This is a genomic window from Embleya sp. NPDC020630 (genome assembly GCF_044334985.1).
Taxonomy (GTDB): Bacteria; Actinomycetota; Actinomycetes; order Streptomycetales; family Streptomycetaceae; genus Embleya.
This window is the reverse complement of sequence record NZ_JBIRUB010000009.1, coordinates 294,457-349,185: the sequence shown is the minus strand read 5'-3', so window position 1 is coordinate 349,185 and position 54,729 is coordinate 294,457. Positions and strand designations below refer to the sequence as shown.

Genomic DNA, 54,729 nt, shown 5'->3' with positions numbered 1-54,729 from the left:
TCACGTCGGGGCCGAGCGGTACCGGACGGTGCCTCGCCGCCTGGAACGGCGACGGGTGATCGTGTCCGAGCTCGATCAGGAACTGCCACGCGGTGAGCCCGGCCATCGGTACCGCGGCGGCGTGCACGTGGTCGATGCCGGCCGGCTTGGGTGCGAGGTCCGCCGCGGGCGCGACCGCGTACTCGGCGTAGGTGTGCCCGTCGAAGCCGGGGAAGCGCAGGAGGCCGAAGACCTCGTCGCCGACGCAGACGCCGTCCACGTCGGCGGCGACGGCCTCGACGACGCCGGACAGGTCCGTCCCCGGAATCACGGGCAGGTCGAACTTCGGCCTCGTCTCCGGGGGCAGGTTGGACATACCGTCGCGCAGGTACCAGTCGGGCGGATTGATGCCGGCCGCCCGCACGCGGACGAGCACCTCGCCCGGCCCCGGCTCGGGAATCGGCACCTCCTCGTACCGCAGCACCTCGGGGCCGCCGTGCGCGTGGAGCCGGATCGCCCTCATCGTGCGTGTCGGCATCGTTTTCTCCTGTCCAGACCGCGGGATACGCTTATTCGGATCAGCGATCCGCATATGTGGATCACTGATCCGAATATATGGACCACTGAACCGGATAGTCAAGAGGGACGTGCACGCATGCGGGCCGACGCCAGGAAGAACCGCGACCACCTGCTCGCAGTAGCGGGCACCGCCATCACCGAACAGGGCATCGACGTGTCGATGCGCGACATCGCGCGCAGGGCCGACGTCGGACTCGCCACGCTGCTGCGGCACTTCCCGACACGCGAGGCGCTTCTGGAAGCCCTGCTCCGCACGAGCTTCGACGAACTCACCGCACAGGCGGCCGCACTCGCCGAGACGTCGAACCCGCCCGGCGAAGCCCTCGTCTCGTGGGTACGCGATTGCGTCGCGTGGACGACCGAGTATCGGGGCGTGACCGTACTGATGGCAGCCGCCATCGCGGACACCGAATCCGCACTCCACGCTTCGTGCGTCACCCTGCGCGCGGCCGGCGCGCGGCTCCTCACCCGCGCCCAGGCGGCGGGCACGGCGCGCGGCGACCTCGACGGCGACGACCTGTTCGCGCTGATGGCCATGCTCGCCTGGCTGGGCGACCAACCCGCACTCACCCCACGCGCCGCTCACCTCTTCAACGTCATCGCCGGCGCAATCCTGACCGACACGGGCAACTCGTGACGTGCGGGGGGTTAAACCAGGCGCGCGTAAAACCAATGAGCACTACATTCCCGGTAGACGCGATCCGATGGGCCGTCGACATCGGCCAGGACGTGACGTGACGTGGAGAATCGATGCCACCGCCACCTCTCGACATCCGCTACCACCCGGGTGCGCTCGCCGATCCCGATACCGACCTCGCCCGGGTCTTGGCCGAGGTCACCTGGGACGAAGACATGCGGGCACGCCGAACCGCCTGCTTCGGCATGCCGTACGACTACTCCGGGCGGCGGCACGACGTCGCACCCATGCCCCCGCGAATCGCCGCGATCGGCGCCCGCGCCGGCTCACACGCCGGTCATCCCTTCGACAACTGCCTGGCGAATCTGTACGAGACCGGCGACAACACCATGGGCTTCCACCAGGACTCCTACGACGGTCTCACCCCCCGGCAGCACGATCGCGATCGTCTCCCTCGGCGCGACGCGACGCCTCGTCTTCCGCAGCCTCGACCGCGACCACCGCCACGAACTCGCCCTCGCGCACGGCTCGTTGCTGCTCATGACCGCCGTGACCCAACGCGGCTGGACCCATGCCGTCCCCCGGCACCCCTCGGCCGGCCGCCGCGTCAGTCTCACCTTCCGCCACTTCGAGCCGCACCTTCCCACGAACACATGGCGAGCCGCGGCATCCGACCGACGTCACGCCGGTCCATACGCGGTCGGTGGGCGGCCGAGAAGGTTCCTGAACGCCGCCGTGAAAGCGGCGGGATTCTCGTAGCCGAGTGTGGTCGCGACCCGGGAGACCGGAACCCCCGCCGCCAGGGGGCGCAGGGAGTGCAGGACGCAGGCGCGCTGTCGCCATTGGGTGAAGCTCAAGCCCGTGCCGCCACGAAACAGACGACTGAGCGTGCGTTCACTCACGTTGAGCGCGGTCGCCCAGCGAGCCGGCGGGTCGTGGATGTCGGGCTCGCGGAGAAACGCGTCGCACAACCGGCGCAGCCCCGGGTCCGAGGGAAGCGGCACATCGAGCGGAAGCGGTGTGAGGTTTCTGATCTCGTGCAGGAGCAGTTCGATGACGACGGCGTCGCGACCGTGGTCGGGATAACGGGGTTCCATGTCGACGGCGACGAGGATGAGCTCCCGCAGCAGCGCGGAGACGTCGACGACGCGGCAGCGCGCGGGAAACCACGGGACGGCGCTCGGCTCGATGTACAGGCTGCGCGTGGAGACCCCCGTCATGGTGACCTGATGAGCGGTCAGGGGCGGGATGAGCACCGCACGGTCGGCGGGAACGGTCCAGGTGCCGTCGATCGTCTCCACCTGCATGACGCCGGTGACGGCGTACAGGAACTGGGTGCGCCGATGCTCGTGGAACGGGAGCAGGTGGTCGTGGGGATAGTCCGTGCCGACGGCCAGCACGGCACGGTCGAGGTCGTCCACCTCCGCGACGGGGATGTTGCGCATACGGCGAAGCTACCCCCTCCTGTCCGCTGCGCGTAAGAACATGGCGAACGATCGATTGCCCGCCGGCTACGGACGCCCGTAGCGTTCCGGCAGTGCCGACCCTTTTCCTTGTCCTCTTCCTGTTCGGCTGCCTGACCGGCGTCACGACAGTGCTCTTCGGTTTCGGCGGCGGGTTCATCACCGTCCCGGTCGTCTACGGCTTCCGGACCGTCACGGCCGATTCCGGCGCAGATGCGATGCATGTCGCGGTGGCGACGTCGACGGCGGTCATGCTCGTGAACGCGCTGACCGCCACCCTGGTACAACTGCGCGCCGGGCGGCTCCGCCGGGAGTACATGTGGCCGCTGACCGCCTTCGTCGCGATCGGCGCCGGCCTCGGATCCCTCGCGGCCACCCGGGTCGAAGGCCCGCAGCTGCACCTCCTCTTCGCCGCCTATCTGGCCGTGACGATCATCGACAGCCTGGTGCGAAAGGGATTCCTCGTACCCGCACACGCGGCGCAACCGGCGGCCCTCGGACGGCTCACCACCACATTCGGCGGAGCCGGAATAGGCGCGGTCGCCGCGTGCCTGGGAGTGGGCGGAAGCGTCATGACGGTCCCGCTCCTGCGGCGCAGAGGCCTCCCCATGGCCGACGCGGCAGCGATGGCAAACCCACTGAGCCTTCCCGTCGCCGCGGTCGGAAGCGTCGTCTACGCGCTCGCCGCCACCTCCTCGACACATACGGGCCGCATCGGCTACGTCGACCTGCTCTCCTCCGCGGCCCTGCTCAGCGGCTCGCTACCCACGATCGCCCTGGTCAAGCGCCTCGGCCGGCACGTCCCGGACCGCGTCCACTCCATCGCCTACATCGCCCTACTCGTCATCGTTCTCCTCGCGATGATCACCACGGGAAGCTGAACCGAACCCGCATCCCGCGCCGGCGTCATCCCGTGCTCGGGATTCGGTGGGTCGCGACGTAGTTTGCCGGGAAGGCGGTGGGGTCTCGGTGCCATTGGGCAAGGGTGCGGTGGGCGAAAGTCTCGCCTGTCGCGGCGACCGCTTCGAGTGGCTCCAGGTACGACAGCGTTTCGGCACGTTCGAGGCCGGCGTCGACGCGCGCCCGCAGCCCCGCCCTGCTCAGGCGGAGCAGTTCGGCCGCCGTTTCGCGCACGGGGCGGCCGGCGAGCGTTGCCTGCATGCCGCGCCGGGCGATGTCGTCGAGGGCCACGAGGTGCTGCTCGGCGGTGATGTCGCGCAGCAGTTCCCATACGGCCGCGCGCGTGGGCGCGTGGTAGGTCAATCCGCTCCAGAACGCGGGTACCGCGGCGAGGTCCGCGTAGGGGAGCCCGTCCACCGCGCGCAGTTCCAGGGTGTCGCGCAGCCGTACGTCCGGGAAGATCTGCGACAGATGGTCGCGCCAGTCCTGCATTCCCGGCCGGGTACCGTCCTCGAAGCCCTCGGCCAGCAGGGTGCGGAACGGCACGGGGGGCACGCGCTCGCGGCTTCCGTCCGGCATGCCCCGGTGCATCATCGGTAGGCCCAGGGCCCAGTCGATGAAGAGGTCGATGCCGAAGTCCTCCCGCAGCGTCACGGGAACGACGCGGGTGCGGACCGGGTCGGCACGACTCCAGAAGCGCATCCGGCGCGACAGCAGTCCGCTCGGTTTTCCGGCGTCCATCGGCGCGTTGACGAACAGCGCGGCCGCCGGCGTGGAGGCCGCGGCCTGGACCCGGAGTTTGTCCGCGAGATCGTCGGGCGAGGTGAAGTCGAACGACACCTGCGTCGACACGATCATGGACATGATCCGCGGACCCCACTCCCCTTCCCGCCCCAGGCTCGCGAAGTGATCCCGCATCAGCGACGTACGCGAGTGCGGCATCCACCGCACGTCCTCGAAGGCCGTACACGGGTACTGCGCGCCCGGCACGAGAGCGAAACCGAATCGGTCCGCGACGGCGGCGAGCCGTTCCAGGGTCGTGCGCACGACTCCCATCAGGTCCGCGACACACGGCGCGGGAGCCGACGAATACTCCACCGCCCCGCCGTGCTCCAGGGAGACATGGCCGCCGTCGGGCAGCCGGACCCCGACAAGCGTGCCGTAGTCGTGGACGGCCTCGTTGCCGGGCTCGGCCGCGAGGTGGGCGAGGTAGGCCCCGATTCCGGTCTCACCCTCGTACGGAATCGCCTCCGCCGTACGCGGGTTCAGCGCGGCCGACTCGATCTCGATGCCGACCAGCTCTTCCTGTTTGTCCTGCTCGAACACGCTGCGCAGTTCGGCCGGTGAAAGCACATGTGCCGCGGATGCGATGGACATGGAACACACCTTGGATTCAATGGAGCACGACGAAGCGTCGCGCGTTGGGCCAAAAGCCGACCACCGCGAAAAGCGGCCGACCACCGCGACGCCGCTGACAGCCTTCCACAACGCGGGGCACGGGCGGCCGGGCATACGCGGACATACACCCGACCGCAGTACCCGGCCACCCGGGTCGTCGTACGGCGACCACCGACCACCGGCCGCGTCATCCGGTGCGGTCGAAACGCTCCCGTATCTCGGGTACCAATCCCGTCCGGTCCCAGGGGAAGTCCTGGTCGGGACGGCCGTAGTGGCCGTAGGTGGCAGTCGGCCGGAATCGTGGCGTGCGCAGTTCCAGGCGTTCGATCACCGCCTCCACCCGCAGGTCCACGAGGGCCGGCAGCGCCTCGGCCACCTCCGCCGCGTCCACGACGCCGGTGCCGGCGAAATCCACGTTCACCCATACGGGTGTGGGATGACCGATGGCGTACCCGAGCCCGACCCGGCAACGCCGGGCCAGTCCCGCCGCGACCAGGTTGGTCGCCAGGTATCTGGCCACGTAGGCCCCCGAACGGTCGACCTTGGTGGCGTCCTTGCCCGAGCAGCAACCGCCGCCGTGTCGCACCAGGCCGCCGTAGGAGTCCACCATGAGCTTGCGTCCCGTGAGCCCGGCATCGGCGGACGGACCGCCCACCACGAACGTGCCCGCCGGGTTCACATAGACCCGATCGGGACGCACACCGCGATCGCGCAACGCGGGCACGACGAGCTTTTCGGTCACCGTCTCCGTCAGGTCGTCCAACGAGAGCGCCTGCGGGTGTTGCGCCGAGACCACGACCACGGCTTGCAGCGTTGCCTCCCCGCCGGTCGCCGGATCGCCGGTCAACTGGACCTGGACCTTGCCGTCCGGCCCCAGGAGCCGGGCGCCGTCGTCGTCGCGCGTGCCGGCGACCCGGCGTGCGATGTCGTGCGCGAGAACGCAGGCCAGTGGCATGTGTTCGGGCGTCTCGTCGGTCGCGTAGCCGTAGACGATGCCCGAATCGCCCGCCCCGCCCAGGTCGACGCGGTGGGCGATCTCGGGTGACTGACGGTCCAGCAACAGCTGTATCCCACTGGTGTTCGCACTCAGGCCGTGCCGCGCCGGCTCGTGGTAGCCGACGTCCGCCAGCACGCCGCGGACCACGGCCTCGACCTCCACGTCGGCGGTGGAGGTGATCTGTCCGGTGACCACCACGACGCCCCGGGTGACCAGTACTTCGCAGTTGACACGGGCGCCCGGGTCCGCGGCGACGTACGCGTCCAGCACGCTGTCCGACACCTGGTCGGCGACCTTGTCCGGGTGGCCGGGGCAGACCGATTCGGCGATCTGCGCCGCCGCCGGTTCGGAGGATGACAGGGGCACGGGTTCTCCTTCGCAGTGGGCTGTTCGGGGAGGGCTGTGCCGAAAGCGCCGTTCGCAGGGGGCTGTTCCGAAGGGGCTGTGCCGAAAACGCTGTTCGCAGGGAACGATTCCAAGAGGGCCGGGCGCAAAAAGCGGTTCGGGAGAGGCGGTTCGCCGGCCCCTAGGGAGCAGCCGCCGCAATCCGCCCCTCCAAGCACCGCGCGATCGCATCCAGCACCCGCGCCCGCTGACCGGCAGGCCCGATGGTGATCCGCAGGCAGCCCGCCAGGTCCGGAACCTTCAGGTGCCGCACGAAGATCCCCCGCGCCGCGAGCGCTCCGGCGAGGTGTTCGCCCGTCGCCGGATCGGCCGGCCGCACGGTGACGAAGTTGGTCGTTCCGGGCAGTACGCTCAGGCCCAGTCGGCCCAGGGCGGCCGTGTAATGCGCTCGCCCCTCCGCGGTCTGCTCGATCACGCGCGCCAGGTGCGCCTCGGCGTCGAGCGAGGCCAGCGCCGCCGCCTCGGCCACCCGGCCCACCACATAGTGCTCGGCGCCGCGGGCCAGAGCGTCGAGCAGCGACCGGTCCCCGACCGCGTACCCGATGCGCAGTCCGGCCAGGGCGTGCGCCTTGGAGAACGTCCGCAGCCACAACATCCTGGTGCCCGTGACCTGTCGGGCGCTCAACCGCTCGGCCGGACTCTGGTACTCGGCGTAGGCGCCGTCGACTACGAGCAGCGTCGCCGCCGGCAGAGCCCGGGCCAGGGCCAGCACCGCCGCCGCGCCATGCGAACCGCCGCCCGGGTTGTCGGGATCCGCGAGGTAGACGACATCGGCACGGCACTCGTGCGCGCGCCGTGCCAGTGCCCGCAGGTCGGGCGCGTCCGCCCGGTAGGGCACCGCGTGCACGTCGGATCCGGCGGCCCGGGCGAAGTAGCCGAACGTCGGATAGGTGGACTCGCTGGTCACCGCCGTCCGGCCGGCGCCGAGGAATCCCCGCGTCGTCATGGCAAGCAGCCCGTCCACACCCGGGCCCACCATGACGGTGTCCCGGCCGGTCCGCAGCCCCGCGGCCAGCCGTTCGCGCAGCGCGAAGTGCTCGCAGTCGGGATACCGATGCGCCTCTGCCGCCGCGGTATGGATCGCCCGGATCACCTCGCCCGACGGGCCGAACTCGTTCTCGTTGGTGCTCAATCGTTCGCGGGCGCGCAGACCCGTGGCCCGTTCCGTCATCTCCAGCGACGGAAACGGGTTCTCCGCCGCCGGGCTCACGGGTTCGGCTCGGCGGCCGGCCCCACCCCGAGCAGTGTGGCGAGGTACTCGTTGTATCGGCGCATGGCGAGCATCCGAAGCGCTCCGCCCGTGATCAGCTCGATGCCGGCCTCGGGTTCGGCCTCGACGATCGGCAGTACGACACCGTCCAACCACTCGGGCCCGTGCTCCGCGTCGCCCTCCACGTGGTTGTGGAAGAACTCGAAGTCCTCGGCCGCGCCGTAGCCGTGCCGTTCCAGGCCGCGGATCACCGAGGCGTCGCGGTCCACGTCGAACAGTTCCGGCATGGCCAGGCTGCCCAGCGCCTTGAAGTGGTTCCGGCGGTTGCAGGCCAGCACGAAGTACAGGTTGTGCCCGGCGTAGGGACGCCAGTCCTCCCACGGCGGCACGGTCGGCAGGGTCAGTCCGAGGGTCTGCAGGCTGCGGGTGAACTGGAGGGTGTGCGCCCGGTGTCGTTCGCCCGCGCCGCACTCGTCCCACAGATGACGGCTGATCTCGTGCTTGACCGTCTCCATGAAGTGCGTCTGGGCCAGGACCAGCGCGTCGAAGAAGCGGTAGTTGAGATACCCGTCGGCCCGGATGAACAGGGCCAACTGGTCGATCGTGGCCCGCTCTTCCAGGCAGGTCTCCACGAGGCGGTCGAGTTCGTTGCGTTCCTTGGCCTCGGTGACGAACCAGTCCCGCACGAAGTCGGGACTGCCGGCGTCCTGCGGGGACGGCAGCCGATCCCGGATCTCGGCGGTGTCCGCACGCAGCACCTCGTCCTCGTACAGGTGGCGGAACGCGTTGAACCAGGCGGTGCGTTCGTGCACGGTGATGCCCAGCGGGTGGCCGAGCAGCCCCTCGTACACGGTGTACGCGCTGCGGTGTACGTCGAGCAGGGCCGCCGCGTCGCCGTGGGTGCGCCCGCGTTCCTGGGCTTCGCCGAGTGCGGCCAGCAGGCGGCGATGACCGGCGTCGAGTTCGAGCGGTTCGACCGGACCGTCCAGGGCGGCGTTGAGCAGGCTCTCCACCGAGCCCTCCGGAACGTCCGCGGCCGGTCGCCGGACACCTTCGCGCGGCGGAATCCGTTCCATATCCGGGTCCTCGACCATGTTTGTCCTCCACGTTCGCTACGGGGGCGGTGGTCAGTCCTCGAAAGCTTCGATGCCGTCTCGGCTCGGCCGGGAATCCTCGACGCGCACGGGCATCCGCAGGGTCGCGAGGAGTTCGTACAGGCTCAGCCCCAGCTCCGCGCCGAGATCCTGAGCGGTGCGTGCCGGCGCGCCGCCGTCGTGCTCCGGCCCGATGAACGTCATCCAGTCCCCCGGGCGGGCGCCGGGCACGTCCGTCACGTCGAATTGGGTGCAGTCCATGCCGGGCCGGCCGACCATGGCGCAACTTCGCCCGCGCAGCAGTCCGCGCGGCGCGGCGGCCGATCCGGCCAGCCCGTGCGAGAAGCCGATGGCGACCGAGCCCAGACGCCGGCCGGGAGCGACCGGCGCGGACCGGTCGTATCCGAGCCCCTCCGCGCGGGTCACGGTGACGACGTCCAGGACCCGGGCGCGTACGGAGATCGCGGGCCGGAGCCGATCGAGACGCGCACCCGCGGGGGTGGCGCGTACCCGATCGTCGGCCTGGAACAGCCCGTACAGTCCGAGCCCCGGCCGCACCCAGTCCGTCCCCCGCAACGCCTCGGGGTGCAGCAGTCCGTGCGTCGCCGCGAGCGAGGCCGCCAACCCGGGCCCCAGCACGGCGCGGGCCGAGGCCAGCCGGGCCCGGAACGCGTCGGCCTGCGCCGCGGTCTCCCCCTCGTCCCGACCGGCGCTGGACAGGTGGGCGAACACCCCGGCCGGCCGCACGGCGGCACGCGCCTCGTGCAGCGCGTCCAGCACCGCACCGAACCCCTCGTCCTCGCGCGGACCGAACCGGTTGAACCCGACATTGGTCCGCAGCCACACATCGCCCGGCGCACCGCCCCGATCCCGCGGCACCGTGCCGTGGCGCCGGACCTGCTCCGCCGTGGCGACCGCCGGCATGAGCCGATGGCGCGCGCACGCGGCGGCGTTGTCCGCGACGTCCACGTCCATCACCAGGATCGGGACCTCGATGCCGACGTCCCGCAGCTCGGCCCCCTGGGCGACCGTGTCCACGGCCAGCGCGTCCACCCGCGCGTCGACCAGCAGGCGGGCGAGGTCGGGTGCGCCGAACCCGTACGCGTCGCCCTTGACCACTGCCATCACGCGCCGGCCCCCCGCCGCCGCGCGCAGCACCCCGAGGTTGTGCCGCACCGCGTCGGCGGACACGGTCTTCTCCAGCCGGGCGGCGGCCAGGGAGGCGACGCGCTCGCGCCGGCGGATCGCCGTCACACCACCTCCGGGTCGGGATAACGCACATGGTCCCCCTGCCAGTTGACCATTTCCAACACCCGAAAACCCTCGTCGTCCAGGACGTGTCGGGGCAGGCCGTCGGTGGAGCCGACGTCCACCAGCGGAACCGTGTACTTGCCCGTGGCGTGCGGCAGCACGTACTCGGGGACGGCGGGGTTGGAGATCCGGCGTTTGAGCGACCGCATGATCTCCACCCCGCGCTGCACCGGGATGCGGAAACACTCGGACTCGGGGCTGTGCGGCATGAAGTGGTAGAGGTAGCCCGCGTGCACACCCCGTCGATACAGGCCCATGCACAACTCCCGCATGGTCTCCGGGGAGTCGTTGACACCGCCGAGGAGCGGGACGTTCGCGAAGATGATGGGCACCCCCGCCTGCAACCTCTTGACCGCCACGTCGAATTCCGGCGTCAGCTCCCTGGGGTGGGTGACGTGCAGCCCGATCGAGACGACGCCGTGCCGGGCCAGGATCGCGGCGAGTTCCTCGTCGATCCGGTAGGGGTTGAACGTCAGGGCCCGGGTGTGGAAGCGCACCAGCAGATCGGGCCGGGCGGCCGACACCTCGCCCAGCACCTGGTCGATCTGGCTGTTGGCGTGCATGAGCGGCTCGCCCCCGCTCAGGATGATCTCCTCGACCTGCGGGTGCGCGCGCAGGTAGTCCAGGGTGGCCCGCCAGTGGTCGCGGTCGAAGCTCGCCTTCGCGGAGTCCTTGTCGAGCGTGCGCAGTGCCTCGTAACAGAACTGGCAGTAGGCATGACACACGTTCGCGTACCGCAGGATCAGGCGATTGTCGTACTTGTGCTGCGCGATGGGCGTGACCATCTCGTGCGGGAGTTCCCAGTTCTCGGTCTTGCCGTCGTAGGCGTACGGTTCGCCGCCGCCGTCGCCGAACCGCTGCGGGGCGACCTGCTTCCACAGCGGGTCGTCGAGCGCCGGTCCACCCGTGGCCGGATCGGTGGCGACCAGGCTCAGGTAGTAGGGCGTCACCTGGAAACGCCTGGAGAGGTTGTGCCGGGTGATGCGATCCAGGATCTCCTGGTCGCACCCGGGAAAACGCGTCCGGAACTGTCCGGCCGTGCGGATCGCGTTGCGCTGCTGCCACTTCCAGTCGGTCCATTCGCCGTCCGGGGTGGACTCCCCGTCCTCGGCGCACCGGACTGCGTCGGTGGTCATCCTGCTCTCCTCGGAGTGGAGTGACGCGCATGGGGTCGGGCGTTGCTCGGGTGTTGCTCATGCGTGGCTGCGTGGCTCAGGCGTGGCTCATGACACCGGGACCGCCGAGGTGATCGGCTCCCCTCCGATCATCTGGCGAACGGCTTCGGCGGCACGCGTGCGCAGTTCCGTGAGGGAGGAGGAGGAGTAGAACGCCGCATGGGGGCTGATCAGGGCCCTGGGGTGGTTCCGCAGCCAGTGGGGGATCTCCGGCTCACCGTCGACGACGTCCAGGCCCACCCGCGCGGGTCGCTCCTCGGCCAGCGCGCCTTCCAGGGCCGAGAGGTCGATCAGCCCGCCGCGAGCGGTGTTGATCAGGACGGACCGTTGCCGCATGCGGTGCAGTCGGTCGGCGTTCAGCATATGGCGGGTGTCCGCGGTCAGCGGTACGTGCAGGCTGACGACGTCGGATTCGGCGAGCAGTCGGTCCAGGTCGTGGCGCCGCTCCACGGCGAGCGCCTTCTCGATCCCGGGATGGTTGTACGGGTCGAAGAACACGACCCGGAGCCCGAACGCCTCGGCCCGCCGGGCCACCGCGAGCCCGATGCGTCCGAGACCCACCACTCCCCAGACCAGTCCCCGCAGCCGTCGTGGGTCGCCGATGGCCCGCCAGTCCCATCCGCCGTTCGCCACATGGTCGCGCAGCTCGCCGAGGCGTCGTTCCAGGGCGAGGAAGAGCGCCAGCGTGTGGTCGGCGACCTCCTCGGTTCCGTAGTGGGGAACGTGGTAGACGGGGACGCCGTGTGCCCGGGCGGCGTCGACGTCGACGTGGTCGTAGCCGACGCTGGCGCAGACCACGGCCCTGCAGCCGGCGGATTTCTCGAAGAACTCGGCGTCCAGGGCGACCCGGTGCCACAGGATGACGTAGTCGGCATCCATGTCGAAGAGCAGGTCGCGTCGATGCGCCGGTACGATCAGCGGCCGCACGTCGGCGTGTGGGCCGATGACCTCCCCTTCCGATTCGGCGCCCTCGGCGTATCCCGCCCCCGGAGCGTCCAGCACCACGACCGACGGCCGGGGCTCCGTGCCGGGCGAGGGTTGCCGTCGAGGATCGACGCTGCGATGAGTCGTCAATCTTCAGCCTTTCTCCGTAGTCGGATGGGGCATGAGCAGTAATTGAATCCACACGGCGCGTGATGGACCAGCTGTTTTTCGGCCTTGTGCCCCTTCGCTTCATACAGGGCGTTTGTGCGATTGCTCCGGTACGGATGGCCGATACCCGACCCCCGGCGTGACGGGTGGGATCGCGACCCGGGGCCGATCTGCGCCGACCGTCACACAGCGTGACAGTGTCACGGATCGCCCCGCACCGATGAGTTCCGCCGACGTTTCCGGTCCACACCTCAGAGCAGCTTCATCCGACCCGGGAGGAACCATGACCGACCAGAACACCGGCGCCCTGCCTCCGGTCGTCGAGCAGCACGAGTGGCAGGCCGCGCTCGACGACCTGCGGGCGCGGGAGAAGGCCGCCACCCGCGAACTCGACGCCATCGCCGCACAGCGCCGCAGGCTGCCGATGGTCGAGCTCCCGGACTACACGCTGATCGGTCAGCACGGCCCGATCCGGCTGGTCGACGTCTTCGACGGGCGCTCCCAGCTCATCACCTACCACCACATGTGGTCCGAGGGCGCAAAGTGGCAGTGCGGCGGCTGTACCGGACTGACGTCGCAGTATGTGCGGCTCGACTTCCTCGCCAACTACGACGCCCGCTTCGTCATCGTGACCAACGGGCCCATCGACGAAGCGCTCGCCTATCGGGCCAAGGTCGGCAACATGATGGACTGGTACTCGTCGGCGGAAAGCTCGTTCGGCGCCGACGTGGGCGCGCCGCCCGGTGGGGGCTTCGCGGTGAACGTGTTCCTCCGCGACGGCGACACGGTCTACCGCACCTGGCACACCGCCGGTCGCGGTACCGAACAACTCAGCCACACGTTCCCGTTGATCGACATCCTGCCGTGGGGTCGGCAGGAGGAATGGCAGGATTCGCCCGAGGGTTGGCCGAAGTCGCCCACCTACTCCAAGTGGCTCGGCTCGCCCGATGTCGCCCGGCTGTACGGCCCGAACCCGGATGCCGACAGGGAACGGCGATGAAGCCGGCACACGCCGCTCGCCTGCCGATCAACGGTCTGAGCCTCTATCACGAAGTGCACGGCGAACCCGACGCGTCGGCGACGCCTCCGTTGTTGCTCGTCCCCGGCGGGTTCATGGGCACCGAGACGATGGCGCCGTGGGTGTCGGCCTTCGCCGATCGGCGCACCGTGGTCGTCTTCGATCAGCAGGGCCACGGCCGCACCCCGGATACCTCGCGCGCGATGTCGTACGAGCAATTCGCCGACGACGCCGGGCGTTGCTGCGGGCGCTGAAGGTCGAGCGCGCGGATGTGCCGGGCTACTCGCAGGGCGGCGGGGTCGCGCTGCAACTGGCCCTCCGGCACCCGGCGCTCGTCGGGAAATCGGTCTCGCTGTCGGCCACCTGTCGCCAAAACGGCTGGTACCCGTCGGTGTCGAAGGCCATCGAGGGCCTCGGCGCCTCGGCGTTTGCCGGTACGCCCGTCGAGCGGGCATGTCGCGAACATACGCCGGACGCCGCGGCGTTCGACGCCTACGTCGCCAAGATGAAGGTCCTGGGCATCGACGACCAGCACATCACCGACGCGCAGATGCGCTCGATCGCCGCGCTGGGTTGATACCCCGACTGCGGCAATCCGACGGCGACCCGGGCGGCGCGACCCCGTTCGGGCGTCCCGCCGAGATCCGCATCCGTACCCCCGGGTCGCATCCCGCCGACGTGCTCGGTGCGTTCGCCCCTCGGGGCGACGACGGGGACGACGGGGACGATGAGGACGATGAGGACGATGGGGGCGGTGACGGCGACGGGCACGCCGGTGACATCGTCGTAATCGTCGACCAGTTCGAGGAGATCTGCACGCTCTGCCGGTACCGGGCCGAACGCACCGAGTTCCTGAACGGCCGGACCGCGGCCGTGCGCCGGCCCGAGGGCGGGGTGCGCGTCGTCATCGCGGTGCGCGCCGACTTCTGCCCGACAGACCCGGCGGGCCACGCTCCTGAACACCGCCGGCGCCACGATCTCGCTGACCTTCAGTCCCGACGGCCGCGTCCTGGCCACGGCCAACGCGGACACGTCCGTGATGATCTGGGACGTCGCCGACCACACCCGTCCGGCCGCCCTGACGGGTCACACCGGACAGGTCCGCGCCGTGGCCTTCGGGCCCGACGGTCACACCCTGGCCAGCGGCGGCGGCGACCGCGTCGTCCGCCTGTGGGACACCGACCCCACCCGCACGGCGACCGACCTGTGCGCCACGCTCGCCCGCGACCTGACCCGGGAGGAATGGCGGCAGCTGGTCCCGGGGCGGTCCTACCGACGCACGTGCGGGACGGGGCGATCCTGATCCGGTGGCGAGCGTGGTGTGCCGTTCCGCGTCACCGGGGCTGCGGACTCCATTCGAAGAGCAGGATGGTCGCGTCGTCGCGCAGCGAGTTGCGCTGGTAGTCGAGGATGGCGTGGATGAGCAGCCGCAACACCTCTTCCGGGCGCTGCCCCGCGGAGGAGGAGCTGATGATGAAGTCGGTGAACCGGTCGAGGCCGAACTCCGCGCCGTTCGCGTCGCGGGCCTCCACGACGCCGTCGGTGTAGAGCAGGACACAATCGCCCGGTTCCAAGGTCGCCTCGTGCACCTGTCGGGCCGCCGGGGCGAGCGAACCGGCCAGGCCGATCGGCGGTTGCGGGGGCCGGTCCAGCACCCCGGGGAGCACCCGCTCGGCACGGATCAGCAGCGGCGGAGGATGACCACAATTGACCCAGTGCAGCACTCCGGTCTCCGCGTCGAGCCGACACAGCACGCCGGTGCAGAAGTGGTCGGGCAGCCATTGGGCGAGCGCCCGGTCGACGGAGCCGACGATGTCGGGCAGCTCGGCCCCGTTTCGGCGGGCGTTGCGTGCCGCCGCCATGGCGACCGATGAGGTCAGTCCGGCGGTCAGATCGTGACCCATGGCGTCCAGGATCATGGTGTGCAGGATGTTCTTGACCACTGAATGGTCGAAGGCGTCGCCCGCGATGTCGTACGCCGGTTCCAGGACCGCGGTCGACACGCACCGCCTGCTGCCGATCGTGCGCGGGGGCAGGAAGGCCCGCAACATCTCGGCGGGCGCCCCCATGGACTCGGTGCGGGTACGGGCGGCGAGCCAGTCGCTGTAGGCCCGCTTGGAGGTGATCAGCATGGCGAGCAGATGGGCCAGCATCCGGCTGCGGCGCATGCGCACCGCGTCGAGCGCGGCGGTCCGCACCCCCAGTACGCCCAGCCGCTCCGCGCCGTCGACCAGGGGCATCCACAGGATCAGGCCGTCGTCGACCTCGGCCACCCGGGGGGAGACCGTGCGGTACGCCCATCCGGCCGACGTGCCGTCCACCCGCAACGACTCCGCGGCCTCGTCGAGTGGCACGAGCAGACGCTGCTGCAGGTCGGCGAGGTAGATCGACGCGGTGTCCAGGCCGAGGAGGTCGGCACACCGATTGGCCAGCGCGGGCAGCTCGACCGGCAGTGCGGTCTGCGCCTCGATGAGCAGCTTTTCCAGGCGATTCTCGTCGACGGCGTCGTCGGGAACGGAGAACACGCGCGGTGTGTCCGACACGAGGACCACCCCTTCCTCGCCCAGTCTCACACCGATCCCACTCAGGGGCATTCAGCTCTATATATTACTTATTCGGCATATGAGGATTTTGGCACCTTCGGGGTATCTTGCGGTTGCAAAACCGCGGAGCACCCTGGAGGAAACGCAGTGTCCGACTCACCGCAGCACCGCATCTTCGCCATGTTGGATGTCGACGGCGACGGCGCCATCACCCACGAGGAATACCTTTCACGGGTGGACCGCGTGGCCTCCGCCGTCGGCCGCGATGCCGACCATCCGATCGTGGCGGCGTCGCGGACCGCTCACGAGGCGGTCTTCCAGGACATGGACGCCGACCGCGACGGGCGCGTCACATTCGAGGAATACCGCACGTGGGTCGGGCACGACGCGTTCGAACGCTCCTGCCGGCCCGCGCTGGGCTCCCTGTTCGACATCGCCGACGCCGACGCCGACGGACGCCTTGACCGCGCCGAGTTCATCCGCCTGCGTACGGCCGGGGGCAACGCCGAATCCGACGCCGCCGCGGCATTCGACGCCCTCGACACCGACGGCGACGGACTGGTCGACCGCGATGCCTACCTGGCGGGCATCAGGAGCTTCGTGACCAACGCGAACTCCCCCATGGCCGCGGCCTACGGCGCCGCACAGCCGGTGCCGGGCCGTTTCTGATCCGCCGGCCGGCGAGGTCGGTCAGGACGACTGGACCTCGTCGAACAGGGTGATGGCGTCGGCGGGGTTCGGGCTCACGAGGCGGTCCAGACCGGCCGTCGTGATCTTCGCCCACCTGGCGGCCCGTACCCACATCCGCTCCTCGAAGGTGCGCACGGCCTCGTCCGGATCCCCGGAGCCGGTGGCGATGGACTCGGCGAGTTCGGCGCCGTCCAGCATCGCGAGGTTCGCGCCCGCCCCCAATGGCGGCATCAGATGTGCGGCGTCGCCCAGGAGCGTCACCCCGCCGACGTGGGTCCAGGTGTGCGACTCGGGCAGCACGTGGAGCGGGCGGCGGACGAAATCGGCGCCGTGGCGGAGGAGGTCGAGTACGGAAGGGGCCCAGCCGTCGAACAGGGCCAACAGGCTTGATCGCACGGCCTCGACGTCGGCCGGCTCCTGGTTCGTGTGCCGATCCAGCGGCACGCGGAACTGGGCGTACACCTTGACGTGGCCGCCGCTGTTGCGTTGGGCGACAAGACCTCGGTTCACGCCGTACACGGCCATGGAGCCGTCGCCGATCATCCGCGCCAGGTCGGGGTAGCGGGTGTCGACGTCGTCGAGGGAGGTCTCGACCATGGTGACGCCGGTGTAGTGCGGCGTCACCGACGAGACCGCCGGGCGGACCCGGGACCAGGCACCGTCCGCGCCGATCACGAGGTCGAACGTCTCCTGACGCCCGTCCGCGAAGTGGACCAGTACGCCGTCCCGGGCCCCCGGCACCACCTCCGTCACGCCGCTCCCCCACCGGACGTCGAGAGGGCCGAGCAGCAGGTCGCGGAGTTGCCCGCGGTCGATTTCGGGATTGGCCCGGTCGTCCGGACGGGGTCGCCAGTCGCGCAGGACCGCCCCGCCCGGGTCCAGGATGCGCATGGCCTGCCCCTCGGGACGAGACAGCGCCCGAAACTCCGCCGCCAACCCGGCCCTGTCCAGCGCGAGTTGGCCCATCCCCTCACGCAGGTCCAGCGTGCCGCCCGGGGGGCGCGCGTCGGGGGCGGGATCACGTTCGAGGATGGTGACGGGGTGTCCATGGCGATACATGACGCGGGCGAAGGTAAGGCCGGCGGGACCGCTCCCGACTACGGCGATGCGGTGTCTCATGTCGATACACTGTATTGCCGGCTACAGTGCATCGCAACGGTGTGCGTGACGCGAGCGTGAACTCACGGGCAGCACCCGGCTTCGTCGGCTATCCGTGGAAGGGCCGGCCTCATGCCGATGCCGCGCGCCACACAGCACCCGCGCCCATCGCCGCCACGTGCTCGTCGACGGCGAGCGGGAGCGGTTCCGGGGCGGTATAGCCGCCCGGCTCGAAGAGCGCGACCGACAACTTCCAGGCACTCCACGCGAACAGCGAACCGAACGCGACGAAGCCCGACCCGAGGGGAGGCCACACCGGCAGCCGGCCCAAGCCGCCGCGGTCGAACAGGGCGTGAGGCAGCGGAACATGGGATGATCACCGAATGATCACAGCGTGGCGCGCGTGGAGTTACGGCCTGCTCGTGTCGGCGGTCGTGGTGGGTATGAGCGGATGCGGCGACACGTCGGGGTCGACCACACACGCCGGCAAGGGCGGATCGATGTCCGTGCCGACGGCCCAGGAAAGCACCGGACCCTCGTCCGCACCGACGAAGCCGACCACGCCGGCCCCGCCTGCCGATTGCCCGGAGTCCGGAGTGCGGCTCACGGCCGAGGAGCCCGACGCGGCAATGGGACTGAGGGCAATGACCCTGACGATGGCCAACTGCGGCAACGCACCCCGCACCGTGACCGGATACCCGAGCCTCCGGGTCCTGGACGCCCACCGAGCCGGGCTCAGCGTCGAAATCGACCCGGGGGCAGCGTCGATCACCACCATGGAAAGCCTCCAGGCCAAGCCCCGATCAGTAACGCTGCACCCCGGCGAGCAGGCGGTGTCCGTGGTCGTCTGGCGCAACACCGTCACGGCAGGTTCCAGTCAAAACGCCCTCTACCTCGACGTCGAGCCACTCCCCGGCCAAGCCCGCCAACAAATACCGGTCCCAGGCGGAATCGACCTCGGCACCACAGCCCGCCTGGGCATCGGCCCCTGGCACACCCCCACTTGACCCACCCATGGAAACGACCACGACCGACCTGGCCCTGATCGCGGGCGGTCGTGTCAGTGGTGTCGGGTTGCCGAGGTGCGGGCTGTTTGGGGGAATTCGGTGGTTTGGTTGCCCAGGGTAAGGAGGCGGTATGTGTAGCGGGCTGCGCTTTCCAGGTTTTGGGCTTTGCGTAGGGCGTCCTGGGGGGATGTGCCGACCGTGGAGCAGCCGTGGTGGGCCAGGATTACGCAGTCGCTGTGGCGGGTCGCGGTTGCTGCGGCTTCGGCCAGTTCGCGGGAGCCGTTGGGGTGGAACGGCACACGTTCGATCACGGGGGCGTACGCGATGTGATCGAGGGTGAGTTGGCGGATGCGCTCGCCCAAGGCGTCGACGAGCACCGCGTATTCGGGGTGTACGTGCACCACCGCCTCGACGTCGGGTCGGGCCAGGTAGGTGTGTTGGTGCAGGCGCCATTCGCTGGACGGTGCCGCCGAACCCGCGCCGCCCGCGAGCGGCTCGCCGTCGAGGCGCACGATCGCGAAGTCCCGTGCGGTCAGCCGGTCCAGCCGGCTGCCGGCAGCCGTCACCGCGAAGGTGTCGGTGCCGGGCAGCCGGGCGGACAGGTTGCCGCCGCTGGCCAAGACGAGCCCGCTGTCCACGCACTGCCGGCCGGCGTCGACCAGGGCCGCGAGGATGTGCTCCGCCGTCATCGGGCGCCCGACAGCGCGGATGCCGCCTCGGCGACACGCGCCGGGGTCAGCGTGGCCCGGTCCACGAGCAGGGTTCGGGACAGCCGCAACATCGCGGCGCCGACGACTGCGTACCGATCGTCGTCCAGCGTCTCCAGGTCGCTGACCTTGGCCAGCCCCACGGTACGCCGCGCCGCCTCGCAGCCCGCGAAGCCGAACGCGTCGGCGAGGATGGCCGGCAGCCGCCCGTCGAGGTAGGCGTCCGGGTAGCGCTCCGGCGCGCGCCGCCCCGGCCAGTGTCCGCGCAGCCGTGCCGTGAACGCGTCCCAGCTCGTCGTGAGTGTCCCGAACAGGGCCTCGGCACGCTCCTGTTCGCCCAGCGCGGCGGCCCGGGTGCCCGCGAAGAGCAGGTTGGCCCACAACATGCCGAGGTCGAACCCGATCGGCCCGTAACACGCGAACTCGGGGTCGAACGCCCGCACCGACAGGTCGCCGTCTCGCGCGTTGCCGCGAACGAAGACGCTGCCGGTGTGCAGGTCGCCGTGCAGCAGGGTTTCCTGCGTGGTGAGGAACGTGTGTTTCATCGCCATCGCGGCGGCCGACCACGCCCGATCCGCCCGCAGTTCGGCGTAGAGCGCGTCGAGCGCCGGGCGTACCGAGTTGCGTTCGGCGCCCAGGAAGGGCTCGGTGAACACGAGATCCTCGGTGATCTCGCACAGTTCCGGATTGATCGCGGCGGCGGCGCGGGCACGGAACTCGGCCTCGGTGAGGCTGCCGACCGAGGTGCCGAACGCGACGTCGGCGAGATATTCGGCGAGTCGTTCGGCGACGCCCTCGTGTGCTCCGCCGGCATTGAGCCGGGTGCGGAACACCTCGTGGTCGGACAGGTCTTCGAGCGCGAGCACAAACCCGTCGGAGTCGAAGTCGAGGAGACCGCAGACGTGTTCGGACAGTGCGCCGTGGATCCGCAGGGCGGCCGCCTCCCGCACCGCGCGCTGTTCGGTCATCGGCCATTCCGGGCCGACGAGGCGTACATACGGCAGCGCCTGCTTGAGCACCAGCCGTCGGCCCGCCGCGTCGGCGCAGACGAAGACGAGGTTGAGGTTGCCGTCGCCGACCTCGGCGACGGTGAGCGTCGTCGGGTCGATCAGGTCGCGCAGCGTGGCGCGTTCGGCGATGTAGGCGGGGACCTCGGCGGAGGTCAGGATCCGGTCAGCCATGGGTGCGCTCCGCGATCGCCGGTGCGATGGTGGGGACTTCGGGGTCGGCTCCGACCCGAGAGTCGGAGCCGGGTGTCGCCGCGGCGGCCCGGCGGCGCCGGCCGCGGCGCAGCGAGAAGGACATCAACAGGGCGAAGATGAGGACGAGCCCCTTGATCAGGTCCTGGGTGTAGTAGGGCAGTCCGCGCATGGTCAGGCCCTGGAGGATCAGCCCGATGAACACCGCGCCGACGAACGTGCCGAGCGCGTTGGGCTTCTTGGCGCCCAGGACCGCGTAGCCGACCAGGGTCATGGCGACCGCGTCCAGCAGCGAGGAGTCGCCCGCGGTGACGTCGCCCTGTCGCAGGCGCGAGGCGAGGATGATGCCGGCGGTCGCGGCGAGTACGCCCGAGATGGCGTAGGCGGCGAACTTGTAGCGCTTGACCCGGGTGCCGGCCAGGCGCGCGGCCTCCTCGTTGCCGCCGACGGCGTAGAACACCCGTCCGTGGCGGGTGCGTTGCAGGAAGACCCACAACAGCAGGGCGATGACGAGGAAGAGGTAGACGGAGTAGGGGATGCCGAACAGCTTGTCGCCGTCGATGGCGGTGAAGTCGTCGGTGAACCTGCCCTTGACCACGGTGCCGTCGCCGAGCTTCATGCCGGTGGTCAGGGTCTGGCCGTCGACGAGCCAGCGTTTGAGGCCCTGGATGGTGAACATGGTGCCGAGGGTGGCGAGCAGCGGCGGGATGTTCAGGAACACGATGAGGGTGGCGTTGACACATCCGACGAGCAGGCCGACCAGGAGGCAGATGGCGATCGCGCTCGGGCCGGTGAGTTCGTAGTGGATCATCGCCTCGGCGGCCACCGTGACCGACAGGCCGGTGACCGCGCCGACCGACAGGTCGAGGTCGCCGACGATGGCGGTCAGCGTCATCCCGAGCGCGGCGATCGCCGCGACCGCCTGGATCTGCAGGATCGACACCGTGTTGTCCCAGGTGCCGAAGCCCGTCGTGGTGGCGGAGAACGCGATGTAGAGGGTGACGCCCACGAGGATGATCCCGTAGCGGACCACGAAGTCGCCGAGCGCGGCCGGGAACGCGGCCGGAAGTGGGGTCCGCCGCGCGGTCGATGTCGAGTCGCGCAGATTCATGCGTGGCTTTCCTTTCCGGCTGCGCTCGGCGCTGCCTCCGAGGGCGGTGGTGACGGGGTACGGCGTACGCTCATCGCCGCGATGAGGCGTTCGCGGCCGGCGTCGCTCAGGGCGAGGTCGGCGGTGATCCGGCCGCGGTCGAGCACCACGATGCGGTCGCCGACCTCGAGGGCCTCGTCCACGTCGGAGGTGGCGACCAGGACCGCGGCGGTGGCGGCGAGTTCGCGCACGGTGGCGCCGATGTCGTGTCGGGCGTTGATGTCGACGCCGCGGAACGGTTCGTCGAGCAGCAGTACTCGCGGTTCGCCGAGCAGCCAGCGGCCGATGACCACCTTCTGCTGGTTTCCGCCGGACAGGGTCTCGATCGGCGCGTCGGGTCCGGCGGCCACCACACCCAGGTCGTGCATCATCGTCGCGGTGGCCCGGCGTTCGGCGCCGGTGCGCATCAGGGTGCCCCGGGTGAAGGTGCTCACGAAGGGCAGGGTGAGTTGGGAACGGATCGGCCAGCCGGGGATGATCGCCTGTTCGTGCCGGGATTCGGGGACGAGGTAGACCCCGCGTTTGATCGCGGCGCCGGGATACCCGGGGTCGAAGGGGCGACCGTCGAGGGTTCGCCGGCCCGCGCCGATCGACGTGGCCCCGAAGATCCATTCGAGCAGTTCGGTCTTGCCGCTGCCGAGCAGACCGAGCAGCACGGTGACATGGCCGCGGTGCAGTTCCAGGTCGAGGGGGTGCGGGTCGTCTTCGTGCAGGCGCACCCCTTCGAGCGCCAATACCGGCTCCCCCGGCGGGAGTTCGGCACGCTCGGACTCGGCGGGGGTGCGGTCGAACAGGGCGGTCAGTACGGTCGTCCAGTCGAACCCCCGCCCGGGTATGGGCTCGAACTCGCCCTGCATGGCCCCGTCGCGCAGGACGCCGACGCGGTCGCACAGTTGGTCGATCTCGGCGAGTTTGTGGGTGACGAACAGGACGGTCATGCCGTCCGCGGCGAGCGCGCGCACCAGGTCGAACAGGCGCGCGCTCTCCTCCGCGGACAACGCCGAGGTGGGCTCGTCCAGGATCAGCAGCCTGGGTTTGCGGGACAACGCTCGGGCCAGGACCAGGAGTTGCCGCTCGGAGACGCCCACGTCGCGCACCGGCGAGCGCAACGTCTGCCGGTCGAAGCGCAGGCCCAGGGTGGCCGCGACCTCGACGGCCTGGGCCTCGGTCCGGCGCCGGCTGAACAGGATGGGCGAGGATCGGTCGCCGAGCCGGTCCAGGGCCAGGTTCTCCGCGACGGTCATGTCGAGGATCACCCCGTCGTTGGGGTTCTGGTGCACGGTGCCGATGCCGCTGCGCTGGGCGGCGAGCGGGTCGGGGAAGACCACGACCTCGCCGTCGCGCAGGATCTCGCCGCCGTCCGGGGATTCCGCGCCCGAGAGAATCTTGATGAGCGTGGACTTGCCCGCGCCGTTGGCGCCCATCAGGCCGTAGATGTCACCCGCGCCGATGCGGAGGCCGACCCCGCGCAGCACCCGGTTCGGGCCATAGCTCTTCGAGATGTCCCGCACTTCGAGAACGGTGTCCCGGTGGCGGTCTCGGCGGTCGCGGTCTTCGCGTCGGTCGTCTTGTCGGGGCTGCACGGGGCCTCCTTTCCGGTTTTCGACCGAGGGTGGGTCAGGCGCCCGGCCGGATCGGGGTGATCCACGGCGCCCCGAGCACGTCGGGGGTGGCCAGTTCGGGCAGCGCCTTGCGCAGCGTGTCCATGTTCGTCACGCCGTTCGCCTTGAGCGTGTCCTGGGTGATCAGCGTCGCGGGGATGGTCATCTTCTGCGGCAGGTCGACCTTCCCGGCCGCCGCGATCGAGGCCCGGGCCACGACCGCGCCCACGTTGGCCGGGTCGGTGGCGGCGGTGGCCCGCCACGGGCTGCCGGCCTCGGTCATCAGCTGGATGTCGGCGGTGGAGACGTCCACGCCGTAGACCTTCACCTTGTTCGTCATGCCGTTCTGGCGCAGCGCGATCAGCGTGCCCTTGGCGAGTTCGTCGTAGGCGGCAAACGCGAGCGTGGTGTCCGGGGCGGCGGACAGCGCCGCGGTGCCCTCGGTCGCGGTGTCGGCGGCCACCGACTCGGTGTACTTGCCGAAGCGCGCCTTCTGGGTGAACGTCGGGTTGTCCTTGAGGAACTGCTGGTACACCTTGTCGCGGGAGTCGAGCGGCGCGATGCCGGACACGTTGACGTAGGCGAGCTTGCCGCCCGAGGGGTTGTCCTGCTTCATGTAGCCGAGGATCTTGTCGGCGATCGAGGCGTCGTCCTGCGAGATGTAGGTGGCCTTGCAGTTGGAGATCGCCACGTCGTAGACGACGACCGGGATGCCCTTGGCGATCGCGTCGTCGATCTTGGGGTTGACCGAGTCGGCGAGGCCGTGGTCCACGATGATCACGTCGGGCTTGGCGTTGATGGCCTGGTCGAGTTGGCTGACCTGGGTCGCGTTGTTGCCCCGCGCGTCGTAGACGGTGACGCTGCCGCCGGCGGCCTTGATCTGCTTGGTCGCGCCGTCGCCCCACTGTTCGAAGTAGTCGCCGACGCCGGATTGGCGGACGAGCGCCACCTTGAAGTCGCCCTTGAGTGCGGCGGGCTTGGCGTCGGGCAGTTTGCGCGCGTTGTCGACGGTGCGCTGCGTCGCGCAGTTGCCGGCGCCGCCGGCGGCGCCGGACGCGCCGGGCTGCGCCTTGTTGTCGTCGGTGCTCTGGGAGCAGGCGGCAAGCAGGGACATTCCGACGGCGGCGACCCCGATCACGCGAATGGCCTTGGATCTCATGGTGTTCTCCTCACTCGGTGGTCTCGGCCGCGACCGGCCGGGCCGCAGGGGTGTCAGGCACGGGTGTCGCCGGCGGGCGTGTCGCCCGCCGCGACGTCGATGACGCGCGTGTCGGTGACGATCGCCGTGATCAGGTCGGCGGGTGTCACGTCGAAGGCGGGGTTGAGAGCGGTGGCGTCGGGCGGGGTGACCCGTACACCGTGGAAGAAGCGGACCTCGGCGCCGCCGCGATCCTCGATCTCGATCGCGTCGCCGTTCGGGGTGTCCCGGTCGATCGTGGTCTCGGGCGCGACCACGAGGAACGGCACCCCGGCCCGAGCGGCGGCCAACGCCACCGCGAACGTGCCGATCTTGTTCGCCGTGTCGCCGTTGGCGGCGATCCGGTCGGCCCCCACCAGCACCGCGTCGATGCCGCCTCGGGCCAGCGTGATCGCCGCGGCCGAGTCCACGATCACGTCGTACGACGCGCCCATGCGGCCCAGTTCCCACGCGGTCAGCCGCGCACCCTGGAGCAGCGGCCGCGTCTCGCACGCGATGGCGCGCACCAGTCGGCCGTCGCGGTGCAGCTTCGCCACCACGCCCAGCGCCGTGCCGTGCTCGACGGCGGCGAGCGCGCCGGTGTTGCAGATGGTCAGTACGGTCAGCGCGGGCCGGTCCGGAACCAGCCGCGCCAGCGCGTCGGTACCCCGTTCGGCCATCGCGACGCAGGCCGCGATGTCCGCGTCCCGTACCCGCAGCGCGGCGTCCAGGGCAGCGGGTGGGCCGCCCTGCTCCAGGGCGGCGAGCGCGGTGTCCACGCCGTAGGCGAGGTTGACCGCCGTGGGCCGGGCCTCGCGCAGTTCGGCGATGGCCTGCCGGGCCCGGTCGGCCGGCAGGTTCTGCGCGGCGAGCGCGACGCCCAGGGCGCCGGCCACGCCGAGCGCGGGGGCTCCGCGTACCGCCAGTCGTTGGATCGCGTCCACCAGGACGTCGAGGTCGTGGATGTCGAGTTCGACGAGGCTGTCGGGCAGCAGGGTTTGGTCGACCAGCCTGATGAATCCCCTGCCGGGTTCCCGCTCGGCGTCGTCGGCGGGAATCCAGTCGATCGTGCGCATCCGCCGCGTCTCCGTCTCTTCGTGGGACGACCCGTCGATGCCTCCGGGGGTCGTCCTCATGATCCGAGTGCGCCGAAGTTGTCAGACAATTCGAAGCGTGTCAAGATGTCCGACATGGCGACCCAGACACGGCGGCCGCTGGCCGACGACATCGTTCGGGAACTCAAGATCGAGATCCGCGACGGCGTCCATCCCGCGGGGGCACGGTTGCCGACCGAGGCCGACCTGTGCAGGCGGTTCGGGGTCTCGCGGGCCACGGTGCGCACCGCGCTCAAGGAACTCGACGTGCTCGGCCTGATCCGCACCCAGCAGGGCGCGGGCACGTTCGTGCGCACCCGCCCCGCGGTGCGCGACGGCCTGGAACGCATGGGCTCGATCACCGAGTCGATCCGGCGCAGCGGCAAGGAACCCGGGCACGAGTACGGGCGGCGCACGCTGCGCCAGGTGCTGCCCGACGAGGCGGAACGTATGGGTGTTCCGTCCGACACCGAGGCGCTGGAACTGCGCCGCCGGGTGACCGCCGACGGCGACGTGGTCGCGTACTCCTACGACGTGATCCCGCGCGGCCTGCTGCCGGCCGCGTTCGATCCGGAGGAGCTGAGCGGGTCGTTGTTCGCCTATTTCGAAACGGAGTTGGGCATCCATCCCACGCTCGGCCTCGCGAAGGTGCACGCGGTCTCGTCGGCGCACATCGCGTGGGGTCCGGACGCGGCCAAACACCGCCTGTTCGTGCTGCTCGACCAGTTGCACTACGACGACGACCATCGGCTGCTCGCGTACTGCAAGACGTATTTCGTCGAGGGCTCCTACGAGTTCCAGCTGGTACGCACGGCCTGACCGCTCCGGCGAACGGCAACGAGCGGGTACGCGCGCGCAGTTCCGCGCGTACCCGCCCAACTCCCCCTACCGTGCCCGTTCGTGGGCACGGCGGCACTCACACGACGCGTTCGCTGCCCCCGTCCACGGGGATCTGCGCGCCCGTGGTCGCGGCGAAGTCGTCGGAGCACAGCCGGGTGACCGCCTGCGCCACGGTGGCGCTGCTCACCTCGGTACGCAGCAGGTTGCGCCGCTTGTACTCCTCGACCGTCATGCCGTAGTCGGCGGCCCGCTTGGCCAGGATCTCGTCGGTCCACAGGCCGGTGTCGAAGACCGCGTCCGGGTGCACCACGTTGACCCTGATGCCGTCGGCGGCCCACTCCAGCGCGGCCACCCTGGACAGTTGCGTGACGGCTGCCTTGGACGCCGAGTACGCCGCCGCGCCCGGCCCGGGCGCCGGCACGTTGCGGGACGCGATCACCACCACCCGGCCGCCGCGCGGCGCGAGCGCGAGCAGCGGGTGGGCCTCGCGGAACAGTAGGGCGACGGAGTCCACGTTGACCGCCATCGAGGTGCGCCACGCGTCGGCGTCCAGCGCGGAGATCGGCGCGCCCGCCTTGAACACGCCCGCGCTCGCGACCACCATGTCGAGGCCGCCGAACCGCTCGACGGCGGCCCGCAGCGCGGTTTCCACGGCGGCGCGGTCGGTGACGTCCACGACCTGACCGAGGTATCCGGCGCCCGGCAGGGTCTGCGTGACGCCGGCGTCGAGGTCCCAGCCGACGACGCTCGCGCCGGCCGCCGCCAGCGCCTGCGCGCACGCCCTGCCGATGCCCGACGCGGCCCCGGTGACCAGCGCGACCTCGCCGGCGAACGCCTGCGGCGCCCCGGCCCGGCGCAGCTTGGCCTGCTCCAGGTCCCAGTATTCGAGGTCGAAGATGTGCTCCTCGGACGCGGGACGGTAGCCGCCGAGGCGTTCGCCGACGGTGATCACGTCCATCGTGTGCCGGTAGATGTCGCGGGCCACGTCGGTGTCCTTGGCGCTGCCGCCGACCGTGAGCATGCCCAGGTCGGGGTCCAGGACGATCCTCGGCGCCGGGTCCAGCGGCTTCAACTCGGTGCCGCGACGCCGGTGATGGCGTTCGAAGTACTCCCGGTAGCGGTCGGCGTAGCCGGCCACGTCGCGCCCCACCAGCGGCACCCGCTTGGTGCGGATGACGTGGTCGGGGGTCGCCGGGCCCCTGGACGCGACCTCGGCCAGGTCGGCCCGCGCGACGAACCTCGCCGTGTCCTCGTCTGCGTGCCGGGCGACGATCATCGGCCGGCCCGCGGCCCGGCTGATCTCCCGGCGCAGCAGGGCGAGTTCGGCGCTCGTCGGGCGGGCCGGCGCGGGGGCGGGGGCGGGCGCGGCGTCGGTGTGCTCGGCCAGTCGGCGCTCGGCGCGGGTGATCAGGTCCAGGTGGCGCTCGTACGCCTCGCGGGTGTCGTCGCCGAAGGTGAACAGGCCGTGGTTGAGCAGTACGAGGCCGATGGTCCCGGCGTGTGCCTGGTCGCGCCACACCTCGGCGCAGCGCACGGCGAGGTCGAAGCCGGGCATCACGTACGGGACGATCGCGACGTCGTCGCCGAACACGTCCCGGATCACCGCCTCGCCGTCGGCGAGGTTGGTCAGGGTCAGGATCGCGTCGGCGTGGCTGTGCTGTACCGCGCGGTGCGGCAACATCGCGTGCAGCAGCGCCTCGACGGAGGGGTCGGGGGCGGACGCGTCGAGCAGCGCGCAGCGCAGTTCGTTGACCATCTGGGCGTCGCTGAGCGCGCTGACGGTGAGCAGTTCGCGCAGCCGGGCCAGACGCAGCGGGGCGAACCCCTCGGGGCCGATCGAGGCCAGGTCGTGGCCGCTGCCCTTGACGTAGAGCACCTCGACCGGCGCGCCGGTGACATCGGCGATCTCGGCCTTGACGGAGGTGTTGCCGCCGCCGTGCAGCACGAGTGTGGGTTCGCGGCCGATCAGCCGTGAGCCGTAGGCGCACTGCCCCAGGGGACCGTCGCCGGCGTCCGCGTCGGACCATCGATTGCGCATGGGTGCACCGTCCTCGTCCTGGTATTCATCAGACCAACCAAGCCAATTTGTCTGACAACCTAGGAGCTGCCGCCCCCGCGGTCAATACGTCGCCTCGGCAAGGCCGCCGGGGCCCGCACCGCACGAAGCCCGTCTCACGACCGCGAGGGCGGCGGCCGGGTGCACCGGTTCGGCCCGGCGCCGGTCAGACGCGCAGGAGGGCCTTGATGGCGCGGTGTTCGTCCATGGCGCGGTATGCCTCTGCGGCCTCATCGAGGGGGAGCGTGAGGTCGAAGACCTTGCCGGGGCCGATGCGGCCGTTCCAGATCAGGTCGATCGGTTCCGGCGGGTATTGCCGTACCGGGGCCGGGCCGCCGTGCAGGTGTACGTGGGAGAAGAACAGTCGGTGGCCGTCCAGGGACACGTCGTGGGAGACGCCGACGTAGCCGACGTGTCCGCCCGGCCGCGTCGCGCCGATGGCCTGCGTCATCGACTCCTGGGTACCGACCGCCTCGATCATGGAGTGCGCGCCGGGGCCGTCCGTCAACTCCCGACCGAACGCGCCCCGGGGGTGGCCGGGTTCGTCGCCCGGGGGGGCCGACCAGGTGGTGACGGCGCGCACCCGTTCCTCGGCCCCGGCGGCGTGGAACCCGCGTCATCCGCCTGGACGACGAGGCACCGGAGTAGCGCCCCTCGCGGTCCACCCCTTCGGGTCGGCACCGCCGAGGCCCGCGTCGGGCCGGCGCCCGCCCCCGGTTTCCTCGGTGCCGGAACGGGCCGCCGTCCCCGCTCGATGGCGATTCAGTCGAGGTCCGGCATGAGGGGCGGGCCGTGCTCCTCGACGGCGAGGGCCACGACCCGCAGGAGGGCGGCCAGGTCGCCCACCTGCTTCCCGGTCAGGGGTGCCAGCAGGCCGGCCTCGGCCGCCCGCTGGTCGTCGATCACCGCCGCCCACGTCTCGGCGCCCCGGGGGGTCAGGCCGACGAGCAGACTGCGGCGATCCTCCGCCGTATGCTCACGCGTGATCAGGCCCGCCGACTGCAGGCGGTCGAGGCGGCTGGTCAGGGTCGCGGGGTGCACGCCCAGCCCCCGGGCCAGGCGGGTGGGCGCCATCCGATACGGCTCGCCCGCCGAGCGCAGGCGCCACAGGATCTCGTATTCCCACAACTTCAGGCCGTGCCGCCCCAGGGCGGCCTCCTTCTCCTCGTGCAGGTGTCGCACGAGCATCTGCATGCGGGTGACGGCGCCCTCCAATTCCGGTTCCAGACCCGGGACTTCGCGCTCCCAACGGAGGATGTGCCGGTCGATCGAGTCTCGTGTCCGCGCCGATTCCGCCGCCGTATGCCGTGCTGTCACGGGCCCACCCTACCCTCCGGAAATTATGACTTCAAATATTTTGAAATCGTAGTACTGTCCGAACCCATGTCTACCTTCACCCTCGCCGGACGCATCGACGAACACGTCGTGGACAGTGTGCTGCTGCGCGGCAATCCCCTCGGCGACCCGACCCGACGCCCGCTATGGGTCTACACCCCACCCGACTACGACGACGCGCCCCAACGCCGCTACCCCGTCACGTATCTGCTGCTCGGCTACGCCGGTACCCTCCCGGTCTGGGGCAACCGCACGGCCTTTCGCAAGCCGGTCCCCGAACTGATCGACGAGATCTTCGCCCGCGGCGAGGCACCCGGAATGGTGCTGGTCTTCGTGGACGCCTGGACCACGTACGGCGGCAGCCAGTTCATCGACTCGCCCGGCACCGGCCGCTACCACTCCTACCTGTGCGAGGAGATCGTGCCGTACGTCGACGCGCGTTACCGCACCCTCCCCGAGCGCGACCACCGGGCCATCGCGGGCAAGTCCAGCGGCGGACTCGGCGCCGCGATCACCTCGATGCTCCGCCCGGACCTGTTCGGCGCCTTCGCCACCCACTCCGGCGACTCGCTGTCCGAGGCCCAATACCACCCGCACTTCCTCACCGCGGCCCGCCAACTACGGCCCTACGGCGGCGAGATCCTCCGCTGGTGGGCCGACTTCCGCTCGCGCGTCGCCTTCACCAGGGAAGAAGACCTGAACCTCCTGGAGATCCTCGGCGTCTGCGCCTGCTTCTCCCCCGGCCCCGACGGCTCCCCCACCCTCCCCTTCGATCCCCGCACCGGGGCACTGGTCGAGAGCGAGTGGCAACGCTGGCTGGCCTGGGACCCGGTACGCATGGCCCCCGCGCACGCCGACGCCCTCCGCTCGCAGCGCGGTATCCGGATCGACGCCGGCACCCGCGACGAATGGTTCCTCGACCTGGGCGCACTGGCCTTCCGCGACGCGCTCACCGCCATCGAAGTCCCCGACGACATCGTGCACTTCGAGCTGTTCGAGGGCGGCCACCACGCCGTCGAACACCGCATGCCGCCCGCCCTGGCCTGGCTGGCGCACCGCATCACCGACCGCCCCTGACCGCCGGTGCCCGGCGCGGCTTCACAATGGCGTCATGTCGCTCACCGGAACCGACGCGTACCGGGACCACGACGCCCTGCCCCCGCTGCTCCGGCGGACGGTGGAGGCGGCGCGCCGGCACGGCTTCGCGTTCTCCTGTAGACCCGAACAGGGCCGCCTGTTACAGCTGACCCCTCCCCCGCCAGGTACGGAGCCGACGTTTTCACTCCCCTGGAGCAACACCGCGCGGGCAACCGGATCGAGCGCGGACCAAAGCCGGATCCGGGCCGGAGGTCGGGGGTCGGCGTGAAGCTCCCGTTTCCGCCGACCGCCGACGCTTCCTCCGCACACGCGGTCCGTTCGTCGGACCGGGGGGGATGGACCGACACCGGATCGCGCGGGCACCGGCCACCGGAGCAGCCGGCACACCCATACGCCTACCCCCGGTCACCCGGAGCGATACTCCGCTCGGGCCGGCCGCGAATACCCCCGCGGATGCCCGCCGAAGGCGCCGAGCAGACGCCCCGGATTCGTACGTCCCCCGGTTCCGCGGGTCCGCGCCGGCAGCCTCGGGGGCACACTGGGGAAATGGACGTTCTCGCCGCCCACGGCCACATCGACGTGCCGGGTGGGGGCCACGCCGAGGTGGACGTTTGTCTGCACGACTGGCCCGCGGCCGACACCGACTACCCGTTCACCTGGAACGCGGTACTCACCGGCGGCCCGAAACTCGCCGTCGGCACCGAGGGTGAACTGCACATCGACACCGAGAACACCGACCACGGCCACCCCTGCGTCGTGATCGCGTGCACCGACCACCACATCCAGGTCCGCGGACACGAGAACCACGCGCGCGCCCTCGCCCCGGAACCGGAAAATCCGCCGCCACCGGATACCGCTTTCGAGTGAACCGCCCCCGCACCCGATCCCCCTGAGCATCCGTGTCGTTGGGCCGTGAAGAGGCGCCCGACGGGCACTCTCGGCCTCGCGACCGAGACCCGGGTCCTCGCGCTTGCATCCCGCGAGGACCCGGCCGGACCACCCCGCGAGGACAACCCCCGCCGGGCCCGCCGTACCCACGAGCGGGCCGACGGGGTGCCGCGCTTCGGCTCGCTCGCTCCGGGGACGGGCGAGCCGAGGCGCCGCCGGTCACGCCCGGTGCCCGGCGAAGGCGGCGGCCGGCCGGCTCTCCAACGCGTCGACTCCGGCGTGGTCGGGCCCCACGACGACATAGCGCCATCCGCCGCCGTCCGCCGGGCGGTCCACGTAGAGGATCACTCCCCGGTCCGTGCCCGGTCGCAGATCCAGACCCGCTGCGATCAGGCATTCCACCGCCGCGTCGAACGACATCGTGGCATCGGCCCGCATCGTTCCCATCGCCCAGACCGGCACCGGGCGGTCGCGGTCGGTACCGGCGAGTCGGGTCACCAGGGCGTGGACGGTGCTGGTCGCGGTGCGGCGGACGTTGCATTCCAAGGCGTACAGGGTGCCGTCCACGGCGCAGACGGCGTCCAGGCTGTACGGGCCCCGGTATCCCTCGGCCGCCAGGTGACGGCCGAGGGCGAGCGTCCAGTCGGCAAGTTCGGCGCGCGCAACGCCCGGGAGGTCGCACGGCGGGCGGATGTACCCGGCGAAGGAGCCGCCGGACATCCGCATCTCGCCGTCGAACAGCACCCGCGCCCGGTCCGAAGCGGCGTAGCCCTGGGCACTGACCGCTCGCGTGTGCTCCACGTACCGCTCCACGACCCATCGGTCACCGGTGCCGGCCGGCGCCGGTGGGCGGCTGTCACCACGAGTGACGAAGCGCATGCCGTGTCCGCCGGCGGAGCGGTCGGGTTTGACGACCACGCGCTTCGTTTCAAAGAGCAGTTCGTCGGTCACCCGATCGAGGTCGGCGCGCGTGCACTCGCGCCCCTCCGGCAGGCGCATGCCCAGTCGTCCGGCAAGGGCGCGAAAGCCGGTCTCGGTGTTCAGGTCCGCGACGAGGCGGAGCACGTCCGGCCGTGGCCCGCCCGCCTCGTACGGAGCGATCCCGATGCCGAGGTCGCGGCGGCGAGGCGGACGGTGGCCACGTCCAGCGCGATCGGGAGCAGGCGCGCTTGCGGGCGCTCGCGGACCAGCGTGCGCAGCGGCTCCAGCAGACCGTGCGCGGTGACGGCCTGTGCCATCGGCAGGTGCGGGGTGTCCGGCACCGTCAGCACTGTGAGGGACGCCTCGGGGATGCCCAGGCGCCGGCAGGCATAGTGCCGGAAGTATCGGACACCGGCACCGGCGTGACCAGGACGTCGTCCGGTCGCATCAGCCACAGTTTGCGCGGCGCCTGCTCCGACCAGCGCCGCTGGGTCGCCTCCTCGCCCAGGTCGGCGGCCAGGGGCGAGACGAAGTTGGCGAGGAGGACGCGTGCGCCGGGATCCTCGTATCCGGTGATCACGGTGCGCCCGTCGCGGCCCGGCGCGCCGGCTCCGATGCAGGCCGCTCCGGTGGGCGCAGGGAGCTGCGCCCCTCGTTCCAGGCGGTGAGCAGGTGCGCGGCGAGCCGGTCCTCCACGACGCCGCCGGCCCGGATCCCGAAGACCACGTCGTCCTCGAGGTCGGGTTCGTGCTCCAGCAGCGCCGCCACCACTTCGCGGCGCATGAGCTGTTCGTGGACGGCGTCCGCCTCGACGTGTTCGGTGTAGAACAGGGCGCACGCCGGGTCCGCGACGTTCAGCCGTACCAGTGCCGCGGCAAGGCAGGCCGCACCGGGTGGCGAGCCGATCTCGATGGCGGCGAACTGGCCCACGGCCATGCCCCGGTGCGCCCGGTGCAGTCCGAACAGTGACATGAGGTTGACCACCGCCAGCATCGGCGCGGGCACCCGGTCGAGGTAGAAGCCATACGCCGGATCGAGTCCGAGTCCGCGCATGAGGTCGGCGAACAGCCGCGCGTGCATACGTTCGGCACGGCCGCCGCCGTACTCGTCGAACTCGACGGTGACCACGCCCGCCTTGGCGCGTCCGGTCAGGCGCGGGATGAGCCACGCCTGGGGGTCGGCCTCCTTCAGGTGGTAGAGCGAGCGGTGCACGACGTACTCGCGGAACTGCTCCAGGTCGCCGCGCTCCATGAGGTGGCGGCTGACCCCGGTGCCGTCGAGCGGCTCGACCAGCAGCGGCGCGAGGGCATCGTCCACACCGCCATCGGCGTCGACACTCTCCCGCAGCGCGCACAGGAACGACTTCTCCAGTCGCGCACGCAGACGCAGCAGGTCGGGGTCCCATTCCCAGCGCGGATCGACTCCCGCGAACGCGCGATAGTGCAGTTCGTAGCAGGCGTACAGGGCGAGCTGAAGGTCCTCGCCGAAGCCGTCGGCACCGGAGTCGGCGTCCGGGTCGGCTCCGGCCGGCACCCGTACGCCCGTCCCGGCCGGTTCGGCCAGAGCCGCGAGAACCGCGCGGGACAGCGGCCCGCGAGGGGTGGGCAGTATCGGCGTGGTCATCGGTCCTCCCCGGCCGTCGGTGGGGTGGATCGTGGCTCCGGTGGGAGCCGATGAGCTCGGTGGCTGGTGTCGCACCACGGCGGGCGACGGGTTCGGCGGCACGTGCACAGGGCCACCACGCTCCGGTCGGAGAAGGCCGTACTCCCGTCGGCAAGCTCCACCTCCACGGGCCCCTCGACCAGGATCGGCCCGCCGTCGACGACCGTGATCCTGCGGGTGTCACTGTGGGAAGTCGCCACGGATGACCACCAACTCCTCCTCGCGACAGCCCGGCTCGATCAGGCCGCGTTCCTCCAGGAAGGCCGCCCGCGCGGACAGGACGGGACCGAACGGTTCGAGGCTGCGGGCGACCACCCGGGCACGCAGGCCGACGGCTTCGAGCAGCCCCAGCGTCGTCCCCACGCCGCACAACGCGGAGTGCACGACCAAGAGCGTGCCCTGGGGCTTCAGGTGGCGCGGCACCTGGGTACACAGCCGATCCAACACGAGCCGCCCGTCCGTACCGGCGTCCCAGGCCCGCGCGCGCCCGCGCGGAGGGGCGTTCTCCTCCCACGTGGGCACGTACGGCGGATTCGCCAACACCACGTCGAACGTCCGGCCGGCCACGGGTTCCAACAGGTCGCCGCGACGTACGCTGACCCGGCTGCGACGCCACGCGCTGTTCAGGCGAGCCGCCCACACGGCCTGGCGGGAGATGTCGATCGCCGTGACCCGACAGCCGGCGGACGTCGCGGAAGCCGCCGCGAGCGCCACCGCCCCGGTCCCGGTCCCGACGTCCAACACCTGATCGGCTCGATGCAACCCCTGCTCGACGAACGCCGACGCCAGGAGTTTCGTGTCCGCCTGAGGTCGATACACACCGGGCAAACGAAGCATTCTCATCATCGTCGGCTGCCCCGGTGGGGCCCCGACAAACTCCATGATCCTCGCGCCGACGGGATCGCACCGGGTGGGCACCGTCGCACGTATCCGCCCGCTGCCCGCCGCGCATGGGCCGGAGCCCTGCGGGTAGCGGGCGGATCGCGCGCCCACACGGGCGACGGCCACGCCACCGACCGCCCCATGGTCGTGCTCGAAAGGATCCGCGATGAGTAAACCGTCAAAGGAGACTCCCCCGCCCCCTCCCCCGCAGCAGCAGAGTGCGCCGGGCACGACCCGGGAGATGACGCCGTCCCCTCGGGACGAGATGGCCGACTACCGGGGCAGCGGGCTCCTCGACGGCAAGCGTGCGTTGATCACGGGCGGCGACTCGGGTATCGGGCGCGCCGTGGCCGTCGCCTTCGCCAAGGAGGGCGCCCACGTCGCCGTCGCGTACCTGTCCGACCAGGAGGACGAGGACGCCGCGCACACCCGACGGCTCGTGGAGGCGACCGGGCGCACGTGTGTGCTCCACCGCGCCGATCTGTCCATCGAGCGCAACTGTCGGGAGATGGTCGAGCGCACCGTGGCCGACCTCGGCGGGCTCGACATCCTCGTCAACAACTGCGGCACCCAGAACCCGGTCGACGACCTCGAACAACTCGACAGCGCCCAATGGGACCACACGTTCCGGGTGAACATCCACAGCTTCTTCTGGACCACCAAGGCCGCCCTGGCCCACCTCCCGTCGGGCGGCAGCGTGATCAACACGTCGTCGATCAACGGCCTGCGCGGAAACAGGACACTGATCGACTACTCCGCGACCAAGGGCGCGATCCTCGCGTTCACCTACTCCCTGGCCCAGTCCTTCCAGGAGCGCGGCATCCGGGTCAACGCCGTCGCCCCCGGACCGGTCTGGACCCCACTCATCCCGGCCACGTTTCCGCCGGAAAAGGTGGCCTCGTTCGGGAAGCAAACGCCCATGGGCCGCGCCGCACACCCCGACGAGATCGCCCCGTCCTACGTCTTCTTCGCCTCCGGCCGCCTGTCCGGCTACTACTCCGGCGAAGTCCTGGCCCCCATCGGCGGCGAAACCCTCCCGGGCTGACCCCGCGGCCGATGTGCGGGGGGCGGTCCGGCGCGCGGCGTGGCGCGGCGTGCGCTCAGGCGGCGGCCGACCCGGTTCGGCGGATCGCCTTGCCCGCGAGGACGTCCGTGCGCCGGCCGTCCTCGATGACGAACCTGCCGTCGATCAGGACGTGTGGGATTCCCGTGGGCAGGACGCGCGGGTTTTCGAACGTCGAGCCGGCCGCGACCGTGTCCGGGTCGAACAGGACCAGGTCGGCGCGGTATCCCTCGCGGACCAGGCCCCGGTCGGGCAGGCCCAGTCGGGCCGCCGCACGCAAGGTCAGGTGCGCCACGCACTCCTCCAGGCTCAGCACCCCCAACTCGCGGACGTAGCGGCCGAGGTATTGCGGGAAGGTGCCGTACGCGCGCGGGTGCGGCTTGTCCCCCTGGAGGATTCCGTCGCTGCCGCCGGTGTGCACCCGGTGGCGCATGATCTGTCGGACGTTCTCCTCGTGCCCGACGTGCTGGAGGATCGTCGAGCCGAGCCGGTCGCCGATGAGCAGGCGTCGGGCGGTGACCCAGGGCTCCTCGTCGCGCTCGGCGGCGCTGCGGGCGACGGTCTTGCCCACGTACGCCTCCAGCCCCGGGTCGGTGATGCCGGACATCTCGATCGTGTCCCACTCGATGGGGACACCGTGGCAGCCGTCGGAGCCGATCTCCTCCAGGTGGTGGCGGATGCGCTCGGCCGCGGCGTCGTCCCGGAGCCGGGCCAGGGTCGCTTCGGGGCCGCCCTCGCTCGCCCAACTCGGCAGCACGGCGACGAGCGTCGTACAGCCGGGTGTGTAGGGATACGTGTCGAGGGAGATGTCGCAGCCGTCGTCCAGCGCAGCGTCCAGCAGGGCCAGGAGGTCGGGGGCGCGGCCCTTGTTCACGCCGAAGTTCATCGTGGCGTGGGCCAGGTGGAGCGCGCAGCCGGCCGCCTTCGTAAGCTGCACCATCTCCTCGTACGCCTGCAACGCCCCGGCTCCGTACGAGCGGTGGTGCGGGCAGTAGTAGCCGTCGTATCGGGCGACGACGCGGCACAGTTCGGTGAGTTCGGCGTCGTCCGCGTACATCCCGGGGGTGTAGGTGAGGCCGGACGACATGCCGACCGCGCCCTGCTCCATGCCCTCGGCGACGAGTTGTTTCATCCGGGCGAGTTCGGTGTCGGTCGCGGGGCGGCCGTCCCATCCCATGGCGTACATGCGCAGTGTGCCCTGCGGGATCAGGTAGGCCGCGTTGACCGCGATGCCCTGCCCGCCGAAGTTGCGGTCGAGGCGGTCGAGGTAGCCGCCTACGGTGCGCCAGTCGAAGTCGATGTCGGAGCCGTCGCCGTTCCAGCCGGTGATCGACCTGCGCACCTCGGCGAGCGTACGGTCGTCGACGGGCGCGTACGACAGGCCGTCCTGGCCGAGGACTTCGAGTGTCACCCCCTGCGCGGCCTTGGCGGAGTGGTCCGGGTCGCGCAGCAGCGCGAGGTCGCTGTGCGCGTGCATGTCGATGAAGCCGGGCGAGAGCGCGAGGCCGTCCGCGTCGAGGGTGCGCCGGCCGGACAACCGGGGACCGCCCGCACGCCGGATCTCGCTGATCCGGCCGCCGTCCAGACCCACATCGGCCCGGTAGGACGCGCCGCCGGCGCCGTCGATGACGCGTGCATCACGAATGACGAGGTCCATGCGACGGCTCCTAGAACAGGGTGTGGATGTAGTCGGTCACGGTGCCGTCGGCGGTGACCAACGGGATCAGCTGCCATTTGTCGAAGGACGTACACGGGTGCGACAGGCCCATGCCGAGCCAGTCGCCCACCTCCAACGCGGCGCCCGCGTCGGTGGTGATCCAGCCGTGCTGGTCGGAGAGGCCGGTGACGGTGATGCCGGTGGCGGGGCGCGTCGAGCCGTCGCGCGCGGAGCGCACCACCTGTGCTTCGGGCAGGTCGAGGTCGTACGCGGCGTCGCGTTTGCCGGCGTTGACGAACGCCTGCGTCGCGGACGGGCGGGAGACGACCTGGGCCCACAGCCGGAAGGCCGGCTGGAGGGCGCCCTCGTCGGGGACCCGGTTGAACGGCGTGAGGTGGCGATAGTGGCCGTCGTCGTGCGAGACGTACGCCCCGGAGCGCAGCAGTTTCAGGACCGGACGCGACAGCGCGGGAAGCTCGGCGAAGACGTCGGCCACCGCGTCGAACCAGGCGCTGCCGCCCGCGCTGAGCACGATCTCGTCGAGTCGTTCGAAGCGGCCCCGCTTGTCGAACTCGGCGACCAGGGAGGTCAGTCGGCGCAGCCACGCACGCACCCGGTCGCCGTCGGCCCGCGGCACCTCGCCCTCGTAGCCGGCGACGCCGACCAGGCGCAGGACCGGCGAGGCGGCGACCGCGTCGGCGATCTCGGCGCACTCGCTCTCGGTCCGGGCTCCGGTGCGGGCGCCCTCGCCCGCCGCGAGTTCGACGACCACGTCGACCGGGCGGCGGGCCCCGGCGGCGCGCAGTGCGGCGTCCATCAACGCGACGCCGCGCACGGAGTCGACATAGCACAGGAATCGGAAGTCCGGATCGGCGTCGAGTTCGGCGGCCACCCAGCGCAGCGCCGCCGCGTCGACCAGCTCGTTGGCGAGGAAGACGCGCGGGACGCCGAACGCGCGGGCGACCCGGGCCTGGTGCGGGACGGCCACGGTGATGCCCCACGCGCCGTGTTCGAGTTGGCGGGCGAACAGCTGCGGGGCCATCGACGTCTTGCCGTGCGGGGCGAACGCCAAGCCGTGCCGTTGTGCGTACGTCTCCATCAGGGCGAGGTTGTGCTCGACGGATTCGGCGGACAGCGCCAGGACCGGCGTGGTGAAGCCGCCGGTGAACAGGTTGCGCCGCTCGGCGGCCAGTTCGCCGACGCTCAGGCCCTCGGCGTCCGGCGGCAGGCCCTTGAAACGGTGGTCGACACGCTCGTCCGCGAGCCTGGCGAGCCGTCCGACGGCGTTGTCGACAGCCATGGATACCTCCGGAGTATCGTTGCATCCTGTGCAACGGCCATTGCGTATATCGCTCGGTGCTGTCTAACATCCGAGCCAACGCCGGGTCAATGGTCGGCGTCGCGCGACCGTCGACGAGGCGGATGCGACCGCCGATGATCTTCGATCATCCGATGAACCAGGAGCCCGAGCGATCGTGAGCGTGACCGCATCAGCAACCGTCGACGTCGTCTGCCTCGGCGAGTCCATGGTCACGTTCGTGCCCACACGCTCCGGTCGCCTCGCCGACGTTCCGTCCTTCGAACGTGGCATAGGCGGCGCCGAGTCCAACGTCGCGTGCGCGCTGGCCGCGGCCGGGCACCGTACGCGCTGGCTCAGCCGGGTCGGCACCGACGGCTTCGGCGACCACCTCGTAGAGGCGGTCGCGGCATACGGGGTCGACACGTCGGCCGTGCAGCGCGACCGGCTCCGCCCGACCGGCATCTACTTCCGCACCGCGGGCGAACGGGCCGTCGGGGACGGCGACCGGGCCGGGACCGACGCTGCCCTCGCAGCAGTCGCGGTCGCCACGGATGTCGAACCCGTCGCGGAAGTCCTCTACTACCGCGCCGGCTCCGCGGCCTCCGCCATGTCGCCCCGCGTCGTCCCCGACCGGGACCTGTGGTCGGGCCGCATCCTGCACGTCTCGGGCATCACCGCCGCCCTCTCCGACGACTGCCTCGCGCTCCTGGGCGAGGCGACCCACCGCCGGCCCGGTCGGCCCCTCGTGTCCTTCGACGTCAACTACCGCGTGAACCTGTGGGACGAGCGCCGGAGCGTGGCGGCCGACCCCACCGTCCTGCTCGACCTGGCGCGCGGCGCCGACCTGGTCTTCGTCGGCGAGGACGAGGCCGAGGCCGCGTGGAACATCCGCGGCGCGAACGCGATTCGGGCCGCGCTCCCCGAGCCGGGCATCGTCGTCGTCAAGCAGGGCGGCGCGGGCGCCACCGTCTTCACCGACCACGGGCCGGCGGTGTTCGTCCCGGCCCTCACCGTCGACATCGCCGCTCCCGTCGGCGCGGGCGACGCCTTCGCGGCCGGGTTCCTGTCCGCGACCCTGCGCGGCCTGCCGGTACGCCGGCGCATCCGCCACGGCCACCTCATGGCCGCCGCCGCCCTCACCGTCGCGGGCGACCTCGCCGTCCCCCCGCCGCGCGCCGTCGCCGATCGCCTCGCGGCCCTGGACGACGAGGCCTGGGGCAGACTGCGTCTCGGCCCCGGCTGGACCGAGGCCAGCGCCATCGGGGCGGACCGGGAGGTATGTACGCCATGAGCCAGACCGTCGACCGAGCGCTGAGCATCCTGCCGCTGCTGGCCCAGGGGCCCGCGGACCTCGGACAGGTCGCCGAGCGCCTCGGCGTGCACAAGTCCACCGCGCTGCGCCTGCTCCGCACCCTGCACGAGCACGGTCTCGTCTACCGCCAGCAGGACCAGCGCTACCGCCTCGGCGCACGCCTGTTCGCGCTCGCCCAGGAGGCCGTCGAGAACCTCGACGTCCGCGAGATCGCGCACCCGCACCTGGTCGCGCTCAACGAGCAGTGCGGGCACACCGTCCACCTCGCGGTGTACGAGGAGAACGAGGTCCTCTACATCGACAAGGTCGAGAGCCGCTACCCGGTGCGGATGTACTCGCGCGTCGGCAAGCCGGTCGCGATCACCGTCGCCGCCGTCGCCAAGCTGCTCCTGGGCGACCTGCCCGAGCCCGAGCGGCGCGCCCTCGCCGAGCGGCTCGACTACCCCATGTACACGTCCCGTTCGATACCGAACGCCGCCGCGTTCCTCAGGGAACTGGCGACCGTCCGCGAACAGGGCTGGGCCACCGACCTCGGTGGCCACGAGGAGTCCATCAACTGCATCGCGGCCCCCGTCCGCGGTGCGGACGGTCTGGTCGTCGCCGCCATGTCGGTCTCCGCGCCGAATGTCGTCGTCACCGCCGAGGAACTCCTGAGCCTGCTCCCGCTGGTACGCCGCACCGCCGACGCCATCACGCGGGAGTACTCGGGCACCGCCCACCCCCCGCGATGACCGCTCGACGACCGCGCGATCAGCGCCCGATCACCGCCCCGACCAAGAAGGCACGCTCATGACCGACAAGCTCGAAAAGATCGCGATCACCCCCGCCGGCCACACCGCGCCGCCCGCCAAGTTCTCCCACGGCGTGCGCAAGGGCAACATCCTCCAGGTCGCCGGCCAGGTCGGGTTCCTCCCGGCCGTCGAGGGCCAGGCGCCCACCCCCGCCGGTCCGACCCTGCGCGAGCAGACCCTCCAGACCTTCGCCAACGTCAAGGCGATCCTGGAGGAGGGCGGCGCGAGCTGGGACGACGTGATGATGATGCGCGTCTACCTGACCGACACCGGCCACTTCGCCGAGATGAACGAGATCTACAACGCGTACTTCGAGGAGCAGGGCCTGACCGCGCCCGCCTCCGCCCGCACCACCGTCTACGTCGGCCTCCCCGCGGGTCTGCTCATCGAGATCGACGCGCTCGCCGTTCTCGGCTGAGCCCCCTTGCCCCGATCGTTCCCGGCTGTCCCCCTCGGCACGGCGCCCTCCTCCCCCATGGCGCCGTGCCGCGGTCCCCCCTGCCCCACACGCCCGGAATCCATGAGGTCCCCTCCGTGCTGTCCACGCTGCCGGCTTCGACGCCGCCCCCGAAGTCCCCACCGCACACCGGCGGTCTACTGCTCCTGTTCGACGGCACGGCCGCTCTGCTGACCGTCGCGACGCTCGGCATCGCGCTCCTTCTCTACCTGATCATCAAGGTCAGGCTCCAGCCGTTCGTCGCGCTGCTCGCGGTCTCCATAGCCGTCGGCCTCGGCGCGGGGCTGTCCGTCACCGAACTCTTCGGCACCGTCCAAAAGTCCGCCGCCGTCTCGGTCATCGAGTCCGGCATGGGCGGCATTCTCGGCCATGTGGCGATCATCATCGGCCTGGGCACGATGCTCGGCGCGATCCTCGAGGTGTCCGGCGGCGCGGAGGTGCTGAGCACCCGCCTGCTGAACCTCTTCGGCGAAAAGCGCGCGCCGCTCGCCATGGGTCTGACCGGCCTCATCTTCGGCGTCCCGGTCTTCTTCGACGTCGGCATCTTCGTACTGGCGCCGATCGTCTACGCCGCCGCCAAGCGCTCCGGCAAGTCGATCCTGTTGTACGCGATGCCGCTGCTCGCCGGTTTGTCGATGACCCACGCGTTCCTGCCGCCGCACCCCGGACCCGTGGCCGCGGCGGGGCTGTTCGACGTCTCGCTCGGCTGGGTCATCCTCATGGGCGTCGTCGTGGGCATCCCGGCCGTGCTGGCCGCCTGGGCGTACGCGGCGTGGATCGGCAAGCGCATCTTCGTCGACGTCCCGCACGACATGGTCGAGGCCGCCGCGGAGGCGAAGGCCGCCGTCGCCGCCGAGCAGGCCGCCTCGGGCATCGAGCCGCCGGAGAAGCCCGTCGCGCTCGGTACGGTTCTCGCCATCATCGGCACGCCGCTCATCCTGATCCTGGGCGCGACGTTCTCCTCCATCGCCTTCGACCCGTCGACCGTGCGTTCGGTCATCGAGTTCTTCGGGAACCCCTTCGTCGCCCTGACGATCGCGCTGATCCTCGCGTACTACCTGCTCGGCATCCGCCGGGGCTGGTCCCGCAAGTCGCTCGAAACGGTGTCGACCGCCTCGCTCAAGCCCGTCGGCAACATCCTGCTGGTCGTGGGCGCGGGCGGGGTCTTCGGCGCGGTCCTCAAGGCGTCGGGTATCGCGAACGCGCTCGCGACGACCTTCGACAACGTCGGCCTCCCGGTCATCGTCCTCGCGTGGCTGATCTCCGTGGTCCTGCGCGTCGCCCAGGGTTCGGCGACCGTCGCCATCGTCGCCACCTCGGGCATCGTCGTGCCCCTGGTCGAGGGCCAGGACATGTCGCAGGCCCACCTCGCCCTGATCATCATGGCGATCTCCGCGGGCTCGATCTTCGCCTCCCACGTCAACGACGGCGGGTTCTGGATGGTCGCCAAGTACTTCGGCATCTCCGAGCGCGACACCCTCAAGTCCTGGACGGTTCTCGAAACCGTGCTGTCGGTGGCGGGCTTCGCGGTCGCGGCGTTGCTGAGCCTGGTGATCTAGCGCCGCACGTAGGCGGGCCGAAGGCCGTCTTCCCGGAAACGGGAAGGCGGCCTTTACCGTCGACGGCTCGCGCACGGCGGTGACCGAAGGGGGCACCGGCGGCCGGCGGTCGGTGGGCCGGTCGGCCACCCGGCACCTGCTCGGCCGGCGGCGAGAGGGCCTTCGGGGTGATCGTTGCCCGACCGCCGTTACCGGGTCGGGGACTTCGGTCCGTTCTCGGTCAGGCCTTGCAGTCCCGAGGTGAGGCGGCCCAGCAGTACGGGGAGGGCCTCGCGGTCGGATTCGGGCCAGTCTCGGGTGACTTCGGCGATGACGTCGCTCCAGGCCGCCCAGATCCGGCGCAGCGTCTCCTCGCCGTGGTCGGTGAGTTCGAGGGCGGCGGCGCGGGCGTCGTCGGGGTCGGGGGTGCGCCGCACGAATCCGGCGGCGACGAGTTCGGCGACCTGGCGGCTGAGGGTGGTGCGCCCGACCTCCATCCGATCGGCGAGGTCGGACAGGCGTACCGGCTGGAAGTCGCCGATGCGGGTCAGGGCGAGCACCAGGTGGGTGGGGACCCGTACGCCGGCCTCGCGTCCCACCCGTTCGACGAGACGGTCGTCGCGGGATACGCGCACCAGGTCGCGCAGGGGCGGGATGACCGAGCGCAGCCAGGCACCGTGCGGCGAGTCGCCGCCTATGGCGGCCTCGCTGAGTCGGGGGTGCGGGTCGAGCTGGGGGGTGGCGTCGGTCATCTGGGGCTTCCCGGTCGCGTCGTCTGGTGCCGGGCGGCCCGGCGGGGTCCACTTTAGCAAGATGGTTGCGTCAGTGTCGCAACTGTGGTTCGGTGCAGGGCCGGGCAATCCAGCGAAAGGAACCCGCCGTCATGAGCGACCGCGAACAGCGGGCGAAGACCGTCGCGAACTTCTGGAAGGGCGTCGACAGCCACGACTGGGACCTCGTCGCGTCCACTCTCGCCGACGATTTCGTCCGCATCGGCATGCGCGACAACGAAGAGGACACCTGCCGGGGCAAGGACGCGTACATCGCGTTCGTGTCCGGTGTGATCGGCCGCACCCGGGCCCACGAGCTGCGGTCGCGCTTCACATTCCTCAGCGACGACGGCCGCTACGCGTTCAACGAGGCCGTGGAGACCATCACGTACGCCGCCGGCGAGGAGCCGCTCGCGATGCGCTTCGCCAACTACCTGGAGCTGAACGACGACGGGCTGATCCGCAAGCTCGACATCTTCTGGAAGACGCCGTCCACGATGCCGCCGGACTGGATCACCGTCGACTCGATCATCGGCGACGACTCGGCAGCCGAGACGGCGTAGCGCCCAAAGGACGTGGCGGCGCCGGGCGCGTCCGGTGGGGTTCGGTCGTTCGTAGCCCCTGACCCCGGTGCGGGTGTGCGGTCAGCCGGTGAGGGGGAGTTGGCTGCCGGTCGCGCCCGCTTCCAGGGTCGGGTAGTCGGGGTGGTCCAGGCGGTGGTGGGCGTAGATCTGGTCGGCCCACGGCGGGTCGAACGGGGTGAACGCGCGCAGTCCCAGGACGCGGCCGATCGGTCGGGTCGGGTGGGCGGCGTTGAAGTCGGCGATCGCGGCGGCCTCGCCGATCTGCTCGACGGTGCCCGGGAGATCGTCGAGGTAGCAGGTGACCCTGGGCAGCAGGTGGCCGTGGTCGGGCCTGCGGAAGAGTTCGAGTGCGGTGGTCGTCGAGGTGTAGTGGTCCAGGTCCAATGCGACGAACCCGACCGGGTTCTCCCGGAGTTCGCGGGTGTGGGTGTCCAGGTAGTCGGGGAGCGTGCGGTCGAGGTCGCCGATCACCAGTTCGGTCTCGCCCAGGCGGGCGCGTAGTCGGGCGTGGTCCATGGCGTAGAAACCCGGGCCGAACAGGTAGGGCAGGTCGCGGGGGTCCTTGGCCGGCGGCATGCCCACCCCGCCGTCGAAGCCGACCACACGCACCGCCACGCCGGTGGCGGCGGCGTAGTGGCGGGCGTGTTCGGCCAGAGTCAGCAGGCCGTTGCCGCCGGCGACCCCGAACTCCACCACCGTCACGCCCCGATGCCCCAGGCGCGCGGCCGATTCGGTGGCCCGGCGCACGCCGTAGGCGTAGTGGGGCCGCTCCACCAGGCCGAACCGGTACGCGGTCGCCGGGCCGACGCCGGGGAGTCGGCGTAACAGCCGGTTCCGGGCGGCGTCGCGGGTACCGGACTTCGACCAGTCCCACACCGTGTCGGCCCAACCGCCGGTGGGCCGACGACCGAACGGATGACCCTTTTGGGCGCTCGTACCCGAACCCCTGCGCATCACGGGCGATTCCTTCCCGACACGACGACGACTACCGGTCACCGGCAGCCTTCCCGCCCGCGCCCGCCGCGCAATCCCGGGCGTGCGACGATGGCGACGACGGGTCGGGTATCGATCGCCCTGATCGAGGCACCGCCGCCGACGTGAGCGGTCGGGTTGCGTCGTGGGGTCGGGTGCGGTCAGGTCCGCGCCGGGTGGCGGGCGCGCGGCGGGCTGTCGCCGAGGAGTTCCAGGCCCAGTGAGGTCAGCGAGTGCAGGACCGCGCCGCCGCGACGGGTCGTGGTGATCAGCCGGGCGTTGCGCAGCACGGTCGCGTGTTGGCTCGCGGACGCCGGCGAGACGTTCAGCCGACGGGCCAACTCCGTGGTCGTACAACCTTCGTTGATCACGGTCAGCGCGGCGGCCCTGGTCTGCCCCAGGAGGGCGCCGAGCGCGCGGTCGTCGCCCGTACCGGGCTGCCACAGCGCGGCGCCGTCCTGGAGGTCGCGCACGGTGGGTACGGCCAGCACGTACGGCGCGGTCTCGTCCTGGACGTCCCAGAGCACCGCCGATTCCCTCCAGACGAAGAGCGTCGGTGCGATCACCAGGCCCCGGCCGCCGAGCACGATGTCGTGGTCCTTGCGCCGCCGGATCTCCAGGACCGGCGGATTCCACCGGATGTACGGCACGTACAACCCGGCCAACAGCCCCTCGACGCCGCCGTCGAGCAAGGAGCGGGTGTAGCGGCTGCGGGCGGCCTCCAGATGCGAGCGCACCCGCTCGTGGAAGGGCGCGACCGTCACGGTATGGGCGGCCCGCAGCGCCTCGGCGAACTCGCGGCGCGGTTCGAGGGCGCCGTCCAGAAAGTCGCGCACCCAGGTCGAGTGGGCGGGATCGAAGGTCAGGTCCGCCAGTTCCGCGCGTAATCGCGCGCCGGGTACCGCGAGCAGGTTCTCGATGCCCTCGTCGAGCGAGGGCGAGTCGCCGACCAGCGTGCGCAGGTCCAGGCCTGGGCCGCGGACGGGCATCAGCGCGGTGAGCGGACCGGGCGCCGCCTCCAGTCGCGCGGCCACCTCGGCGCGCCAGGCCCGGAAGGGCAGCGGTCTGCGCGGGCCGTGCAGCAGTTCCAGGCTGTGGTAGGTCTCGGCGGCCGCACCGACCGTCGTGGCCAGTCGGGTCCGGGCCAGGTCCTCCGCGGTGAAGTGGATCCGCAGCACTCGTGCACTCCGAGGGTCGGGGGCGATTCGTCCGAGACGCGCTGTATGCAGCCTCCCGTTCGGTGCGCACCTCATCGGGAGGACCACGACAGTGTGCGTCCTCGACGGCGCTCCGACCAGCGGGTTTCAGCCCAGCCTGAAAGGCGTTTTCAGACGACGCCGAATCGACCAGGCTTCGGACACGAGGCGAACGGACAACGTCGTCCGCCCGCCCGAGCAAGGCGAGCCGGAGTGGAGGACTCCGGGTGCGAAGCCACATGGGTACAGGCGACGAAATCGGCCGAAGATCCGACACGGGGCGGAAGCACAGGCCGAACGAACACGCCGCCCAACCCCAAGCGGCCCCACACCCGGATCACACCCCGCCCAACGGGGAGGGCCGGGCCTTCCACCAGACTCGCCCCCGGCCGGAGGTAGGCGGATGTCCGCCCACCTCCGGCCGCACACGTCGCGATGTATCGTCGGCGGCATGTTGGTGTGGGAGCGGGAGGAGCCGCCGAGTCGGCCGGTGCCGGCGCCGTTGAGTCGGGAGCGGATTGTGGGTGCGGCGATCGGGCTGGCGGATGTGGACGGCCTGGAGGCGGTGTCGCTGCGCAAGGTGGCCGCCGTGCTGGGCGTCGGGCCGATGCGGCTGTATGGCTACATCGCCACCAAGGAGGAGTTGCTCGACCTGATGGTCGATGCGGTTCACGCGGAGATTCGGCCGGTCGGAGACGGTTGGCGCGAGGTGCTGCACTCCCTGGCCGAGACCACCCGGCATGCCGCCCACCGGCACGAGTGGTTCGCCGATCTGATCGGTGGACGCCCCCGGCTCGGGCCGCACGCGCTGGCCAGGGGGGAGGCCGTGCTGGCCGCGATGGGCGACATCGACCTGGACATCGTCGTGCCGGCCGTCGACGCGGTCGACGCGTACGTGATCGGCGCGGTGCGCCGGGAGGTCACCGAGTGGCGCGCCGAGCGGGCCACCGGGATGGACAAGCGGCAGTGGCAGGCCGCCTTCGGGCCCTATCTGGAACGCGTCTTCGCGACCGGCCGATACCCGGCACTGGAATCGGTCGTCCGCGACGGCCCGCACCCGGTCCCCGACGAGACCTTCCGGACCGGCCTCGACTTCATCCTCGACGGCATCGAGGCCCGCCTCTCGAACTGACGCGCCGGCGACCGCGTGTCTCACTCGGCGAGTTCCGCGCGCAGTGCGCCGACCGAGGCCGGGTCCCAGCCGGGGCGCGGTGCGGAGCCGACCAGCAGCCGAGTGTAGGCGTGTTGCGGGTCGGTCAGGATGTCGGAGGTGCGGCCCTGTTCGACCGCCACACCGCGATAGAGCACCAGCAGGTCGTCGGTGACCTGCTGCACCACGGCGAGGTCGTGGCTGACGAACACCAGCGCGACGTTCGTCTCCGTGCGCAACTCGGTGAGCAGGTGCAGGATCTGCGCCTGGATCGACACATCCAGCGCGGAAACCGCCTCGTCGAGCACCAGGACGCGCGGGCGGGCCGCCAATGCCCGGGCGATGGACAGCCGTTGCCGCTGTCCGCCGCTGAGCCGATGCGGACGCGCGTCGGCCTCGCGCGTGCCCAGCCCGACCTGGTCGAGCAGTTCGCGCACCCGCTTGTCGCGGTCCGCCTCGCCGTGCAGCCGCAGTACGCCCGCCACGCACTGCGCGGCGGTGAGCCGGGGGTCGAGCGACACGTACGGGTCCTGGAAGACCATCTGGATCTCCCGGGCCCGACGCAGCCGCTCCGCAGCGCCCCGTACGCGTGGCGCGCGCTCATGTCCGTCCACCGCGATGGTGCCCGCGTCCGGGCGGACCAGGCCCACCAGCATGCGCGCGATCGTGGTCTTGCCCGAGCCGGACTCGCCGACCAGGCCGAGCGAGCCGCCCGGCGGCACGGTGAAGGAGATGTCGTCGGCCGCGACCGTCCGGCCGCCGCGTCGGCCCGGCAGCGCGAACTCGCGGCACAGGCCGTGTACTTCCAAAGCCGGCGTGGTCATGCGCGCACCATCTCCACGGGGTGGTCCAGGTCGGTGCGGCGGCACATCACGCTGCCGCCGCCGTCGAGTTCGCGGGCGACCGGCCGCCAGGTCTCGCACGCGCCCTGTGCCGCCGGGCAGCGCGCGACGAACGGGCAGCCGGGGAAGGCGTCGTCCAGCGACGGCGGCCGGCCGGGGATCGGCCGGATCGGGCGCGGATCGCCCAACTCCGGTGTGCAGGCGAGGAGTCCGGCCGTGTACGGGTGGCGAGGATCCGCGAACAGCTGCTCGGCCGTGCGCTCCTCCACGACCCGTCCGGCGTACATCACGTACACCCGGTCGCAGTAGGCCGCGGCCAGGTGCAGGTCGTGCGTGATGAACAGCAGGCCCAGGCCGCGCCGGGCGCGGTGTTCGCGCAGGATGGCCAGGATCTCGGCCTGGGTCGTCACGTCCAGCGCGCTGGTCGCCTCGTCCGCGAGCAGCAGTTCGGGGTCGCCCGCGAGCGCCGCCGCGATCACCACCCGCTGGAGCATCCCGCCGGACAACTCGTGCGGGAACTGCCGCAACCGCTCGGCCGGTCGCACGATGCCCACCGCTTCGAGCAGCCGCAGCGCCTCGGCGTACGCCTGCGCCTTCGGCCGGCCCAGGGTGTGGATCAGCCGCTCGGTCAGGAAGTCGCCGATCCGGCGCACCGGATTGAGCGAGGAGCGGGGATCCTGGTGCACCATCGCCACCCGGCGGGCCCGCAGTTCGCGCAGGTCGCCGGTGTTCAGGGTGAGTACGTCGCACCCGGCCACGCCCACCCGGCCGCGGATCCGCGCGTCGCGCGGCAACATCCGCAACACGGCCTTGGCGGCGGTGGACTTGCCCGAGCCGGACTCGCCGACCAGGCCCACCACTTCGCCGCGACCCACCCGCAGACGCACCGCGTCGAGCACCGGGCGGCGCGCGCCGACGCCGGGCAGTTCGACCGTCAGGTCCTCGATGTCCAGCAGGCGATCGTGGTGCCGGTTCTCGACGACCGCGTTCGTCTTGTCGACCATCGTCATCGTTCCCTCACCCCCAGGCGGTCGGAGATCCGCACGCCGACGACATTGAAGGCCACCACGACCAGGGCGATCGCGGCGCCGGGTACCAGGGCCGGCCACAGCGCGCCCTGGACCAGCGCGGCCTGCCCCTCCTTGACCATCAGCCCCCATTCCGAACTGGGCGGCTGGGCACCGAAACCCAGGTAGCTGAGCGTGGCCATGCCCATCAACACCTGGCCGAACATCAGCACCAGGTAGCCGATCAGCGACGGCGCCAGGTTGGGCACGAGCCGCCGGGCGCAGATCGCGAATCCGCCCATACCCTGCACCCGGTAGGCGTCGATGTAGGGCTTGGCCCGCTCCGCGAGCGCGATGCTGCGGGTGTACTTGGCCACCACCGGCGAGTAGGCCAGCGCGAGCGCGATCACCGCCGTGGTCAGCCCGTCGCCGAACACCGACACGATCAGGATGACGAACAACAGCCCGGGGAAAGCGAACATCACGTCCGTGACGCGCGAGACGAACGCGTCCACCCAACCGCCGTGCCAGGCGGCCAGCGTTCCCAGCGCGATGCCGATCACCGACGCGAGCGCGAGCAGCGCCAGCGGCGCCACCAGGCTCGGGCCGGCCCCGTGCAGCACCCGCGAGAGCAGGTCGCGCCCAGACTGGTCGGTGCCCAGCACGTGCGCGCCGTCGGGCAGCGCGAGTGAGGCGTTCAGGTCGATCGCGTCGGGTTCGTACGGCGCCACCAGCGGCGCCAGGATCGCCAACGCCGCGGTCAGCAGCAGGAATCCGGCCGCGATCCGGAACGGGATCGGCCAGGTCCGCTTGGGCTTGGCCGGCTCGGGGGATGCCGTGGCGACCGACGGCACGGCGGCTTGGAGGAGGGTCATGCGGCGCTTCCTTCGAGGCGCACCCGCGGGTCGATCAGCGGGTGGACGAGGTCGACGAGCGTGGTGACGAGCATGTACGCGAGCACCATGAGCAGCAGCACGGCCTGGGTCACCGGGAAGTCGTGCGTATTGATCGCCTGGACGAGGAGCGAGCCCATGCCGCTGATCCCGAACGCGGTCTCCACGACCACGGTGCCCGCGAACAGGCTCGCGGTGATCAGGCCGCACATGGTCACCACCGGCGCGAGCGCGTTGCGCAGCACGTGTCGGCGGATCACCTTGAACTCGGACAGTCCCGCCGCGCGGGCCACGGCGACGTGGTCCTGGGCGTACTGCTCCAGCATGCTCTGCCGGGTCACCCGGCTGACCACGGCCAGTTCGCCCAGGGCCAGGGAGAGCGCGGGCAGGGTCAGATGGTAGAGGCGGTCGCCGAAGCCCTCGCCGGCGCCGGTGACCGGGAACCAGCCCAACTGCACGCCCAGGAAGGCGACCAGGGCCAGCGCCTTGACGAACTTGGGAATCGACGCGAGCAGCGTGGTGACCGCGACGACGATCGCGTCGACCCGCCCGCCGCGCACCGCGGACACCACGCCGAGGGCGACGCCGGCCACCACGAACAGCACGGCGGAGTAGGAGACGAGGAACAGCGTGGTGGGCACGCGCGAGGACACCAGGTCCGCGACCTGGTCGTGGTACTGCATCGAGCGGCCGAGGTCGCCGTGCAGGACGCCGCCGATCCAGTCCCCGTACTGCACCCACAGCGGGTCGTCGAGGTGGTAGGCGGCTCGGACGGCGGCCAGCTTCTCCGGCGTCGCGTCCTCCTGGCCGCCGACCAGGAACGCGGCCGGGTCGCCGGGGGCGGCGTAGATAGCGCCGAAGATCACGAAGGACGCGGCGAGCAGGGTGACGAGCAGCCCAAGGGTGATGCGCAGGGCGCGGGCGGGCATGGGAGACACCTCCGGGGGCGGGGGAACGGGCCGGGGCGCGCCGGTGGGGCCGGCGCGGGACGTCAGCCCTTGGCGCCGAGGTCGGCCAGCCACGGGTAGGCGACGTTGGACATCGACGCGGGGGCGCCGGTCAGCTTGGTGCTGGTGACCAGCACGTTCGGCACCTGGACCAGCGGCAGCCACACCGCGTCGGCGGTGAACCGGCGCTCGGCCTCGACCAGCAGCCTGGCCCGGGCGGCGTCGTCGGTGGTGCGCAGCGCCTCGTTGACGACCTTGTCGTACTCGGGCGAACTGAAGCCGACCCAGTTGTTGTTCGATCCGGTGAGCGCGTTGTCGTAGAAACCGGCCGGGTCGGCCTTGGAGATGTACCAGTCGTCGGCGAACATGTCGACGCTCTTGCGCAGCGCCTGGTCGGTGTACAGGGAGGTGAAGTCGGCGCCGGACATGGTCTTGATCTGGGCCTTGAGGCCGATCCGGTGGGCCGCGTCCACCACCGCGTTGGCGATCAGGTTGCGGGTGGGCGTGCCGTCGTTGGCGATCACGAGGGTGGGGACGGCGGGGCCCACTTCGGTGACCAGCTTCTTCGCCGCGTCCAGGTCGGCGGCGGCGGGCTGCGCCGGGGCGCCCTGGAGGGCGTCGTAGCCGGCCTGGAAGGTGGCCTTCTCGTAGCCCCACGCGCCCGGTCCCAGGGGCGTCTTCCAGGGGGTGGCGAGTCCGGCGAAGGCCGCCTTGGCGATGCCCTGGCGATCCAGCGCGAGCGAGAGCGCGCGCCGCACGCGCGGGTCCTTCATGCCGCCGCGCTCGGTGGGGATGAGCGTCCAGGCGCGGGAGGAGGAGCCGTAGGAGACGGTGAGCGCGCCGTTGCCGGCCAGGGGCGGGACGGCGCTCATCGTGGTGAGGTAGGTACCGTCGGCGGCGCCGGTGGTCATGCTGTTGACCATGGCGTTCTCGTCGGCCCAGCCGAAGGTGGCCGAACGCACCAGCGGCTTGCGGGACTTGTCCCAGTAGGCGTCGTAGCGCTCCAAGGTGATCCGGCTGCCGGCCTTCCATTCCTTGAGGGTGTACGGACCCGTGCAGGCGTCGGTGCGGCCCGGGGTGCCGTAGTCCTTGCCCGCCGGCTCGGCCTGTTCGCGGTCGAGCACGACGCCCGCGTTGCCCGCGAGGGCCTTGGTGAACAGCGCGTCGGGTTCCTTCAGGCGTACGGTGACCTCGGCGTCGCCGGTGCGTTCGATGGAGCTCACCCGCTCGAACTCGTCCGACTCGTTCCTGCCATCGGCGGCGTGCCGTTGCAGGCTCCACACCACGTCGTCGGCGGTCATCGGCGAACCGTCGTGGAAGGTGACGCCGGCGCGCAGCTTGAGGACGAGCGTGGTGGGGTCGGTGTAGGTGGCCGAGTCGGCCAGGTGCGGGCGCGAGCTCAGGTCGGGTTGGGTCTGGAACAGACGTTCGCAGACGTTCGCGAGCAGCGCGTTCGAGTCGCTGTCCGAACGCACGTCCAGATCCAGCGACTTGGGTTCCTTGGCGAGCAGCCATCTGACGCTGTCCACGGGGCCGGTGCCCTTGGCGGTGGTGTCGGTCAGCGCGAGGTCGGCGGGTTTGCCGGGGGTGCCCGCGGGGTGGTTGCCGCCGGCGGTCTTGTTGGAGCAGGCGGTGCTCAGGCCGAGCAGGGCCGCGAGGCCGAGGGCGGCGAGGGTGCGGGTGCGGGACATGCGACTCTCCGGGGGATGCGGGCGTGCGGGGACGCAGGGTGCGGGAACGCGGGGAGCGGTGCCGGGAGCGGCGGGTTCAGGCGCCGCCGGGGCCGTCGTGCAGGTTCCAGGGCAGGAGTTCGTACTCGTGATCGCACGGGGTGCCGGCGGTGACGCGGTATTCGCCCGTGGTCAGGTCGACGCAACTGGACAGGAGCGTCGCCCACTGTCGGACCGCCGGTCGGGCCGGATCCGGGTGGGTGCACAACGATTCGGGGTAGCCGAGGTGGTCGGACATCGCGGCGTGGATCAGCTTGCGGGTCTCGGCCGGGTCCCCCGCGCCCCGGCAGCGCCGCAGGCCGGCCTCGGCGCGCGGCACCCGGAGCAGCGAATCCGGCGCCGAGGGGCGGTAGTTCGCGGCCAGCTGGGTGGGCATGAAGGCCTGGTAGTGATTGCCGTGCACGAGCAGGCCGTCGTCGGGATACATCCAGCCGTTGGCGCCGGGGGTGGTCTCGACGTCGATCGCGAAGCCCGCGCGGTGGGTGAGCAGGGCGTTGCTGGCGATGTGTGCGCGGGTGCGGAAGAGCACGTCCAGTGCCTCGGCCGGGTTGGCGCAGTCGAGTACGCGGCGCCGGATCAGCGTCTGCGGGATGCCGATGGCGTGGTCGAAGCGTCCGCCGAGACCGTTGGCGTTGAGGGCGAGGCCGGCCGAGTTGGCGCCCTGCCGGCCGACCTGGCCCGCCTCGACCTGCATCACCACGGTGGGCTTGCCGGGCTGGACCACGCGCACGACCATGACCGTCTCGCGCACGCCGTGGCGCCAGTCCCAGTTCTGGCCGGCGTACACGTGGCCGTCGCCGGAGGCCGGTTCGAGCAGGGCGAAGGAGGTGCAGCCGTCGGGGGTCTCCGCGGCCTGGGCAGCCGGGGCTCCCATCGCGGCGAAGGTGTCGTCGTAGATGATCTCGCCGCGGGCGTTGAGGGCGAGGATGTCGAGCAGGTCGAGGCCGGCGCCCTCGGCGATCCCGGTCATCTCCTCGACCAGGTCGGGGGCGAAGGCGCGGGACGGGGCGAGCCAGTGTTCGGCGCGGGCGGTGACCTGACTCCAGGTCAGGCCGCCGGCGGCGCCGAATGCCTCGGCGTAGTAGTCGACAGCGGTATGGATGAGCGCGCTCGCCCCTTCGCCGTACTGGCGGCCCCGGCTCCGGGGCTCGCCGCCGATCTCGATGGTCGGAAGGGACACGCCACTCACGTCGTCTCCTGGGGTGCTGGGGTATGGGGGTCCGCCGTGCGGGGTGTCGCGGGGGTCGCGGCGACACTTGTCGTCCCGGGTCGGTTCGATCCGAGCCGCTCTGCCGTAACAGTCATTACGAGATC

General features: G+C 71.2%; 57 protein-coding genes and 3 pseudogenes (1 of these 60 only partly in view). 22 read left to right on the top strand and 38 right to left on the bottom strand.

Annotation, left to right across the window (positions count from 1 at the left end; all coding sequences use genetic code 11):
* Positions 1-517, bottom strand: the 5' portion of a protein-coding gene (locus tag ACH4XV_RS29570) for an NADP-dependent oxidoreductase (RefSeq protein WP_395795000.1). Its footprint begins 494 nt before the window's first position; the window shows 517 of its 1,011 coding nt (coding positions 1-517); the start codon lies at positions 515-517; the stop codon falls past the left edge of the window.
* A 117-nt stretch (positions 518-634) separates the two neighbouring features.
* Here ACH4XV_RS29570 and ACH4XV_RS29565 point away from each other — a divergent pair, with 117 nt between their 5' ends.
* Both ACH4XV_RS29565 and ACH4XV_RS29560 read left to right on the top strand, forming a co-directional pair.
* Positions 635-1,195 carry a TetR/AcrR family transcriptional regulator gene (locus ACH4XV_RS29565; RefSeq protein ID WP_395794998.1) on the top strand — a complete coding sequence of 187 codons (561 nt, stop codon included), beginning with the start codon at positions 635-637 and terminating at the stop codon, positions 1,193-1,195.
* A 102-nt stretch (positions 1,196-1,297) separates the two neighbouring features.
* A complete protein-coding gene (locus ACH4XV_RS29560; RefSeq protein ID WP_395794996.1) occupies positions 1,298-1,954 on the top strand; it encodes an alpha-ketoglutarate-dependent dioxygenase AlkB in 657 nt (218 codons plus the stop codon).
* Here the strand turns inward: ACH4XV_RS29560 and ACH4XV_RS29555 are convergent.
* Entirely contained in the window at positions 1,876-2,640 is a 765-nt protein-coding gene (locus ACH4XV_RS29555; RefSeq protein WP_395794994.1) for an AraC family transcriptional regulator, read from the bottom strand. The two genes, ACH4XV_RS29560 and ACH4XV_RS29555, sit on opposite strands and share 79 nt — an antisense overlap.
* 92 nt (positions 2,641-2,732) lie before the next feature.
* Between ACH4XV_RS29555 and ACH4XV_RS29550 the strand changes: the two genes are divergently transcribed.
* A complete protein-coding gene (locus ACH4XV_RS29550; protein WP_395794992.1) occupies positions 2,733-3,539 on the top strand; it encodes a sulfite exporter TauE/SafE family protein in 807 nt (268 codons plus the stop codon).
* A 25-nt stretch (positions 3,540-3,564) separates the two neighbouring features.
* Here ACH4XV_RS29550 and ACH4XV_RS29545 read toward each other — a convergent pair whose 3' ends face one another.
* The 7 genes from ACH4XV_RS29545 to ACH4XV_RS29515 form a co-directional block, all read right to left on the bottom strand.
* Positions 3,565-4,935, bottom strand: a complete 1,371-nt coding sequence (locus ACH4XV_RS29545; protein ID WP_395794990.1) for a glutamate-cysteine ligase family protein — start codon at positions 4,933-4,935, stop codon at positions 3,565-3,567.
* A 208-nt stretch (positions 4,936-5,143) separates the two neighbouring features.
* On the bottom strand, positions 5,144-6,319 hold the full coding sequence (gene metK, locus ACH4XV_RS29540; protein ID WP_395794988.1) for a methionine adenosyltransferase: 1,176 nt from the start codon (positions 6,317-6,319) through the stop codon (positions 5,144-5,146).
* Positions 6,320-6,479: 160 nt separating this feature from the next.
* Complete coding sequence (locus ACH4XV_RS29535) at positions 6,480-7,529, bottom strand: pyridoxal phosphate-dependent aminotransferase (protein ID WP_395794986.1); 1,050 nt, start codon at positions 7,527-7,529, stop codon at positions 6,480-6,482.
* A gap of 35 nt (positions 7,530-7,564) precedes the next feature.
* Complete coding sequence (locus ACH4XV_RS29530) at positions 7,565-8,644, bottom strand: iron-containing redox enzyme family protein (protein WP_395794984.1); 1,080 nt, start codon at positions 8,642-8,644, stop codon at positions 7,565-7,567.
* 51 nt (positions 8,645-8,695) lie between these two features.
* Complete coding sequence (locus ACH4XV_RS29525; protein ID WP_395794982.1) at positions 8,696-9,916, bottom strand: alanine racemase; 1,221 nt, start codon at positions 9,914-9,916, stop codon at positions 8,696-8,698.
* Entirely contained in the window at positions 9,913-11,109 is a 1,197-nt protein-coding gene (locus ACH4XV_RS29520; protein WP_395794980.1) for a KamA family radical SAM protein, read from the bottom strand. The genes ACH4XV_RS29525 and ACH4XV_RS29520 overlap by 4 nt, the downstream gene beginning before the upstream one ends.
* A gap of 87 nt (positions 11,110-11,196) precedes the next feature.
* Positions 11,197-12,222 carry a C-terminal binding protein gene (locus ACH4XV_RS29515; RefSeq protein WP_395794978.1) on the bottom strand — a complete coding sequence of 342 codons (1,026 nt, stop codon included), beginning with the start codon at positions 12,220-12,222 and terminating at the stop codon, positions 11,197-11,199.
* Positions 12,223-12,523: 301 nt separating this feature from the next.
* Between ACH4XV_RS29515 and ACH4XV_RS29510 the strand changes: the two genes are divergently transcribed.
* The 6 genes and pseudogenes from ACH4XV_RS29510 to ACH4XV_RS29485 all read left to right on the top strand — a co-directional run bounded on the left by ACH4XV_RS29510 (position 12,524) and on the right by ACH4XV_RS29485 (position 14,561).
* Positions 12,524-13,240 carry a DUF899 domain-containing protein gene (locus ACH4XV_RS29510; RefSeq protein WP_395794976.1) on the top strand — a complete coding sequence of 239 codons (717 nt, stop codon included), beginning with the start codon at positions 12,524-12,526 and terminating at the stop codon, positions 13,238-13,240.
* Positions 13,237-13,512: an alpha/beta fold hydrolase gene (locus ACH4XV_RS29505; protein WP_395794974.1), complete on the top strand. Its 276-nt coding sequence runs from the start codon at positions 13,237-13,239 to the stop codon at positions 13,510-13,512. Before ACH4XV_RS29510 ends, ACH4XV_RS29505 begins: the two co-directional genes overlap by 4 nt.
* Positions 13,497-13,835, top strand: coding sequence for an alpha/beta fold hydrolase (locus ACH4XV_RS29500; protein WP_395794972.1), 339 nt, complete (start codon positions 13,497-13,499; stop codon positions 13,833-13,835). Before ACH4XV_RS29505 ends, ACH4XV_RS29500 begins: the two co-directional genes overlap by 16 nt.
* Positions 13,832-14,131 (top strand): annotated as a pseudogene (locus ACH4XV_RS29495) (hypothetical protein); the annotation flags it as partial. The gene ACH4XV_RS29500 and the pseudogene ACH4XV_RS29495, both read left to right, overlap by 4 nt.
* An 82-nt stretch (positions 14,132-14,213) precedes the next feature.
* A pseudogene (locus ACH4XV_RS29490) lies at positions 14,214-14,276 on the top strand (hypothetical protein); the annotation flags it as partial.
* Positions 14,277-14,297: 21 nt separating this feature from the next.
* Complete coding sequence (locus ACH4XV_RS29485) at positions 14,298-14,561, top strand: WD40 repeat domain-containing protein (RefSeq protein ID WP_395795081.1); 264 nt, start codon at positions 14,298-14,300, stop codon at positions 14,559-14,561.
* 31 nt (positions 14,562-14,592) lie between these two features.
* Here ACH4XV_RS29485 and ACH4XV_RS29480 read toward each other — a convergent pair whose 3' ends face one another.
* Positions 14,593-15,852: a PP2C family protein-serine/threonine phosphatase gene (locus tag ACH4XV_RS29480; protein ID WP_395794970.1), complete on the bottom strand. Its 1,260-nt coding sequence runs from the start codon at positions 15,850-15,852 to the stop codon at positions 14,593-14,595.
* 96 nt (positions 15,853-15,948) lie between these two features.
* On the opposite strand from ACH4XV_RS29480, the gene ACH4XV_RS29475 reads away from it, so the two are divergent.
* Positions 15,949-16,470, top strand: coding sequence for an EF-hand domain-containing protein (locus ACH4XV_RS29475; RefSeq protein ID WP_395794968.1), 522 nt, complete (start codon positions 15,949-15,951; stop codon positions 16,468-16,470).
* A 21-nt stretch (positions 16,471-16,491) separates the two neighbouring features.
* Here ACH4XV_RS29475 and ACH4XV_RS29470 read toward each other — a convergent pair whose 3' ends face one another.
* Positions 16,492-17,610 (bottom strand): FAD-dependent oxidoreductase, encoded by a 1,119-nt coding sequence (locus ACH4XV_RS29470; protein WP_395794966.1) that lies wholly within the window; start codon positions 17,608-17,610, stop codon positions 16,492-16,494.
* Positions 17,611-17,719: 109 nt separating this feature from the next.
* Positions 17,720-17,920, bottom strand: coding sequence for a hypothetical protein (locus ACH4XV_RS29465; RefSeq protein WP_395794964.1), 201 nt, complete (start codon positions 17,918-17,920; stop codon positions 17,720-17,722).
* Positions 17,921-17,972: 52 nt separating this feature from the next.
* On the opposite strand from ACH4XV_RS29465, the gene ACH4XV_RS29460 reads away from it, so the two are divergent.
* Positions 17,973-18,596: a DUF4232 domain-containing protein gene (locus ACH4XV_RS29460; RefSeq protein ID WP_395794962.1), complete on the top strand. Its 624-nt coding sequence runs from the start codon at positions 17,973-17,975 to the stop codon at positions 18,594-18,596.
* A 53-nt stretch (positions 18,597-18,649) separates the two neighbouring features.
* On the opposite strand, the gene ACH4XV_RS29455 is transcribed toward ACH4XV_RS29460, so the two are convergent.
* The 6 genes from ACH4XV_RS29455 to mtnA form a co-directional block, all read right to left on the bottom strand.
* Positions 18,650-19,285: a class II aldolase/adducin family protein gene (locus ACH4XV_RS29455; RefSeq protein WP_395794960.1), complete on the bottom strand. Its 636-nt coding sequence runs from the start codon at positions 19,283-19,285 to the stop codon at positions 18,650-18,652.
* Complete coding sequence (gene mtnK / locus ACH4XV_RS29450) at positions 19,282-20,484, bottom strand: S-methyl-5-thioribose kinase (RefSeq protein WP_395794958.1); 1,203 nt, start codon at positions 20,482-20,484, stop codon at positions 19,282-19,284. Before mtnK ends, ACH4XV_RS29455 begins: the two co-directional genes overlap by 4 nt.
* Positions 20,477-21,613: an ABC transporter permease gene (locus ACH4XV_RS29445; protein WP_395794956.1), complete on the bottom strand. Its 1,137-nt coding sequence runs from the start codon at positions 21,611-21,613 to the stop codon at positions 20,477-20,479. Before ACH4XV_RS29445 ends, mtnK begins: the two co-directional genes overlap by 8 nt.
* Positions 21,610-23,163, bottom strand: coding sequence for a sugar ABC transporter ATP-binding protein (locus ACH4XV_RS29440; RefSeq protein ID WP_395794954.1), 1,554 nt, complete (start codon positions 23,161-23,163; stop codon positions 21,610-21,612). The genes ACH4XV_RS29445 and ACH4XV_RS29440 overlap by 4 nt, the downstream gene beginning before the upstream one ends.
* 106 nt (positions 23,164-23,269) lie before the next feature.
* Entirely contained in the window at positions 23,270-24,412 is a 1,143-nt protein-coding gene (locus tag ACH4XV_RS29435) for a sugar ABC transporter substrate-binding protein (RefSeq protein ID WP_395794952.1), read from the bottom strand.
* A gap of 53 nt (positions 24,413-24,465) precedes the next feature.
* Complete coding sequence (gene mtnA / locus ACH4XV_RS29430; protein WP_395794950.1) at positions 24,466-25,506, bottom strand: S-methyl-5-thioribose-1-phosphate isomerase; 1,041 nt, start codon at positions 25,504-25,506, stop codon at positions 24,466-24,468.
* Positions 25,507-25,620: 114 nt separating this feature from the next.
* On the opposite strand from mtnA, the gene ACH4XV_RS29425 reads away from it, so the two are divergent.
* Positions 25,621-26,343 carry a GntR family transcriptional regulator gene (locus ACH4XV_RS29425; protein ID WP_078982397.1) on the top strand — a complete coding sequence of 241 codons (723 nt, stop codon included), beginning with the start codon at positions 25,621-25,623 and terminating at the stop codon, positions 26,341-26,343.
* A 97-nt stretch (positions 26,344-26,440) separates the two neighbouring features.
* On the opposite strand, the gene ACH4XV_RS29420 is transcribed toward ACH4XV_RS29425, so the two are convergent.
* From ACH4XV_RS29420 to ACH4XV_RS29410, 3 genes and pseudogenes are all read right to left on the bottom strand, one after another.
* Positions 26,441-28,402, bottom strand: a complete 1,962-nt coding sequence (locus tag ACH4XV_RS29420) for a bifunctional aldolase/short-chain dehydrogenase (RefSeq protein WP_395794948.1) — start codon at positions 28,400-28,402, stop codon at positions 26,441-26,443.
* Between the two features lie 184 nt (positions 28,403-28,586).
* Positions 28,587-28,934 (bottom strand): annotated as a pseudogene (locus tag ACH4XV_RS29415) (zinc-binding dehydrogenase); the annotation flags it as partial.
* Between the two features lie 248 nt (positions 28,935-29,182).
* Positions 29,183-29,737 (bottom strand): MarR family winged helix-turn-helix transcriptional regulator, encoded by a 555-nt coding sequence (locus ACH4XV_RS29410; RefSeq protein WP_395794946.1) that lies wholly within the window; start codon positions 29,735-29,737, stop codon positions 29,183-29,185.
* A gap of 66 nt (positions 29,738-29,803) precedes the next feature.
* Here ACH4XV_RS29410 and ACH4XV_RS29405 point away from each other — a divergent pair, with 66 nt between their 5' ends.
* From ACH4XV_RS29405 to ACH4XV_RS29395, 3 genes are all read left to right on the top strand, one after another.
* On the top strand, positions 29,804-30,832 hold the full coding sequence (locus ACH4XV_RS29405) for an alpha/beta hydrolase (protein WP_395794944.1): 1,029 nt from the start codon (positions 29,804-29,806) through the stop codon (positions 30,830-30,832).
* Between the two features lie 34 nt (positions 30,833-30,866).
* Positions 30,867-31,121 (top strand): hypothetical protein, encoded by a 255-nt coding sequence (locus ACH4XV_RS29400; protein ID WP_395794942.1) that lies wholly within the window; start codon positions 30,867-30,869, stop codon positions 31,119-31,121.
* A 278-nt stretch (positions 31,122-31,399) separates the two neighbouring features.
* Entirely contained in the window at positions 31,400-31,720 is a 321-nt protein-coding gene (locus tag ACH4XV_RS29395; protein ID WP_395794940.1) for a hypothetical protein, read from the top strand.
* A 240-nt stretch (positions 31,721-31,960) separates the two neighbouring features.
* Here ACH4XV_RS29395 and ACH4XV_RS29390 read toward each other — a convergent pair whose 3' ends face one another.
* The 6 genes from ACH4XV_RS29390 to ACH4XV_RS29365 are packed head-to-tail and all read right to left on the bottom strand — an operon-like array spanning position 31,961 to position 35,161.
* Positions 31,961-32,806 carry a peptide ligase PGM1-related protein gene (locus ACH4XV_RS29390; protein WP_395794938.1) on the bottom strand — a complete coding sequence of 282 codons (846 nt, stop codon included), beginning with the start codon at positions 32,804-32,806 and terminating at the stop codon, positions 31,961-31,963.
* Positions 32,782-33,003 carry a hypothetical protein gene (locus ACH4XV_RS29385; protein ID WP_395794936.1) on the bottom strand — a complete coding sequence of 74 codons (222 nt, stop codon included), beginning with the start codon at positions 33,001-33,003 and terminating at the stop codon, positions 32,782-32,784. The genes ACH4XV_RS29390 and ACH4XV_RS29385 overlap by 25 nt, the downstream gene beginning before the upstream one ends.
* 2 nt (positions 33,004-33,005) lie before the next feature.
* On the bottom strand, positions 33,006-33,242 hold the full coding sequence (locus tag ACH4XV_RS29380) for a hypothetical protein (RefSeq protein WP_395794934.1): 237 nt from the start codon (positions 33,240-33,242) through the stop codon (positions 33,006-33,008).
* Entirely contained in the window at positions 33,239-34,285 is a 1,047-nt protein-coding gene (locus tag ACH4XV_RS29375; protein WP_395794932.1) for an iron-containing redox enzyme family protein, read from the bottom strand. Before ACH4XV_RS29375 ends, ACH4XV_RS29380 begins: the two co-directional genes overlap by 4 nt.
* A complete protein-coding gene (locus ACH4XV_RS29370; RefSeq protein WP_395794930.1) occupies positions 34,282-34,524 on the bottom strand; it encodes a CDGSH iron-sulfur domain-containing protein in 243 nt (80 codons plus the stop codon). Before ACH4XV_RS29370 ends, ACH4XV_RS29375 begins: the two co-directional genes overlap by 4 nt.
* On the bottom strand, positions 34,505-35,161 hold the full coding sequence (locus ACH4XV_RS29365) for a HemK2/MTQ2 family protein methyltransferase (protein WP_395794928.1): 657 nt from the start codon (positions 35,159-35,161) through the stop codon (positions 34,505-34,507). The genes ACH4XV_RS29370 and ACH4XV_RS29365 overlap by 20 nt, the downstream gene beginning before the upstream one ends.
* Before the next feature lie 211 nt (positions 35,162-35,372).
* Between ACH4XV_RS29365 and ACH4XV_RS29360 the strand changes: the two genes are divergently transcribed.
* Complete coding sequence (locus tag ACH4XV_RS29360) at positions 35,373-36,251, top strand: SDR family oxidoreductase (protein WP_395794926.1); 879 nt, start codon at positions 35,373-35,375, stop codon at positions 36,249-36,251.
* A gap of 55 nt (positions 36,252-36,306) precedes the next feature.
* Here ACH4XV_RS29360 and ACH4XV_RS29355 read toward each other — a convergent pair whose 3' ends face one another.
* Together ACH4XV_RS29355 and ACH4XV_RS29350 are read right to left on the bottom strand one after the other, a co-directional pair.
* Positions 36,307-37,926: an amidohydrolase family protein gene (locus ACH4XV_RS29355; protein ID WP_395794924.1), complete on the bottom strand. Its 1,620-nt coding sequence runs from the start codon at positions 37,924-37,926 to the stop codon at positions 36,307-36,309.
* A 10-nt stretch (positions 37,927-37,936) separates the two neighbouring features.
* Positions 37,937-39,226 carry an amino acid deaminase gene (locus ACH4XV_RS29350; protein WP_395794922.1) on the bottom strand — a complete coding sequence of 430 codons (1,290 nt, stop codon included), beginning with the start codon at positions 39,224-39,226 and terminating at the stop codon, positions 37,937-37,939.
* Positions 39,227-39,407: 181 nt separating this feature from the next.
* Between ACH4XV_RS29350 and ACH4XV_RS29345 the strand changes: the two genes are divergently transcribed.
* The 4 genes from ACH4XV_RS29345 (at position 39,408) to ACH4XV_RS29330 (ending at position 43,345) form a co-directional block, all read left to right on the top strand.
* On the top strand, positions 39,408-40,517 hold the full coding sequence (locus ACH4XV_RS29345) for a sugar kinase (protein WP_395794920.1): 1,110 nt from the start codon (positions 39,408-39,410) through the stop codon (positions 40,515-40,517).
* Positions 40,514-41,269, top strand: a complete 756-nt coding sequence (locus tag ACH4XV_RS29340; RefSeq protein WP_395794918.1) for an IclR family transcriptional regulator — start codon at positions 40,514-40,516, stop codon at positions 41,267-41,269. Before ACH4XV_RS29345 ends, ACH4XV_RS29340 begins: the two co-directional genes overlap by 4 nt.
* A 58-nt stretch (positions 41,270-41,327) precedes the next feature.
* Positions 41,328-41,747, top strand: coding sequence for a RidA family protein (locus ACH4XV_RS29335; protein ID WP_395794916.1), 420 nt, complete (start codon positions 41,328-41,330; stop codon positions 41,745-41,747).
* 119 nt (positions 41,748-41,866) lie between these two features.
* Positions 41,867-43,345 (top strand): GntP family permease, encoded by a 1,479-nt coding sequence (locus ACH4XV_RS29330; RefSeq protein WP_395795079.1) that lies wholly within the window; start codon positions 41,867-41,869, stop codon positions 43,343-43,345.
* A 188-nt stretch (positions 43,346-43,533) separates the two neighbouring features.
* Here ACH4XV_RS29330 and ACH4XV_RS29325 read toward each other — a convergent pair whose 3' ends face one another.
* A complete protein-coding gene (locus ACH4XV_RS29325) occupies positions 43,534-44,076 on the bottom strand; it encodes a MarR family winged helix-turn-helix transcriptional regulator (protein WP_395794914.1) in 543 nt (180 codons plus the stop codon).
* Positions 44,077-44,207: 131 nt separating this feature from the next.
* On the opposite strand from ACH4XV_RS29325, the gene ACH4XV_RS29320 reads away from it, so the two are divergent.
* Positions 44,208-44,657 (top strand): nuclear transport factor 2 family protein, encoded by a 450-nt coding sequence (locus tag ACH4XV_RS29320; protein ID WP_380006166.1) that lies wholly within the window; start codon positions 44,208-44,210, stop codon positions 44,655-44,657.
* Between the two features lie 81 nt (positions 44,658-44,738).
* Here the strand turns inward: ACH4XV_RS29320 and ACH4XV_RS29315 are convergent, their stop codons facing one another.
* Together ACH4XV_RS29315 and ACH4XV_RS29310 are read right to left on the bottom strand one after the other, a co-directional pair.
* Positions 44,739-45,632: a hypothetical protein gene (locus tag ACH4XV_RS29315; protein WP_395795077.1), complete on the bottom strand. Its 894-nt coding sequence runs from the start codon at positions 45,630-45,632 to the stop codon at positions 44,739-44,741.
* Between the two features lie 179 nt (positions 45,633-45,811).
* The gene (locus ACH4XV_RS29310) at positions 45,812-46,828 is read right to left on the bottom strand and encodes an ArsR/SmtB family transcription factor (protein WP_395794912.1); all 1,017 of its coding nucleotides are present in this window, start codon (positions 46,826-46,828) and stop codon (positions 45,812-45,814) included.
* A 469-nt stretch (positions 46,829-47,297) separates the two neighbouring features.
* Here ACH4XV_RS29310 and ACH4XV_RS29305 point away from each other — a divergent pair, with 469 nt between their 5' ends.
* Entirely contained in the window at positions 47,298-47,978 is a 681-nt protein-coding gene (locus tag ACH4XV_RS29305; RefSeq protein ID WP_395794910.1) for a TetR/AcrR family transcriptional regulator, read from the top strand.
* Positions 47,979-47,998: 20 nt separating this feature from the next.
* Here the strand turns inward: ACH4XV_RS29305 and ACH4XV_RS29300 are convergent, their stop codons facing one another.
* The 6 genes from ACH4XV_RS29300 to ACH4XV_RS29275 form a co-directional block, all read right to left on the bottom strand.
* Positions 47,999-48,820, bottom strand: a complete 822-nt coding sequence (locus ACH4XV_RS29300) for an ABC transporter ATP-binding protein (protein ID WP_395794908.1) — start codon at positions 48,818-48,820, stop codon at positions 47,999-48,001.
* Positions 48,817-49,842 carry an ABC transporter ATP-binding protein gene (locus ACH4XV_RS29295; RefSeq protein WP_395794906.1) on the bottom strand — a complete coding sequence of 342 codons (1,026 nt, stop codon included), beginning with the start codon at positions 49,840-49,842 and terminating at the stop codon, positions 48,817-48,819. Before ACH4XV_RS29295 ends, ACH4XV_RS29300 begins: the two co-directional genes overlap by 4 nt.
* 2 nt (positions 49,843-49,844) lie before the next feature.
* Positions 49,845-50,720 carry an ABC transporter permease gene (locus tag ACH4XV_RS29290; protein ID WP_395794904.1) on the bottom strand — a complete coding sequence of 292 codons (876 nt, stop codon included), beginning with the start codon at positions 50,718-50,720 and terminating at the stop codon, positions 49,845-49,847.
* Positions 50,717-51,667 carry an ABC transporter permease gene (locus ACH4XV_RS29285; protein WP_395794902.1) on the bottom strand — a complete coding sequence of 317 codons (951 nt, stop codon included), beginning with the start codon at positions 51,665-51,667 and terminating at the stop codon, positions 50,717-50,719. Before ACH4XV_RS29285 ends, ACH4XV_RS29290 begins: the two co-directional genes overlap by 4 nt.
* A 62-nt stretch (positions 51,668-51,729) precedes the next feature.
* A complete protein-coding gene (locus ACH4XV_RS29280) occupies positions 51,730-53,376 on the bottom strand; it encodes an ABC transporter substrate-binding protein (protein ID WP_395794900.1) in 1,647 nt (548 codons plus the stop codon).
* Between the two features lie 76 nt (positions 53,377-53,452).
* The gene (locus ACH4XV_RS29275) at positions 53,453-54,604 is read right to left on the bottom strand and encodes a C45 family autoproteolytic acyltransferase/hydolase (RefSeq protein ID WP_395794898.1); all 1,152 of its coding nucleotides are present in this window, start codon (positions 54,602-54,604) and stop codon (positions 53,453-53,455) included.
* Between the last annotated feature and the right edge of the window lie 125 nt (positions 54,605-54,729).

Excerpts from the sequence above, each read along its gene's own strand:
- ACH4XV_RS29300 (WP_395794908.1), bottom strand. The coding sequence starts at position 48,820 with ATGACCACGCCGGCTTTGGAAGTACACGGCCTGTGCCGCGAGTTCGCG.
- ACH4XV_RS29510 (WP_395794976.1), top strand. The coding sequence starts at position 12,524 with ATGACCGACCAGAACACCGGCGCCCTGCCTCCGGTCGTCGAGCAGCAC.
- ACH4XV_RS29325 (WP_395794914.1), bottom strand. The coding sequence starts at position 44,076 with ATGACCGACGCCACCCCCCAGCTCGACCCGCACCCCCGACTCAGCGAG.
- ACH4XV_RS29285 (WP_395794902.1), bottom strand. The coding sequence starts at position 51,667 with ATGCCCGCCCGCGCCCTGCGCATCACCCTTGGGCTGCTCGTCACCCTG.
- ACH4XV_RS29395 (WP_395794940.1), top strand. The coding sequence starts at position 31,400 with ATGGACGTTCTCGCCGCCCACGGCCACATCGACGTGCCGGGTGGGGGC.
- ACH4XV_RS29565 (WP_395794998.1), top strand. The coding sequence starts at position 635 with ATGCGGGCCGACGCCAGGAAGAACCGCGACCACCTGCTCGCAGTAGCG.
- ACH4XV_RS29545 (WP_395794990.1), bottom strand. The coding sequence starts at position 4,935 with ATGTCCATCGCATCCGCGGCACATGTGCTTTCACCGGCCGAACTGCGC.
- ACH4XV_RS29375 (WP_395794932.1), bottom strand. The coding sequence starts at position 34,285 with ATGACCACGCCGATACTGCCCACCCCTCGCGGGCCGCTGTCCCGCGCG.
- ACH4XV_RS29400 (WP_395794942.1), top strand. The coding sequence starts at position 30,867 with ATGTCGCTCACCGGAACCGACGCGTACCGGGACCACGACGCCCTGCCC.
- ACH4XV_RS29480 (WP_395794970.1), bottom strand. The coding sequence starts at position 15,852 with ATGCCCCTGAGTGGGATCGGTGTGAGACTGGGCGAGGAAGGGGTGGTC.
- ACH4XV_RS29485 (WP_395795081.1), top strand. The coding sequence starts at position 14,298 with ATGATCTGGGACGTCGCCGACCACACCCGTCCGGCCGCCCTGACGGGT.
- ACH4XV_RS29335 (WP_395794916.1), top strand. The coding sequence starts at position 41,328 with ATGACCGACAAGCTCGAAAAGATCGCGATCACCCCCGCCGGCCACACC.
- ACH4XV_RS29290 (WP_395794904.1), bottom strand. The coding sequence starts at position 50,720 with ATGACCCTCCTCCAAGCCGCCGTGCCGTCGGTCGCCACGGCATCCCCC.
- ACH4XV_RS29505 (WP_395794974.1), top strand. The coding sequence starts at position 13,237 with ATGAAGCCGGCACACGCCGCTCGCCTGCCGATCAACGGTCTGAGCCTC.
- ACH4XV_RS29355 (WP_395794924.1), bottom strand. The coding sequence starts at position 37,926 with ATGGACCTCGTCATTCGTGATGCACGCGTCATCGACGGCGCCGGCGGC.
- ACH4XV_RS29535 (WP_395794986.1), bottom strand. The coding sequence starts at position 7,529 with ATGACGGAACGGGCCACGGGTCTGCGCGCCCGCGAACGATTGAGCACC.
- ACH4XV_RS29445 (WP_395794956.1), bottom strand. The coding sequence starts at position 21,613 with ATGAATCTGCGCGACTCGACATCGACCGCGCGGCGGACCCCACTTCCG.
- ACH4XV_RS29315 (WP_395795077.1), bottom strand. The coding sequence starts at position 45,632 with ATGCGCAGGGGTTCGGGTACGAGCGCCCAAAAGGGTCATCCGTTCGGT.
- ACH4XV_RS29425 (WP_078982397.1), top strand. The coding sequence starts at position 25,621 with ATGGCGACCCAGACACGGCGGCCGCTGGCCGACGACATCGTTCGGGAA.
- ACH4XV_RS29520 (WP_395794980.1), bottom strand. The coding sequence starts at position 11,109 with ATGACCACCGACGCAGTCCGGTGCGCCGAGGACGGGGAGTCCACCCCG.
- ACH4XV_RS29405 (WP_395794944.1), top strand. The coding sequence starts at position 29,804 with ATGTCTACCTTCACCCTCGCCGGACGCATCGACGAACACGTCGTGGAC.
- ACH4XV_RS29340 (WP_395794918.1), top strand. The coding sequence starts at position 40,514 with ATGAGCCAGACCGTCGACCGAGCGCTGAGCATCCTGCCGCTGCTGGCC.
- ACH4XV_RS29365 (WP_395794928.1), bottom strand. The coding sequence starts at position 35,161 with ATGCTTCGTTTGCCCGGTGTGTATCGACCTCAGGCGGACACGAAACTC.
- ACH4XV_RS29305 (WP_395794910.1), top strand. The coding sequence starts at position 47,298 with ATGTTGGTGTGGGAGCGGGAGGAGCCGCCGAGTCGGCCGGTGCCGGCG.
- ACH4XV_RS29530 (WP_395794984.1), bottom strand. The coding sequence starts at position 8,644 with ATGGAACGGATTCCGCCGCGCGAAGGTGTCCGGCGACCGGCCGCGGAC.
- ACH4XV_RS29460 (WP_395794962.1), top strand. The coding sequence starts at position 17,973 with ATGATCACAGCGTGGCGCGCGTGGAGTTACGGCCTGCTCGTGTCGGCG.
- ACH4XV_RS29360 (WP_395794926.1), top strand. The coding sequence starts at position 35,373 with ATGAGTAAACCGTCAAAGGAGACTCCCCCGCCCCCTCCCCCGCAGCAG.
- ACH4XV_RS29420 (WP_395794948.1), bottom strand. The coding sequence starts at position 28,402 with ATGCGCAATCGATGGTCCGACGCGGACGCCGGCGACGGTCCCCTGGGG.
- ACH4XV_RS29280 (WP_395794900.1), bottom strand. The coding sequence starts at position 53,376 with ATGTCCCGCACCCGCACCCTCGCCGCCCTCGGCCTCGCGGCCCTGCTC.
- mtnA (WP_395794950.1), bottom strand. The coding sequence starts at position 25,506 with ATGCGCACGATCGACTGGATTCCCGCCGACGACGCCGAGCGGGAACCC.
- ACH4XV_RS29295 (WP_395794906.1), bottom strand. The coding sequence starts at position 49,842 with ATGGTCGACAAGACGAACGCGGTCGTCGAGAACCGGCACCACGATCGC.
- ACH4XV_RS29555 (WP_395794994.1), bottom strand. The coding sequence starts at position 2,640 with ATGCGCAACATCCCCGTCGCGGAGGTGGACGACCTCGACCGTGCCGTG.
- ACH4XV_RS29350 (WP_395794922.1), bottom strand. The coding sequence starts at position 39,226 with ATGGCTGTCGACAACGCCGTCGGACGGCTCGCCAGGCTCGCGGACGAG.
- mtnK (WP_395794958.1), bottom strand. The coding sequence starts at position 20,484 with ATGGCTGACCGGATCCTGACCTCCGCCGAGGTCCCCGCCTACATCGCC.
- ACH4XV_RS29455 (WP_395794960.1), bottom strand. The coding sequence starts at position 19,285 with ATGACGGCGGAGCACATCCTCGCGGCCCTGGTCGACGCCGGCCGGCAG.
- ACH4XV_RS29435 (WP_395794952.1), bottom strand. The coding sequence starts at position 24,412 with ATGAGATCCAAGGCCATTCGCGTGATCGGGGTCGCCGCCGTCGGAATG.
- ACH4XV_RS29320 (WP_380006166.1), top strand. The coding sequence starts at position 44,208 with ATGAGCGACCGCGAACAGCGGGCGAAGACCGTCGCGAACTTCTGGAAG.
- ACH4XV_RS29470 (WP_395794966.1), bottom strand. The coding sequence starts at position 17,610 with ATGAGACACCGCATCGCCGTAGTCGGGAGCGGTCCCGCCGGCCTTACC.